Annotated in this window: 53 protein-coding genes (2 of these 53 only partly in view); 39 read left to right on the top strand and 14 right to left on the bottom strand. The window is 62.5% G+C overall.

The window, feature by feature from the left end; translation table 11 throughout:
- Nucleotides 1-56 carry the 3' portion of an ArsR/SmtB family transcription factor gene (locus PQQ52_RS31325; RefSeq protein WP_408220359.1) on the top strand. The gene continues 352 nt to the left of window position 1, outside the view, so the window shows 56 of its 408 coding nt (coding positions 353-408); the start codon falls outside the window, past its left edge; it ends in the stop codon at nt 54-56.
- Nucleotides 1-391 carry the 3' portion of an SRPBCC family protein gene (locus PQQ52_RS31320; protein ID WP_408220358.1) on the top strand. It extends 38 nt beyond the left edge of the window, so 391 of the gene's 429 nt are visible here — the last part of the coding sequence; the start codon falls outside the window, past its left edge; its stop codon occupies nt 389-391. The genes PQQ52_RS31325 and PQQ52_RS31320 overlap by 94 nt, the downstream gene beginning before the upstream one ends.
- A 43-nt stretch (nt 392-434) precedes the next feature.
- The gene (locus PQQ52_RS31315; protein ID WP_408220357.1) at nt 435-1169 is read left to right on the top strand and encodes a DUF899 domain-containing protein; all 735 of its coding nucleotides are present in this window, start codon (nt 435-437) and stop codon (nt 1167-1169) included.
- 59 nt (nt 1170-1228) lie between these two features.
- Here PQQ52_RS31315 and PQQ52_RS31310 read toward each other — a convergent pair whose 3' ends face one another.
- Complete coding sequence (locus PQQ52_RS31310; protein ID WP_408220355.1) at nt 1229-2086, bottom strand: helix-turn-helix transcriptional regulator; 858 nt, start codon at nt 2084-2086, stop codon at nt 1229-1231.
- Between the two features lie 221 nt (nt 2087-2307).
- Between PQQ52_RS31310 and PQQ52_RS31305 the strand changes: the two genes are divergently transcribed.
- A complete protein-coding gene (locus PQQ52_RS31305) occupies nt 2308-3144 on the top strand; it encodes a carbon-nitrogen hydrolase family protein (protein ID WP_408220352.1) in 837 nt (278 codons plus the stop codon).
- Between the two features lie 191 nt (nt 3145-3335).
- The gene (locus tag PQQ52_RS31300; protein ID WP_408220349.1) at nt 3336-4703 is read left to right on the top strand and encodes an APC family permease; all 1368 of its coding nucleotides are present in this window, start codon (nt 3336-3338) and stop codon (nt 4701-4703) included.
- Between the two features lie 117 nt (nt 4704-4820).
- On the opposite strand, the gene PQQ52_RS31295 is transcribed toward PQQ52_RS31300, so the two are convergent.
- Both PQQ52_RS31295 and PQQ52_RS31290 read right to left on the bottom strand, forming a co-directional pair.
- Entirely contained in the window at nt 4821-5003 is a 183-nt protein-coding gene (locus tag PQQ52_RS31295; protein ID WP_408220346.1) for a hypothetical protein, read from the bottom strand.
- A 183-nt stretch (nt 5004-5186) separates the two neighbouring features.
- Complete coding sequence (locus PQQ52_RS31290; RefSeq protein WP_408220343.1) at nt 5187-6101, bottom strand: NAD-dependent epimerase/dehydratase family protein; 915 nt, start codon at nt 6099-6101, stop codon at nt 5187-5189.
- A gap of 107 nt (nt 6102-6208) precedes the next feature.
- Between PQQ52_RS31290 and PQQ52_RS31285 the strand changes: the two genes are divergently transcribed.
- Complete coding sequence (locus tag PQQ52_RS31285) at nt 6209-7105, top strand: LysR substrate-binding domain-containing protein (RefSeq protein WP_408220340.1); 897 nt, start codon at nt 6209-6211, stop codon at nt 7103-7105.
- 84 nt (nt 7106-7189) lie between these two features.
- Here PQQ52_RS31285 and PQQ52_RS31280 read toward each other — a convergent pair whose 3' ends face one another.
- Nucleotides 7190-7399: a hypothetical protein gene (locus PQQ52_RS31280; RefSeq protein ID WP_408220337.1), complete on the bottom strand. Its 210-nt coding sequence runs from the start codon at nt 7397-7399 to the stop codon at nt 7190-7192.
- A gap of 157 nt (nt 7400-7556) precedes the next feature.
- On the opposite strand from PQQ52_RS31280, the gene hutH reads away from it, so the two are divergent.
- The 7 genes from hutH (at nt 7557) to hutG (ending at nt 15877) form a co-directional block, all read left to right on the top strand.
- Nucleotides 7557-9080, top strand: coding sequence for a histidine ammonia-lyase (gene hutH, locus PQQ52_RS31275; RefSeq protein WP_408220334.1), 1524 nt, complete (start codon nt 7557-7559; stop codon nt 9078-9080).
- A 36-nt stretch (nt 9081-9116) separates the two neighbouring features.
- The gene (gene hutC, locus PQQ52_RS31270) at nt 9117-9812 is read left to right on the top strand and encodes a histidine utilization transcriptional repressor HutC (protein ID WP_408220331.1); all 696 of its coding nucleotides are present in this window, start codon (nt 9117-9119) and stop codon (nt 9810-9812) included.
- Nucleotides 9813-9894: 82 nt separating this feature from the next.
- Nucleotides 9895-11583, top strand: coding sequence for a urocanate hydratase (gene hutU / locus PQQ52_RS31265; protein WP_408220329.1), 1689 nt, complete (start codon nt 9895-9897; stop codon nt 11581-11583).
- A 32-nt stretch (nt 11584-11615) separates the two neighbouring features.
- Nucleotides 11616-12218, top strand: coding sequence for a HutD/Ves family protein (locus tag PQQ52_RS31260; protein WP_408220326.1), 603 nt, complete (start codon nt 11616-11618; stop codon nt 12216-12218).
- A gap of 119 nt (nt 12219-12337) precedes the next feature.
- Nucleotides 12338-13561: an imidazolonepropionase gene (gene hutI / locus PQQ52_RS31255; RefSeq protein WP_408220323.1), complete on the top strand. Its 1224-nt coding sequence runs from the start codon at nt 12338-12340 to the stop codon at nt 13559-13561.
- Between the two features lie 10 nt (nt 13562-13571).
- Nucleotides 13572-14969, top strand: a complete 1398-nt coding sequence (locus tag PQQ52_RS31250; RefSeq protein WP_408220320.1) for a formimidoylglutamate deiminase — start codon at nt 13572-13574, stop codon at nt 14967-14969.
- 86 nt (nt 14970-15055) lie between these two features.
- Entirely contained in the window at nt 15056-15877 is an 822-nt protein-coding gene (gene hutG / locus PQQ52_RS31245; RefSeq protein WP_408220317.1) for an N-formylglutamate deformylase, read from the top strand.
- A gap of 285 nt (nt 15878-16162) precedes the next feature.
- Here the strand turns inward: hutG and PQQ52_RS31240 are convergent, their stop codons facing one another.
- Nucleotides 16163-16300 (bottom strand): hypothetical protein, encoded by a 138-nt coding sequence (locus tag PQQ52_RS31240; RefSeq protein WP_408220314.1) that lies wholly within the window; start codon nt 16298-16300, stop codon nt 16163-16165.
- Nucleotides 16301-16615: 315 nt separating this feature from the next.
- Here PQQ52_RS31240 and PQQ52_RS31235 point away from each other — a divergent pair, with 315 nt between their 5' ends.
- Complete coding sequence (locus tag PQQ52_RS31235; RefSeq protein WP_408220312.1) at nt 16616-17281, top strand: hypothetical protein; 666 nt, start codon at nt 16616-16618, stop codon at nt 17279-17281.
- A 72-nt stretch (nt 17282-17353) separates the two neighbouring features.
- Here the strand turns inward: PQQ52_RS31235 and PQQ52_RS31230 are convergent, their stop codons facing one another.
- The gene (locus tag PQQ52_RS31230) at nt 17354-17899 is read right to left on the bottom strand and encodes a hypothetical protein (protein WP_408220309.1); all 546 of its coding nucleotides are present in this window, start codon (nt 17897-17899) and stop codon (nt 17354-17356) included.
- A gap of 109 nt (nt 17900-18008) precedes the next feature.
- Between PQQ52_RS31230 and PQQ52_RS31225 the strand changes: the two genes are divergently transcribed.
- Both PQQ52_RS31225 and PQQ52_RS31220 read left to right on the top strand, forming a co-directional pair.
- Nucleotides 18009-18908, top strand: coding sequence for a helix-turn-helix transcriptional regulator (locus PQQ52_RS31225; RefSeq protein WP_408220306.1), 900 nt, complete (start codon nt 18009-18011; stop codon nt 18906-18908).
- Nucleotides 18909-18925: 17 nt separating this feature from the next.
- Nucleotides 18926-20863 (top strand): DUF3857 domain-containing transglutaminase family protein, encoded by a 1938-nt coding sequence (locus PQQ52_RS31220; protein ID WP_408220303.1) that lies wholly within the window; start codon nt 18926-18928, stop codon nt 20861-20863.
- 84 nt (nt 20864-20947) lie between these two features.
- On the opposite strand, the gene PQQ52_RS31215 is transcribed toward PQQ52_RS31220, so the two are convergent.
- The 5 genes from PQQ52_RS31215 to glgC all read right to left on the bottom strand — a co-directional run bounded on the left by PQQ52_RS31215 (nt 20948) and on the right by glgC (nt 27015).
- Nucleotides 20948-22099 carry a branched-chain amino acid ABC transporter substrate-binding protein gene (locus PQQ52_RS31215; RefSeq protein WP_408220300.1) on the bottom strand — a complete coding sequence of 384 codons (1152 nt, stop codon included), beginning with the start codon at nt 22097-22099 and terminating at the stop codon, nt 20948-20950.
- Between the two features lie 423 nt (nt 22100-22522).
- A complete protein-coding gene (locus tag PQQ52_RS31210) occupies nt 22523-22984 on the bottom strand; it encodes a hypothetical protein (RefSeq protein WP_408220297.1) in 462 nt (153 codons plus the stop codon).
- Between the two features lie 218 nt (nt 22985-23202).
- Entirely contained in the window at nt 23203-24069 is an 867-nt protein-coding gene (gene pdxY / locus PQQ52_RS31205; RefSeq protein ID WP_408220294.1) for a pyridoxal kinase PdxY, read from the bottom strand.
- A gap of 220 nt (nt 24070-24289) precedes the next feature.
- The gene (gene glgA, locus PQQ52_RS31200; protein ID WP_408220291.1) at nt 24290-25750 is read right to left on the bottom strand and encodes a glycogen synthase GlgA; all 1461 of its coding nucleotides are present in this window, start codon (nt 25748-25750) and stop codon (nt 24290-24292) included.
- Nucleotides 25747-27015 (bottom strand): glucose-1-phosphate adenylyltransferase, encoded by a 1269-nt coding sequence (gene glgC, locus PQQ52_RS31195; RefSeq protein ID WP_408220289.1) that lies wholly within the window; start codon nt 27013-27015, stop codon nt 25747-25749. The genes glgA and glgC overlap by 4 nt, the downstream gene beginning before the upstream one ends.
- A gap of 453 nt (nt 27016-27468) precedes the next feature.
- On the opposite strand from glgC, the gene PQQ52_RS31190 reads away from it, so the two are divergent.
- A complete protein-coding gene (locus PQQ52_RS31190; RefSeq protein WP_408220286.1) occupies nt 27469-28623 on the top strand; it encodes an alpha/beta fold hydrolase in 1155 nt (384 codons plus the stop codon).
- A 366-nt stretch (nt 28624-28989) separates the two neighbouring features.
- On the opposite strand, the gene PQQ52_RS31185 is transcribed toward PQQ52_RS31190, so the two are convergent.
- A complete protein-coding gene (locus PQQ52_RS31185; RefSeq protein WP_408220283.1) occupies nt 28990-29985 on the bottom strand; it encodes an LLM class flavin-dependent oxidoreductase in 996 nt (331 codons plus the stop codon).
- A gap of 84 nt (nt 29986-30069) precedes the next feature.
- Between PQQ52_RS31185 and PQQ52_RS31180 the strand changes: the two genes are divergently transcribed.
- From PQQ52_RS31180 to PQQ52_RS31155, 6 genes are all read left to right on the top strand, one after another.
- Nucleotides 30070-30423, top strand: coding sequence for a hypothetical protein (locus PQQ52_RS31180; protein WP_408220280.1), 354 nt, complete (start codon nt 30070-30072; stop codon nt 30421-30423).
- A 382-nt stretch (nt 30424-30805) separates the two neighbouring features.
- Nucleotides 30806-31885, top strand: coding sequence for an LLM class flavin-dependent oxidoreductase (locus PQQ52_RS31175; RefSeq protein ID WP_408220277.1), 1080 nt, complete (start codon nt 30806-30808; stop codon nt 31883-31885).
- Nucleotides 31886-31896: 11 nt separating this feature from the next.
- Entirely contained in the window at nt 31897-32814 is a 918-nt protein-coding gene (locus PQQ52_RS31170) for a class II aldolase/adducin family protein (RefSeq protein ID WP_408220274.1), read from the top strand.
- 13 nt (nt 32815-32827) lie between these two features.
- On the top strand, nt 32828-33877 hold the full coding sequence (locus PQQ52_RS31165; RefSeq protein WP_408220271.1) for an ABC transporter substrate-binding protein: 1050 nt from the start codon (nt 32828-32830) through the stop codon (nt 33875-33877).
- Nucleotides 33878-33910: 33 nt separating this feature from the next.
- Nucleotides 33911-34519: a cysteine dioxygenase family protein gene (locus tag PQQ52_RS31160; RefSeq protein ID WP_408220268.1), complete on the top strand. Its 609-nt coding sequence runs from the start codon at nt 33911-33913 to the stop codon at nt 34517-34519.
- Nucleotides 34516-36117, top strand: coding sequence for a rhodanese-related sulfurtransferase (locus PQQ52_RS31155; RefSeq protein WP_408220265.1), 1602 nt, complete (start codon nt 34516-34518; stop codon nt 36115-36117). The genes PQQ52_RS31160 and PQQ52_RS31155 overlap by 4 nt, the downstream gene beginning before the upstream one ends.
- Nucleotides 36118-36194: 77 nt before the next feature.
- On the opposite strand, the gene PQQ52_RS31150 is transcribed toward PQQ52_RS31155, so the two are convergent.
- On the bottom strand, nt 36195-37106 hold the full coding sequence (locus PQQ52_RS31150; protein ID WP_408220262.1) for a LysR family transcriptional regulator: 912 nt from the start codon (nt 37104-37106) through the stop codon (nt 36195-36197).
- Between the two features lie 272 nt (nt 37107-37378).
- On the opposite strand from PQQ52_RS31150, the gene PQQ52_RS31145 reads away from it, so the two are divergent.
- The 15 genes from PQQ52_RS31145 (at nt 37379) to PQQ52_RS31075 (ending at nt 54997) form a co-directional block, all read left to right on the top strand.
- Nucleotides 37379-38290: an ABC transporter substrate-binding protein gene (locus tag PQQ52_RS31145; protein ID WP_408220368.1), complete on the top strand. Its 912-nt coding sequence runs from the start codon at nt 37379-37381 to the stop codon at nt 38288-38290.
- Between the two features lie 22 nt (nt 38291-38312).
- A complete protein-coding gene (locus PQQ52_RS31140) occupies nt 38313-39503 on the top strand; it encodes an acyl-CoA dehydrogenase family protein (protein ID WP_408220259.1) in 1191 nt (396 codons plus the stop codon).
- 937 nt (nt 39504-40440) lie between these two features.
- Complete coding sequence (locus tag PQQ52_RS31135; protein ID WP_408220256.1) at nt 40441-40992, top strand: hypothetical protein; 552 nt, start codon at nt 40441-40443, stop codon at nt 40990-40992.
- A gap of 21 nt (nt 40993-41013) precedes the next feature.
- Entirely contained in the window at nt 41014-41967 is a 954-nt protein-coding gene (locus PQQ52_RS31130) for a patatin-like phospholipase family protein (protein ID WP_408220253.1), read from the top strand.
- Nucleotides 41968-43087: 1120 nt separating this feature from the next.
- Nucleotides 43088-43777, top strand: coding sequence for an ABC transporter permease (locus tag PQQ52_RS31125; RefSeq protein ID WP_408220250.1), 690 nt, complete (start codon nt 43088-43090; stop codon nt 43775-43777).
- A gap of 4 nt (nt 43778-43781) precedes the next feature.
- On the top strand, nt 43782-44495 hold the full coding sequence (locus tag PQQ52_RS31120; protein WP_201075315.1) for an ABC transporter permease: 714 nt from the start codon (nt 43782-43784) through the stop codon (nt 44493-44495).
- An 80-nt stretch (nt 44496-44575) separates the two neighbouring features.
- A complete protein-coding gene (locus PQQ52_RS31115; RefSeq protein ID WP_054043063.1) occupies nt 44576-45367 on the top strand; it encodes an ABC transporter ATP-binding protein in 792 nt (263 codons plus the stop codon).
- A gap of 28 nt (nt 45368-45395) precedes the next feature.
- Nucleotides 45396-46445, top strand: coding sequence for a GlxA family transcriptional regulator (locus PQQ52_RS31110; protein ID WP_408220247.1), 1050 nt, complete (start codon nt 45396-45398; stop codon nt 46443-46445).
- A 239-nt stretch (nt 46446-46684) separates the two neighbouring features.
- Nucleotides 46685-47920, top strand: coding sequence for an aspartate aminotransferase family protein (locus PQQ52_RS31105; RefSeq protein WP_408220244.1), 1236 nt, complete (start codon nt 46685-46687; stop codon nt 47918-47920).
- A gap of 54 nt (nt 47921-47974) precedes the next feature.
- Nucleotides 47975-49033: an arginine/ornithine succinyltransferase subunit alpha gene (gene aruF / locus PQQ52_RS31100; RefSeq protein ID WP_408220367.1), complete on the top strand. Its 1059-nt coding sequence runs from the start codon at nt 47975-47977 to the stop codon at nt 49031-49033.
- Complete coding sequence (gene astA / locus PQQ52_RS31095) at nt 49030-50067, top strand: arginine N-succinyltransferase (RefSeq protein ID WP_408220241.1); 1038 nt, start codon at nt 49030-49032, stop codon at nt 50065-50067. The genes aruF and astA overlap by 4 nt, the downstream gene beginning before the upstream one ends.
- 2 nt (nt 50068-50069) lie before the next feature.
- The gene (gene astD, locus PQQ52_RS31090; RefSeq protein ID WP_408220239.1) at nt 50070-51533 is read left to right on the top strand and encodes a succinylglutamate-semialdehyde dehydrogenase; all 1464 of its coding nucleotides are present in this window, start codon (nt 50070-50072) and stop codon (nt 51531-51533) included.
- A 9-nt stretch (nt 51534-51542) separates the two neighbouring features.
- Nucleotides 51543-52883, top strand: a complete 1341-nt coding sequence (gene astB, locus PQQ52_RS31085) for an N-succinylarginine dihydrolase (protein WP_408220236.1) — start codon at nt 51543-51545, stop codon at nt 52881-52883.
- Nucleotides 52867-53937, top strand: coding sequence for a succinylglutamate desuccinylase (gene astE, locus PQQ52_RS31080; RefSeq protein WP_408220233.1), 1071 nt, complete (start codon nt 52867-52869; stop codon nt 53935-53937). The genes astB and astE overlap by 17 nt, the downstream gene beginning before the upstream one ends.
- 265 nt (nt 53938-54202) lie before the next feature.
- Nucleotides 54203-54997, top strand: coding sequence for an ABC transporter substrate-binding protein (locus PQQ52_RS31075; protein ID WP_408220230.1), 795 nt, complete (start codon nt 54203-54205; stop codon nt 54995-54997).
- 186 nt (nt 54998-55183) lie between these two features.
- Here PQQ52_RS31075 and PQQ52_RS31070 read toward each other — a convergent pair whose 3' ends face one another.
- Complete coding sequence (locus PQQ52_RS31070; RefSeq protein ID WP_408220227.1) at nt 55184-55942, bottom strand: acetoacetate decarboxylase; 759 nt, start codon at nt 55940-55942, stop codon at nt 55184-55186.
- Between the two features lie 278 nt (nt 55943-56220).
- Here PQQ52_RS31070 and PQQ52_RS31065 point away from each other — a divergent pair, with 278 nt between their 5' ends.
- Entirely contained in the window at nt 56221-57603 is a 1383-nt protein-coding gene (locus tag PQQ52_RS31065; protein ID WP_408220224.1) for an EAL and HDOD domain-containing protein, read from the top strand.
- Nucleotides 57604-57671: the final 68 nt, after the last annotated feature.

Raw genomic sequence — 57671 nt, 5'->3', positions numbered from 1 at the left:
CAACGCCGCGCCCGCCAAAGTCTTCCGCGCCTGGACGGAGGCGGCGCAGCTCATGAAGTGGATGCATCCGGGCGACTCCGACGTGGTTCGCGCGGAACTGGAGGCGCGCGTCGATGGGCGCTTCACGATTGTGTATCGCAAGCCGGATGGCCGGGAAATCGAGGTTGGCGGCCAGTATCTGGAGGTGGTGCCCGACGCCAGGCTGGTGTTCACATGGGCGTGGCGTTCGAGTCCGGAACAGGAGTCGCTCGTCACGGTGCTGTTACGGCCGGACGGTAACGGCACCTTGCTGACACTCACGCACGAGCAGTTCGTCGACGAAGAAACGCGCGATCTGCATCAAGCCGGCTGGAGCGGTGGCCTCGATTCGCTGGAACGCTACTTCGCGTGATTTTGCTCTATCTAACCTGCACGACGCAGAGAAGGAGACGTACATGGATCCGCAACACCGGGTTGGTACGAGAGAAGAATGGCTTGCCGCCAGCAAGGCGCTACTGGTCGAAGAGAAAGCGTACACACGTGCAGGCGATGAACTTGCCCGCAAACGTCGCGCGCTACCTTGGGTGAAGGTCGACAAGACCTACCTGTTCGATACGCCGCAGGGCCGCAAGACGCTCGCCGATCTGTTCGGCGGCCGTAGCCAATTGATTGTCTATCACTTCATGTTCGGCCCGGATTGGGAAGAGGGCTGCTTCGGCTGCTCGTTCGTGTCGGATCATATGGACGGCATCCTGACGCATCTCGAGCATCACGACGTGTCGTACGTGGCGGTTTCGCGCGGGCCGCTCGCGAAGATCGAGGCTTTCAAAAAACGGATGGGCTGGAAGTTTCCGTGGGTGTCGTCGAATGAGACCGACTTCAATTTCGACTATCACGTGTCGTTCACGCCGGAGGAGATCGCCAGCAAAAAGGCGTTCTACAACTTCACCGAACAGGACGTCGGCATCGACGAGCTACCCGGTCACAGCGTGTTCTACAAGGACGAAGCGGGCGACGTCTATCACACGTATTCCACCTACGGACGCGGCGGCGAGCAGTTCCTTGGCACATACGCGCATTTCGACGTCACGCCGAAAGGCCGCGACGAGAAGAAGAATATGGGCGAATGGCTCAAGCATCACGATCGCTATGAAGAGAAGGCGGGTGGTTGCGCCGCATGCGGATCGTGATGACGAAGCGCGCGGCGGTCGTGCGTGTCAGTCGTGCGCTCGCAGGAAAGAGCGGAACGTCATGCCCCTTTGCGTCCTGCTTCATAAAACAGCGCGAACAACTCCGATTGCGAGTTGACGTTGAGCTTCGTATAGATGTGCTTCTTGTGCGCGCGCACCGTCTCGAACGAGATCACCAGTTTCTCCGCGATGGCGCGCGTTGAAAATCCGCTCAAGGTCAGCATCGCCACTTCCACTTCGCGTGCTGTGAGTGGCGAGCGTCCGCTCGTCGATGACACCTGCTCGAAGCGTGCGGCATAGGTGGGCGTGTCCGCCGGGGCGCCTGCTTCTGTCGTTGCGCCCGTCGTTGTTTGCGTCACCGCCGCGCTCGAGGCGGCCTCCGGCGCGTCGAATGCCTCGTACGGCAAGCGCTGCCGCAGCAGCGCAATGACCCATGGCGCACAAAGTGCGAGCACCGCCAGGTCGCGCTCGCCGTAGCGCTGGGTGGCGCCCAGCGAGAACGCCAGCGTATGCCTCGCGTCGATCATGTAGTTGAAATGCACTTCATCGCCGACGATATTTTTTCTGAAGTATCGTTGGTAGTAGTCGGTCATCGAGAAGTTGTCGGGCGCGACATCCGCAAGTGTGACGAAGCCGGACGCAGGCTTCTCGGTTGCGGCGATATAAAACGGATCGAGTTGATAAAGCGCGGCGAGATAGTCCTGGAACATTGCATCCACCGTGCCGTCTGGTGTGGGCGATTCTGCGCAGACGAGCGGCGCGACACCCGGTGTGAAGCGCAGCGCGACCCAGTTGTCGAACACGACATAGCGTTCGAGCGCGCGCGTGAGGCGAGTCCAGAATTGCGCGCTGTCGAGTGCTTCGATAACCGCGCCGATCTCGCGATGAAAGGCCAGATCGCGCCATTCGAGTTCCATGCGTGCTCCGTTGAGGGTAACCCAGCCGGGTGATTACGAACAAAAATATGTCTGGTAATAATAGGCCCAACCTGAAACGCGGGCGACCCGATATCAGCCGCTATTTAACGCGAAGCAGTCCGGCAAGGACCGTAACCATTTTGCATGGGACCAGAATAAGTGCTTTGCATGGGACTAGAGTAAGCGCTAAAGCGCCAACTCTGGTCGACATAGGAGACAGAATGCTTCAACTCGAACTGGCACAGATTCCGATTGTGGATGGCGCGGCGGGCGTGGGCGGTAGAAACGTGCAACGCGTGCTGCAGACCATCGGCCTACGTTCGGCCGGGACCGATCTGATCGTGTTTCCGGAGACCACGCTGTCGGGCTTTCCGACGCGCCACACCATCGGCGACGTCGCCGAACCGATCGACGGGCCGTCGCTTACCGCAGTGCGCAATGCGGCGCGCGAAGCACGTGTTGCGGTTGCGGTAGGTCTCGCCGAGCGTGACGGTAACCGCTTTTTCAACACCACGGTGCTGGTCGACGAACACGGCGAGATCGCGCTGCGCTATCGCAAGACTCATCTGTGGGCCTCGGACGTGGGTGTATTCGAACCGGGCGACCGTTACGAAGTATGCAGCTTCAAGGGCCTGACCGTTGGGCTGCTGATCTGCTACGACATCGAGTTCCCCGAAACGGCGCGCGCGGTCGCGTCGTTGGGCGCCGATCTCCTGATCGTGACGAACGGCAACATGGAGCCGTTCGGGCCGGTGCATCGCCGGGCGATCGTGGCGCGCGCCATGGAGAATCAGATGTTCGCGGCGCTCGTGAATCGCATCGGTACAGGTGACGACAATCTCACGTTCCCCGGCGAATCGGCGCTGATCGATCCATTGGGCGACGTGGTGTGCGACGCCGGGCAGGAAGAAAAAGTCCTGCGCGCCACGCTCGATCCGGCGCGTCTCGAAGGCGCGCGCGAACACTATCGTTATCTGCATGACGCGCGCATTGCGCTCGACCTCGCGACAGTGGATGGCGAGCACGGGCAACGTGCGCGTGTGATCCGCGTGCGTTGAGGGGTACGTAGGTGCAGATGTGTAGGTGCGGGCACACATAAGCGCACCTACGCACTTACGCGCCCCACATCACGCAAAGAACCATCTGCGCGTCAAACGCGCATCCAGCAGGTCTGATCGACAAAGCTCGACCGGGACGCGTTTAACGCCGCCCCTGGCGAAGCTCGCCCATTCGCAAGAGGAGACACCGCATGACCCCAACATCACCCACCGAGCGCGCAGGCGCACCTGCCGCGCCCCAAGCCGCGCATCTGAAGCGTACGCTTGGCCTGCCTTCCGTCCTGCTGTTCGGCCTCGCCTATATGGCGCCGCTAATCGTTTACGGCACCTACGGCGTGCTGGCGAGCGCCAGCAACGATACCGCCGCGCTCGCGTATCTGATTGCGCTGATCGCTATCGTGTTCACCGCGCTCAGTTACGGCAAGCTCGCGCGGCTGTTCCCGGTGGCGGGTTCAGCCTATACGTACACGCGCAAAACCTTCAATCCGCATCTGGGTTTCATGATTGGCTGGGCCACCTTGCTCGATTACTTTTTCCTGCCGATGGTGATCTGGCTGATCGGCGCCGCGTATCTCAGTGCCGCGTTTCCGCACATTCCGAGCTGGATCTGGATCATTGCGTTCATCGTCCTGACGAGCGCGCTGAACATTCTCGGTATCGAGCTCGCGAACCGTTTCAACATCGTGCTGATGGTCGTGCAACTCGCGATCGTCGCGTTGTTCGTCGTACTGTGCTGCCACTATGTGACCGCGGCGGCCGGCCCCGGCGGTTTGATTTCGGCCGAGCCGTTCTTCAAGCCGCATGTGCCGTTATCGGCGACGATGGCGGGCGCCGCGATTGCTGCCTATTCGTATCTCGGCTTCGACGCGGTATCGACGTTGACCGAAGAAACCATCGCTCCTGAAAAGACCATGCCGCGCGCGATCGTGCTGATCGCGCTGATCGGCGGCGCGATCTTCGTGATCGCCGCGTACACGGTGCAACTCGCGCACCCGGGGGCGGTGTTCAAGGACCCGGATTCGGCCGCCTTCGAAGTCGCGCGCAAAGTGGGCGGCGATATCTTCGTGACAGTGTTTCTGGCCGGCCTGATTCTCGCGCAGTTCGCCTCGGGCATCTCGGCGCAGGCAAGCGTGGGACGTTTGCTGTATGCGATGGGACGCGACGAAGTATTGCCCAGGCGCATCTTCGGTTTCGTGCATCCGAAGTTCAAGACACCGGCGCTGAACATCGCGATTGCGGGAGCAATCGGTCTCGTCGCCTTGAAGCTCGATGTGGCGACGTCGACCTCGTTCATCAACTTCGGTGCGTTTCTCGCGTTCACCGCGGTCAATCTGTGTGTGATTCGCCAGTTTTTCAACGCGAAGGGGAGTGCGAATGCGATGGGCGTGATCGGTGGCCTGCTGTTTCCGCTGGCCGGCGCGATTGCGGATATCTGGCTGCTGGTGAGCCTCGAGAAAACCGCGCTGGTGCTGGGTGCGGTGTGGTTCGTGCTGGGACTGTGCTATCTCGGCTGGATCACGCGCTGTTTCCGCCAGGCGCCGCCGGAAGTCGCGGTCTGACGTGGCCGCTCGCGCTTGTGCTCGCAATGGTCTGTCAACGGCGAGGTGCGGCGCGAAATGCGGCGCGCGGTGACGCGTGAATTCAACCTGATGACGCTGCCTCGCGCAGCGTCGAACTCAAAGCGACATATCGAAAGCGGGCCTGAGGAACAGCTCGATCGCCATTACCACCAGGCCCATCGCGGCCGCTGACAGCGTCAACGTGCCGTATTCGTCGTAGCGTGAGTCGTACAGACACGCCACGACGAAAAGGATCGCTAGCAGGTTGGTCAGCCAGTCGAAGTTCAGCGCCAAGTTCATCGATTAAATCCGGGCTCGCGCGCGACTCGTATCGTCGAATCGCACTATTACGTGAGGCGGATTCTAGCGAGTTGAGCTTACGGATTCGCAACGACTGTGCTTACACAAATTACGCCCCGGAGGAAGTCCCCTTGGGGGGCGCCCCGGAGGAAGTTCTCTTGGGGGGCGCCCCGGCGGCAATCCCTAGGCGGACATCATGTCGTGCTCGATCCAGTCGATCACCGAAGTACGTTTGGGCTGCCAGCCGAGCAGCTTGCGTGCGCGCTCACCGCGCACACGGCTATTCGAACCCAGCCCGTACGAAGCCATTTCGTAGCCCCATTCCTTCTGCGCTTCTTCGAGCGGCCAGTCTTGCGCCTCGCCGAGTTTCATCACGCGGGCGATCGCGGTGCTCATGTCACGAAACGACGCCTCGCCGCTTTCGACGAAGTAGAACGTGCCCGCCGGTGTCTTCTCCAGCGCGAGGCGATAGAGTTCGGCGACGTCGTCGATATGCACGTTCGACCAGATGTTGCCGCCACTGCCCACATGTCGCACGACTCCGCTCTTTTGCGCCTGACGCACGAGGCGCGGCAACTGCACGCTTGCGCTACCCGGCACTGCGCCGTGACCATAGATCAGCGTATTGCACAGCACCGCCGAGCGAATGTTCTGCTGCGCTGCGTCGAGCACGAGTTGATCGATGGCGACGCGCGCCGCTTTGTCCGCGGTCGGCTCGGGCAGCGCGTCTTCGTGATAGATACGTGCCTTGCCCGCTTCAGAGCCCGCTTCGCCGCCCGATGCATCGCCGACGATGCTCGAGCCGCTGGTATGCAGAAACGGCTTGCCGGAGCCGGCCAGGCCATCGATCAGCGCTTGCACCGCGCCTTGATGGTCGCTGCTCGCGGCGTTGATGACCGCGTCGGCGGCTTTGGCTTCTGCAATCAGTAGTTCGCGGTCGTCGAGCGTGCCGATGACAGGTTCGATGCCGAGGCGTTGCAATTCGGCGCTGTGTTCGGGCTTGCGGATCAAGCCGCGCACCTGATGGCCGGCGCGTGCGAGGTGCGCCGCGATCGAACCGCCGATAAAGCCGCTTGCGCCAGTAATGAAAATCTTCAAGACGTTCTCCCCAGGATGGAAACTTGGTGACATGCACGCAGTATCCACCGTCTTGATTCTCGCAAAAAGCGTGTTAGTCTCAAATCAATCTTGATTTGAAATCAATAATGAAAACTTCGACCGACGAATTGCTGGTGTTCGTCACGGTGATCGATAGCGGCTCGATCACCGCGGCGGCGGAGAAGTTGGGGCAGACCGTCTCTGGCGTCAGCCGGGCGCTCGCGCGCCTCGAAAAGAAACTCGACACGGCGCTGGTACGGCGCACGACGCGCCGTCTGCAACTCACCGAAGAGGGGGAGGCGTTCCTGCAGCGGGCCCGGGCCATTCTCGACGCGATGGAAGAGGCCGAAGAATCCGTCACACGCGGGCGCGAGCGGCCGTCGGGGCGTTTGCGTGTCGATGCGGCGTCGCCGTTCATGCTTCATTGCGTGGCGCCCCATATGAAGGCGTTCTCCGCGCTGTATCCGGAGATTCGTCTGGAGTTGACCAGCAACGAGCGAATCGTCGATCTGCTCGAACAGAAGGTGGATATCGCGATCCGCATCGGCGTGTTGCAGGATTCGACCTTGCATGCGCGCACCTTGGGCAGCAGCAAGCTGAGAGTGCTTGCCAGTCCAGCGTATCTAGCGGAATACGGCGAGCCGAGGTCGGTGGAAGCGCTGCGCGAGCATCGTCTGATCGGCTTTACAGCGCCGGAGCATCTGAATCGCTGGCCATTGCGGAGCGGCGGAAAGGGCAAAGCAGAGGCGCTGAAAATCGAGCCGGCGATCACCGCGTCGAGCGGCGAGACGCTGCGTCAGTTGGCGCTGTCGGGATGGGGCATCGCCTGTCTCGCCGACTTTATGACCGCCGCCGACGTGCGCGAAGAGCGGCTGGTGCCGATTCTCGGCAACGTGCTGGTCGATGAACGGCAGCCGGTGAGCGCGGTGTATTACCAGAGCGCGTCGCTGGCAGGGCGCGTGCAGTGCTTCCTGGATTTCATTGCGGCGCGGGTGAGGCTTTAGCGAGTCCTTCGCCAGTAGTGCGTTTGAACAAAGCCCGTGGCTCGTATGAGTGCGCGGGCTTTTTTGCGTCGCCAGCGCGTTCTCCTATAACTCTTGAAGAGGCGCATCGAGATTGCAGGGCAGCGGCGCATCGGCGCCGAGGGGAATGGGCGCATTGGTCGCCCCGGCGTGCCAGTTGCTGCAGCCGGCGCATTGAATCTTTTTGTCCGCTTGGCGCCCTGCATTTTGAACGTGTATATACAAGTTATCCGTCGCAATGAGCGAATACGGTGTGAAATGCAGTGTGATCGGCATTGCCACTTCAAACCGCGGCTCAACCGATATGTATGCTCAGCAAGCATCCGGTCCTAATGGAAACTCCCAGGCTGGAAGCCGCAAAAACAAGTTGTATATACAAGACGGCGACGGTAGACTTCTCTCGAATTGTATAGACAAGACAGGACACAACACCATGATGATTCTGAAGCCCGGCTACCTGACCCTCCCGCAACTGCGCCAGATCGCACGCGAACACGTCGCGTTGCAACTCGATCCTGCCAGCCATGCCGCCATCGACGCCTGCGCCAAAGCCGTCGCCGATATCGCCGCGAAGGGCGAACCGGCCTATGGCATCAATACGGGTTTTGGGCGCCTCGCCAGCACGCACATTCCGCATGATCAGCTCGAATTGCTGCAGCGCAATCTGGTGCTGTCGCACGCGGTCGGCGTGGGTGAGCCGATGTCGCGTCCGGTCGTGCGTCTCCTGATCGCGCTGAAGCTGTCGAGCCTCGGCCGCGGCCACTCGGGCATCCGCCGTGAAGTGATGGAAGCGCTGATCACGCTGTACAACGCCGACGTCCTGCCGGTGATTCCGGTCAAGGGTTCGGTTGGCGCATCGGGCGACCTCGCGCCGCTCGCGCATATGTCGGCCGCCTTGCTCGGCGTCGGCGACGTGTTCGCGAAGGGCGAGCGCATGCCGGCTATCGAAGGCCTCAAGCTGATCGGCCTCAAGCCGCTCACGCTGCAAGCGAAGGAAGGTCTGGCGCTGCTGAACGGCACGCAAGCGTCGACCGCACTCGCGCTCTACAACATGTTCGCCATCGAGGACCTGTACCGCACCGCACTGGTGGCGGGCGCGTTGTCGGTGGACGCAGCAGCGGGTTCGGTCAAGCCGTTCGACGCGCGCATTCACGAACTGCGCGGTCATCAAGGTCAGATCGATGCGGCAACGGCTTACCGTTCGCTGTTGCAAGGCTCGGGCATCAATGTCTCGCACGCCGATTGCGACAAGGTGCAGGACCCGTACAGCCTGCGCTGCCAGCCGCAAGTGATGGGCGCGTGTCTGGACCAGATGCGCCATTCGGCCAACGTGTTGCTGCTGGAAGCCAACGCCGTCTCCGACAATCCGCTGATTTTCCCGGACACCGGCGAAGTGCTGTCGGGCGGCAATTTTCACGCTGAGCCGGTCGCATTCGCCGCTGACAATCTCGCGCTTGCCGTCGCTGAAATCGGCGCGCTGGCCGAACGCCGCATCGCACTGCTGATCGACACGACGCTGTCGGGTCTGCCGCCGTTCCTCGTGCGTGATGGCGGTGTGAATTCGGGCTTCATGATTGCTCACGTGACCGCCGCGGCGCTCGCCTCCGAGAACAAGACGCTCGCGCATCCGGCTTCGGTCGATTCGCTGCCCACGTCCGCGAACCAGGAAGATCACGTTTCGATGGCCACGTTCGCTGCGCGCAAGCTTGGCGACATCGCTGAAAACGTCGCGAACATCCTGTCGATCGAGTTGCTCGCTGCCGCGCAAGGTGTCGACCTGCGTGCGCCGCACAAGACCAGCCCGAGCCTGCAGAAAGTGATGGACGCGGTGCGCAAGGACGTCGCGCATTACGAACTCGATCACTACTTCGCACCGGATATCGAGGCTGTGACGCATCTCGTGCAGAACGGCACGATCGCGAAGCTGAGCCCGTTCTCGTTCACATCCGAACAGTAAGCTCGAAAAACACGTTTAAGCACGCCAATCAAACCAATGAACGCACCGGCCTATCAGGGCATCAAGGACTTCATCCTCGGCCGCATCCATGCGGGCGAATGGGCTGAAGGCGACCAGGTGCCCTCCGAAAACGAGCTTGCACGCGAATTCAACGTCGCGCGCATGACGGTCAACCGCGCGTTGCGCGAGTTGACCTCGGAACAGGTGCTGACGCGTGTGCAGGGCTCGGGCACGTTTGTAGCCCGGCCCAAGTACGAATCGACGCTGGTGGCGATCCGCAGCATCTCCGACGAAATCGTCGCGCGCGGTCATCGTTATCAGGCGAAGGTATTGCACATCGGCGCGAGCATTGCCGACGAAGCGCTTGCGGAAGAAATGCAGGTGAGCGCGGGCAGCCCTGTGTTTCATTCGCGCGTGCTGCATTTCGAAAACGACGAGCCGGTGCAACTCGAAGAGCGCTGGGTCAACCCGGCGGTCGCGCCCGAATATGCGTTACAGGACTTCACGAACACCACGCCGAATCAGTATCTGGTGCGTGTGGCGCCGCTGCAGCGCGTCGAGTACCGCATTGAAGCATTGGCTGCGGATGCTGACACGCGCGAGTTGCTGACCATGGATGAACTTGAACCGTGTCTCGTGCTGCATCGGCGCACGTGGTCGCAAAGCCAGGTCGCTTCGATTGCCAATCTCTGGCACCCCGGCAACCGCTATCGTTTCACCGGACATTTCTGATTTAGCCGCTTTCTCCGACTCATTTTCCAGACTCATTTCCCCGAACTTCTCCCGAACATTTTCACGCATCCCGAGGGCCACCATGAACAACCCGAAACACATCGACCCGCGTCTGGACCCGACCCGCACGATCCGCGCGCCGCGCGGCCCGGAAAAGACCTGCAAGACCTGGATCGCGGAAGCCGCGTACCGGATGATCCAGAACAATCTGGACCCGGAAGTCGCTGAGCATCCGCACGCATTGGTCGTGTACGGCGGTATCGGCCGTGCCGCGCGCAACTGGGATTGCTTCGACCAGATCCTCGCATCGCTGAAGGACCTGAATGAAGACGAGACGCTGCTGATTCAATCGGGCAAGCCGGTCGGCGTGTTCAAGACGCATGCGGACGCACCGCGCGTGTTGCTGGCGAATTCGAATCTGGTGCCGCATTGGGCAACGTGGGAACACTTCCACGAACTCGATCGCAAGGGTCTGATGATGTACGGGCAGATGACCGCCGGTAGCTGGATTTACATCGGCAGCCAGGGCATCGTACAGGGCACCTACGAAACGTTTTTCTCGGTGGCGAACCAGCATTTCAACGGCGATCCTTCGGGACGCTGGATTCTGACGGGTGGTCTCGGCGGCATGGGCGGCGCGCAGCCGCTGGCGGCAACCATGGCCGGCTTCTCGATGATCGCCGTGGAGTGCGACGAGACGCGCATCGACTTTCGTCTCAAGACCCGTTACGTCGACAGGAAAGCGAAGACGCTCGACGAAGCGCTCGCCATGCTCGACGAAGCGAAGAAGGCAGGCAAGCCGGTGTCGATCGGCCTGCTGGGCAACGCAGCCGATGTGTTCGCCGAATGCGTGACGCGCGGCATCACGCCGGATTGCGTGACCGACCAGACTAGCGCTCACGATCCTATTCACGGTTACCTGCCGCAAGGCTGGAGCGTCGAAGACTGGCGCGAGCGCATGAAGACGGCGCCGGACAGCATTGTGACGCCGGCCAAGCAGTCGATGGCCAAGCAGGTGCAGGCGATGCTGACGCTGCAGGAGCGCGGCGCCGCTACGCTCGACTACGGCAACAACATCCGTCAGATGGCGCTGGAAATGGGCGTGGAAAACGCGTTCGATTTCCCGGGTTTCGTGCCGGCGTATATCCGTCCGTTGTTCTGCGAAGGCAAGGGCCCGTTCCGCTGGGTCGCGCTGTCGGGCGATCCGGAAGACATCTACAAAACCGACGCGAAGGTCAAGGAACTGATCCCTGACGATCCGCATCTGCACAACTGGCTCGACATGGCGCGCGAACGTATCGCGTTCCAGGGCCTGCCGGCGCGGATCTGCTGGGTCGGCGTGAAGGATCGTTACCGTCTGGGCCAGGCGTTCAACGAAATGGTCAGGACCGGCGAGCTGAAGGCACCGATCGTGATCGGCCGCGATCACCTCGATACGGGTTCGGTGGCGAGTCCGAACCGCGAAACCGAATCGATGAAAGACGGCTCGGACGCAGTCAGCGACTGGCCGTTGCTCAACGCACTGCTGAACACGGCAGGCGGCGCGTCGTGGGTCTCGCTGCATCATGGCGGTGGAGTGGGCATGGGCTTCAGCCAGCACTCGGGCGTTGTGATCGTCGCTGACGGCACGGACGCCGCGAAGGTGCGCCTCGGCCGTGTGCTGTTCAACGATCCGGCAACCGGTGTGATGCGTCACGCGGATGCGGGCTATGAACTCGCGCAGGAAACGGCGCGCGAGGCAGGCCTCAATCTGCCGATGCTGGGCCGTTGATCGTGGCGCTTCACAGCACGCCTGTCGGTAGCATGGCAAGCACAACGCTCATCCGTGGCGCCGATCTCGTGGCGGCGCCGTGGAAGAACGGCGGCGGCGTCACGCGTGAAGTCGCGGCGTTTCCGCAAGGCGCCGGGCTCGATGCATTCGTGTGGCGCGTGAGCATTGCCGATGTCGCGCAAGCGGGGCCATTCTCGCGTTTCGCGGGCATCGATCGCACACTCGTGTTGTTGTCGGGTGCGGGCATGTTGCTCGATGAAACAGACGGCGCGAGCACTCACGCCGTGAACACGCTCGCATTGATTCAGCCGCTCGATATCGCGCAGTTCGCGGGCGAAGCGCAAATCGATGCACGCCTCGTTGACGGCGCCACGCGCGACTTCAACCTGATGGTCTGCCGTGGCGCGGCAGTGGGCGAAACTGAAGTGTGGCGCGGCGATACGCAGCGCACGGTGTCCGCCGACGTCGTGCTGTTGTTCTGCGCAAGCGGTTCGGTTTCGCTCACACTCGGTGGTGACACGCAACCGCAAGTGCTTGAGGCCGATGACACACTGCACATCGGCACGCCGAACGCGCTGTCATGCACGGTCAAGGGCGCTGGTGCGTTACTCGCGATCAGCATCCGCTATACGTGAGACTGCAACGATGACGACGATTCGCACGCGCGCTTAGATCCTGGCAAAGGTTAAGCGAAGGCAAGTCAAAGCGCGCCGCGAATCACCACAGACACGCAACGAGCTGCAAAGAGCCCGCGATGAAGCAAACCGTCTGGCATCACCTGAAACTCTGCCCCGAGGGCGATCCCCAACACACGCTGCCCGATGCTGCGATTGCCGTTGAAGACGGCAAGATCGCATGGCTCGGCGCAGCTTCCGAATTACCCGCCGAGTACGCCGCATGGCCGCGTGAAGACCTGCACGGCGCATGGGTGACGCCAGGTCTCGTCGATTGCCATACGCATCTGGTATACGGCGGCCAGCGTGCGGATGAATTCGCGCAGCGTCTCGCGGGCGTCAGTTATGAAGAAATCGCGCGGCAGGGCGGCGGCATTGTGTCGACGGTGCGCGCCACGCGTGCCGCCGAGAAAGACGCGCTGTTCCGCCAATCGGCCGCGCGCCTCGAACCGTTGCTCGCCGAAGGCGTCACGGCGATCGAAATCAAATCCGGCTACGGCCTCGATCTCGCGAGCGAGCGCAAGATGCTGCGCGTCGCGCGTCAGTTGGGCGAGCGCTATCCGGTGACGGTCTATACGACGTTTCTCGGTGCACACGCCTTGCCGCCCGAATTCGCCGGAAGAGCCGACGCTTATATCGACGAAGTCTGCAATACGATGCTGCCCGCGTTGGCAGACGAAGGCCTGGTCGATGCCGTCGACGTGTTCTGCGAGCGCATCGGTTTTTCGCTGGAACAAAGCGAGCGTGTGTTCAACGCAGCGGAGCGCTACAAGCTGCCGGTGAAGATGCATGCCGAGCAGTTGTCGAACGGCGGCGGCACGGCATTGGCCGCGCGTCATCACGCGCTGTCCGCGGATCACCTCGAATTCCTCGACGAAGCCGGGGTTGCCGCGATGAAAGCGTCCGGTACAGTCGCCGTGCTGCTGCCCGGCGCGTACTACTTCATCCGCGAGACGCAATTGCCGCCTTTGGACTTGCTGCGGCGCTATCAGGTGCCGATCGCAATTTCCACCGACAGCAATCCCGGCACGTCGCCCACCACCTCGCTGCTGCTGATGATGAACATGGCGACCACGCTGTTCCGCATGACCGTGCCCGAAGTGCTGCAAGGCGTGACAGCGCATGCGGCGCGCGCGCTCGGCAAGGCGGACACGCACGGCTCGCTGCAAGCCGGGCGCGGGGCGGATTTCGCGGTGTGGTCGGTGGAGTCGCTGGCCGAGCTGGCTTACTGGATTGGGCGTCCGTTGTGCGCGCGAGTCGTACGCGCGGGCGAGACCGTTTATACGCGGCGTGAATTGAGCTAGGGCCTGAGAGATGATGCAAGCAAAACAATCACTATTCGCCGATCACGCCTATTTACCCGACGGATGGCGCCGCAATGTGCTGCTGGAATGGGACGCAAACGGCACGCTGACATCGGTCACACCCGATACGGCGGCGGTTCCTGACGGTGTGCAAAAAGCCGCTGGCCCTGTGGTGCCCGGCATGCCGAATCTTCACTCGCATGCGTTTCAACGCGCGATGGCCGGTCTCACCGAATATCGCGCGGCATCCGGTACAGGCGCCACCGATAATTTCTGGAGCTGGCGCGATCTGATGTACCGCTTTGCCGCGCGAATCACGCCGGAAGGACTCGCTGCTGTCGCGCAGTGGCTGTACATCGAGATGTTGAAAGCGGGCTACACGTCGGTCTGCGAATTCCATTATGTGCACCACACGCCGGATGGCAGCCGCTATGCGAACCAGGCGGAACTGGCGCAGCGCGTGGTGGATGCGGCATCGGCAAGCGGTATCGGCATGACGATGCTGCCCGTGCTGTATCAGTACAGCGGTTTCGGCTCGCGCGCGCCGCGTGAAGATCAGCAGCGCTTCATCAATACGCCGGAGAGTCTGCTCGATCTGCTCGGCACGTTGCGCGCGGCGCGTCCCGAGAGCGCGGCGTTGCGCTATGGCGTCGCGCCGCATTCATTGCGCGCGGTATCGGCCGATTCGTTGCGTGCATTGCTGAACGGCATCGATCGAAGCGCGCCGGTCCACATTCATATCGCCGAGCAAACTGCCGAGGTCGACGCCTGCGTTGAAACCGAAGGTGCGCGGCCGGTGCAATGGCTGCTTGATCGCTTCGACGTCGACAGCCGCTGGTGCCTCGTGCACGCGACGCACGTCGATGCGAACGAAACACTGGCGCTTGCGAAAAGCGGCGCGGTCGCCGGTTTGTGTTTGACCACCGAAGCCAATCTTGGCGACGGCATTTTTCCGGCGCACGAGTATCTCGACGCGCAAGGGCGCATCGGCGTCGGGTCGGATAGCCATATCGGCGTCGACTGGCGGGCGGAATTGCGATTGCTCGAATACGGGCAGCGTCTCACGCGTCGGCAGCGCAATGTGCTGGCTTCGGCGCAGGCCACGCATGTGGCGGACCGTCTGTTCGACGCCGCGCTCGACGGCGGTGCGCATGCAACGGGCCGCGCGGTCGGCGCATTGCAAGCCGGCAGCCGTGCCGACTGGCTGGTGCTCGATGCGGATCATTCGAGTATCGCCGAACACGCGCCGGGCGCGTGGCTCTCGGGCGTTGTATTCTGTGAGCATGGCGAGACGCCGATTCGCGATGTCTACGCAGGCGGCGACAAGGTGGTCGACAATCGCCGTCATCGCGACGAAGAAGCTGCGTACGCGCGCTATCGCGTGGCGCTTGCCGATTTGCTCAAGTGAGTTGCTGAAGCGACTTACAGAAGTGAAATGCTCGCGTGACTTCCTGAGTAAACTGAGCCTTCGACTTTTATCGATTCCGGACTGACATGACTGCTTCGTCTACTGCAACGCCTCCGCCGATTTTTTCGCTGCATCAGGGAAGCCTGCCGTTGCTGATTTCGATTCCGCATCTGGGCACGCAAATCCCCGCCGATATCGCCGCAACGATGACGCCGGTCGCGCAGCGCACCGACGATTGCGACTGGCACCTCGACCGTCTCTACGCGTTTGCGCGCCGCATGGGCGCGTCGATCCTGTCGCCGACGTATGCGCGTTATGTGATCGATCTGAATCGTCCGCCCGACGGCGCGAATCTGTATCCGGGGCAGGACACCACAGGTTTGCTGCCGGTCGATACCTTTGACAAGGAGCCCCTGTACCTCGAAGGCCATCTGCCGACCGACGCCGAAGTCGCGCGTCGTCGCGATGCTTACTGGAAGCCCTATCACGATGCACTGGCGAGCGAGATTGCCGCGCTGAAGGCGAAGCACGGCAAGGTGCTGCTCTGGGAAGCGCATTCGATTCGCTCGCATGTGCCGCGGTTTTTTGAAGGACGTTTGACGGATTTCAACTTCGGCACGTCGAACGGCGCCAGCGCGGTGGCCGGATTAGGCGAGGCATTGGCCGCTGTGGTCGAGCGGCATGGGAGTTATTCCGCTGTCGCCAACGGGCGCTTCAAGGGCGGGTATATCACCCGGCAGTACGGGCAGCCGTCACAGGGTGTGCACGCGGTGCAACTCGAGCTGTCGCAGATTACGTATATGGAGGAGCAGATGCCGTATGCGTACGACGAAACGCTGGCTGTGAAAATCGAACCCTTGCTGGAAAAACTGGTTGCGACGGCGTTGGAGCGCGTCAAGGCAGCGTGACTGACCGGTTGCGCGCGTCGACCCGGTCCGCGCTGCTGCCGTTGCTTTTCATCTCATCTTTTCCACCGCATTCATGGCGCTTCGCGTTCCGCGAGGTCGCCGTGAGTCGTCCCATCGCACCGCAAAGGTGTAACAGCATGTGTCCGTGATTGCATGCTGCCGGTTTCGCGCAGAACTTATAGAGCGTTGAAGAACATGCCGGGACGCAGCCTTGGGCGGCCCGAAAAAAAAGCCCCGTATAAAGCGGGGCTCTTGATGTTCACCCTCGCGGGCGATATGCGGCAATCAGTGGCAGCGGTTTTCCCAGTGATGGTGGACGTGCACTTTGTGGCATTCCCGGTGATGATGCTCGTCGGCTTGGGCGGGAGCGATCGCGCTAAGGGCGACGATGGCCGCGGCAAGGGCAAGAATGATTTTTTTCATTACAGAATCCTTAAAACATGGTGGTAGTGCTGACGTTGCAGCACGAAACGTGCCGCAACGGTGCCGAAGGATGCCATACATCGCGCGCATAGCGGAGGAACGCTGGCCGAATGCATGGGTCAACTCAAAACGCAGCGCTTCGTGGCGTGTTATCCCCGGGCTGCCGCGCTGTAGCGTGTGATTTCGACACATCGACAGTCGCAGGATGCGCGCGCGGACATTGCGCGCCGTGCGCCCAGGCGACTACCCTTTCAGAACGATGACGTGTGTGAGCACGTCGTCCATACATCGGGCAAAAAGATGGAAGACCCAGCGATGGAAGATTCCGACGAATTGCTGCTCCCGGTCTGGCGAGCGAACCTGGTGCTGCTGACCCGCGAGGTGGGTGCGGCGACGCGTCTGGCGCGCATGATGACCTTCTCCGCCAGCTACCTCAAGTTGATGTTGTCCGGCCAGCGCGAATTCAGCGAGGAGTTCGTGCGCGGTATCGAGGCGGTCACGGGCTTGCCGAATGGCTGGATGAACGCATCGCATACGGCGCAGGACATACCGGTCAAGGCACGCGAGGCGATCGACAACGAACGGCCGCTTGCGCGCTTTCGCGGCACGGCGCATCCAGTGCGCAAGAAGACGGTGCTGCGGCCGCCTGAGCCGATTTTCGGCCAGCCGGGTCCGGCCAAACGTGTGGAAGAAGAGACGCTCGACGCCGAAACACACCGGCGGCAGGCCCATATCCGGAAAATTCGCGATCTGGCGATGCAGGACGTGCGGCGCTTCGAGCGGCATTTGAGTCATGCGCCGGTGGATCTTTCATCGATGCGATCGAAGGTGGAGGACGTGATCGCCGCCGCCGATCTCGACGACCCGATTCAGGCCGACCTGGCCGGGCGGTTGGAGCAGATCGAAAAACATCGGCATTTGCTGCTCAGGCATGTGGAGCGGTTGCAGGCATTGCTCGGACAAATCGGGGAGGGGGATTGAGCGCGTAGCAGGGGGTTTCGACCATACGCAGGTTATACGCAGGTTTGAAACCCCTGATTGCGAGGCGGCACGCTAACGTCGGCGGCGCGCGTGAAATTCCGCCTCGAGCGTCCACGTCACGCCGTCCTGCGCCAGCGCGAGCCCGGTCCATCGAAACGAATCCTGCGTGATATCGGTGAAATTCCACCGGATCGGCGTGCCGCCGGCGTGCGTGCCGATCTGCACGAGATCGTGGCCAATGCGCCGGCCTATCAATTCATCGCGCTGACCGGTCTGCGGATTGATGTATGTCACGCGCCACGCTCGCAGCATTGGGTCCCACACTCGCAGGGTGGTGCCGTACATCGTGTCGCCGGTGTCGAGCCCGGTGTGTCGCTCGCCGCATGGCGGCATGATCCACACGTCCTGCACGGCGCGGCCCTCGAGGACCCAGCCGAAGTGAATCTCGCCGCGGCGGCGCGCGTTGCCGAGGTCGACGCGGTAATGCACCACGTCCATGTCCCAACTGCCGATCAGCCAGCCGTAGACGTCGTCGGCGGCATCGATGTCGGCGGCGCGCGCCGGGGCGGTCAATGCGGCGTGAAAGCCGCGCTCGACGGTATCGTCCAGCATGTTCATCGTGTGTGCTCCTTCGGGCGTTCTGTGAAAGCGCCATCGCCGGAACAGGCAAAACCGCGCCGGCCGCCGATGTGCTAAAACCACGATACGGACTCAGCCGAGGTGCATCTTGGGGAAAATTGCCGTCACTTTGCAGCAGGCGCTTGCGCAACGGGCACGGGAAGGCGCGCGCGGCAGCATCACCGCGCGCCCATTAGCCCAGGGCGCGAACTGGGATGTCGCGGACATCCTTTGCACCTTCGGGCCACGCGACCAGCCGTTCGAAGAACGGCACGCGGGCGTGTGCATCGCGATGGTGGTCGCCGGTTCGTTCGGCTACCGGGCAGGGACGGGGCGCGAGTTGCTCACTTCCGGCGCGCTGCTGCTCGGCAATACGGGTGACTGTTTCGAATGCGGCCATCGGCATGGGGCCGGCGATCGCTGCATCGCGTTCCGCTACGCGCCCGCGTATTTCGAACGGCTTGCCGCGGACGCGGGCATCGCGAGTGGGAATCCGCACTTCAGGCGCGCGCGCATCCCGTCGCTGCCAGCGTTGTCACCGCTGATCGCGCGGGCCTGTGCGGGCGCGTCGGACACAAGCGACGCGGTCTGGGACGAACTCGCGGTCGAACTGGCGGTCTCGACGCTCAAGGCGGCGGGCGCATTGACGCGCTGGGAACCGCCCGCGAGCGCCGCCGCCTGGTCGCGCGTTGCACAGACGGCGCGGCTGATCGACGACACGCCTGGCGCGCCGCATACGCTCACGAGCCTTGCTGCCGCGGCGGGCCTGAGCGAATTCTACTTCCTGCGCACGTTCCAGCGCGTGACCGGCGTGACACCGCATCAATACGTGCTGCGGGCGCGATTGCGCGCGGCGGCGCTGCGTCTTCAGGACGATAGCGCGAAGGTCGTCGATATCGCGCTCGATTGCGGCTTCAACGATCTGTCAAATTTCAATCATGCGTTTCGCGTGGAGTTTGCGTCGAGTCCGCGTGCGTGGCGCGCGCGAGGCAGGGCGCGTCGCGCATGACGCGGTGCGCCGCGTTCATGAAGGTGGCCGCCGCGTTGGCGCTGGTTGCGTGCGCAACCGCCTCGCATGCCGCTGGCGGGGCCGCGAGCGGTCCGGGCACCGCGGACGCCTTCAGCACCCCCGGCACCCCCGGCACCCCCAACGTCTCCAACGCCTCCAACGAGGACCTCTCCCCCTCGACGACGGAGCGCGACGTCCATCTCTTCGTGATCCAGAAAGACGGCTCCATCGAAGAACACGACGACACGGTCCTGCGGGCGAACACGACAAGCGGCGTCGACGATATCGCGCAACGTTACGTGTGGTTCAACAAGGACATCGAGCAGGTGCAATTGCTGACCGCGGAAACGATCGACCCGAACGGCGTTGCGCATCCGGTCGGCCCCGAAGCGATCCGCGACGTGCAGGAACCCCGTTCGGCGGGCGCGCCGAGTTTCGAAGACGGCGTGTTGCGCACGGTGATCTTTCCGGGCGTCGAGCCCGGCGCGCGCGTGCATCTGGCGTTTCGCAAGACGCGCACGAAACCCTTGCAGGCCGGCACGTTCGCCTATCTGGTCGAACCGACGCGCGACCCCGTCGAGATGCAGCGCCTGATCTTCGATCTGCCCGCGGATATACCGCTTTATGCCGATGCGCGAGGCTACGTCGCGCTACCGCCTGTCACGGCAAACGGACGCACCCGCTACGCGTTCGACTACCGGCACGGTCCGTATGCGCCGCTCGAAGCGGGCGCGGTGGGCTACGCGAACTGGGGCGACCGTCTGATGGTGTCGACGGTAGCGGACTTCGCGAGTTTCGCCGCGCGTTATCGCGCGGCTGCTAACGACGCGACGATGAGCGCCCCGGCGATCGTCCAACTTGCGCAGCGCCTGACCGGAGAGGCCAGCGATCCGCGCACGAAAGCGCAGATACTGTACGACTGGATGCGTCTGAATATTCGCTACGTGGCGCTGTTTCTCGGCGAGACGGCGGCTGTTCCGCATAAGGCAGTCGATATCCTGCGCAACCGCTATGGCGACTGCAAGGACCACGTCGCGTTGTACAGCGCGCTCCTGGCCGCGGTCGGTATCCGCAGCGAGGCCGTGCTGCTCAATCTCGGGCCGTACTACAGATTGCCGGACGTGCCCGGCTACGGCGCAAGCGCGATCAATCATGCAATCGTCTGGATTCCTGAGTTATCGTTATTTGCCGACACCACTGCGGGCGGCATCGGTTTTGGTTATCTGCCGCCGAGCGTGATGGACCGTCCGGTGTTGCTGGTCGACGAAGGCGTGCTGGCTCGCACGCCGGCTACCCAGTTGCGCGAGCGCACGGCGCGCCTGCAAATCGCGGTCGACGAGAGCGGGGCGGCGAACTACGCTTATCGCGTGGAAGATGCCGGCTATACCGCGGAGCTCGAACGCAATACGTTTCGACGGGCAACGCGGCAGCACACGCAACAGATTGCCGCGAACCGGCTGTTGTTGACCGGCCTGCATGGCACGGCGCAATTGCGCACCGGTGACGTCACCGCCACGGACGGACCTTTCTCCACATCGATGCAGGGACAAGTGACGCATTTTGTCTGGACCGACGGAACGACCGCTGTGCCGGCGCTGACGAGCTTGTCCGGCGGCATGGCCGGGCAGGTGCAGGTATGGCTGGCGGAGCCTTCAAGAACACAGCCGTGGGCATGTATTGGAGGCGCGTTCGATGAGACGCTGGAAATGACGCTGCCGGGCTTCGTGCGCGTGACGGATGTGCCACCGGATGCCACCGTGAAGGACCGTTTCTTCGAGTTTTCTTCTCGCTATGTGTTCGATCCTGTTGCGCGGGTCTTGCAGGTCAGGCGACAACTCCGAGCCGCGTTTGGGCACCAGATGTGCTCTGCCGATGAATTTGCCGGGGTGAAGGATGATCTTGTCCGGATCGAGCGGGATCTCGATTCCGAGGCGGTGGTGAAGGTCGTCAAATAGACCCATGTGACAGCGGCCGCAGCGGTAGAAAAGCACCGCCGCGGCCGCACGAACAACCATGCCGTTATGGGCAAAGAGAGACGCTTAACTCCCGCTCTTGGTCACGATCGGAACCCAGGCCCCGTTCTTGACCTGATACAGCGTGGAAGCACCGCTCTTCAACGCCCCAGTGCTGACGAAAGAAATTTTCCCGGTCACGCCGTCGTAGTCGATCGCCTTGAGCACCGGCCGGTAGACCGCTGGGGAACTGGATTTCGCCTGCTGCATCGCCTTGATCGCGGCCCATGCCCCGTCATACCCAAATGGTGCGTACGAGAGGATATCCACGCCGAACCGCTTCTTGAATTTCGCGGAAAAGTCCTTGCCGCCCGGCAGCTGGGCCAACGGTCTGCCGTATTCCCAGGCCATCACGCCTTCGGCCGCGTCGCCGGCTAGCTTGATGAAGTCCTGGTCCATCACGCCGCCGCCGCCCACCAGTTGCGCGTTCAGCCCCAATTGCTTCATCCGCTTAGCGAAGCCCGCCGCCTGCGTATCCAGGCCACCGAAGAAAATCAGATCCGCATTGGTCCCCTTGATCTTGGTGATCTGCGTGCTGAAGTCCACCGCGTGATTGTCGGTGTATTCGCGGGTTACGATGCTGCCGCCATGCGCCTTCACCGCCTTCTCGAACTCGTCGGCCTCGCCCTGGCCGAACGCGGTGCGGTCGTCGATGATCGCAATCCGTTTGGCCTTCGTCACCTCGACGGCGTAGACGCCCGCGTTGCCGGCGTTCTGCGCATCGGTGGAGATCACCATGAAGGTGTTCGCAAAGCCTCGCCCGGTAATGATCGGATTGGTGGCCGCCGGGTCGATCACCGGAATGCCGGCCTGCTCATACACCTGCGAGGCAGGAATCGTCGTGCCCGAATTGAAGTGGCCCACGACCACCGACACGCCCGCGTCGACCAGCTTCTGCGCGGCCTGCACGCCGATGCGGGGGTCGGCCTGATCGTCCTCGGCGACGAGCTGGAATTGTGCGACCTTGTCGCCGATCTTGATCTTCTGCGCGTTGGCTTCCTCGATCGCAAGCTGGACGCCGTTCTCCAGATCCTTCCCGTAGCCGGCGTTGGCGCCCGTGAGCGGGGCGGCGAAGCCGATCTTCACCGGCAGGTCGTCCGCGAAACTGGCTAGCGGCGCGATCGCGAATACAGCGCCAACGACCAGTGCAAGCGGTTTCAGCGTGTTGCGAAGACTCATGGTCTCTCTCCTCTCCATCGACAATTTCAGGTGTGAAAGCGGCAAGGCGGTAACGCTGGATCGACGCGCAAACAGGGGTTGGACTTCGCATGGCGCGCGTCATCAAGGGTACGGACGATCGGTCTCTGTGAACAATGCTGGAAAACGCCCGGTAGGAAGTCCCCGCCCCGAAGGAAGTCCCTTGGGGGATTGGGGCGTGCCCAGCGGCGTCCACATGCCGGTCAATCTGGCGCGAATATAGAAAGCCAATTTGCAACCGTCTTGGCAGTTCGCGGCGCTTTGAATGAGCATTTCGGCATAGCCCGCGCAGCGCCTTGGCTGTCAGCCTGTCAGCGGCGGCACGCGGGTGCGGGTTTCGGCACATGCTTAAGAAACAGGGGAGCCGGTATCCGTTGAAGAAGCGATGGGAAAATCAAAACAACGTCACTGCTCGCCCTGCTGGCGCAGCAATTCTTCACGCAGACGCAGGATCGGCGCTTTGGTTTCTTCGTCGGCCCAGGTGTCGAGATCGTCGATCGCGCGCTGGCAGCCGTCGAGCACCAGATCGAGGTCCACCGGCACGCCGTTGTTCAACGCGAATTCGATAGTCTCGGCGAACTTCTGGCACTCGTCCTCGCCGTACGAAATGTCGAGGTTGTCGGCGATCACTTCGGCGATATTGCTGCGCGCCTTGTCGTCGGGCGTCACCATCTCGACGATGCCGCGCGCCACCGCCGGCGAATAGTAAAGCGCGATGTCGAGCCACTGTGCGGGATCGAAGTCGGCCTGGTCGAACTGGTTCTCGAAGAACTCGATCGCTTCCTGCTCGTGCGCTTCGTCCGCGTCGACGCTCATGCACAACTGCTCAAAAAATTCTTCCCGCTCGCTGCGGATATAACCGTCCATCGATGCCTCGTCTGCTGAATGCCGGATGCCTGAAAAAATGCGGTATGGGCGGCTGATTGCCTCACCCACGCGGCACGCATTATAGGACGCCCGGCTGACAAGCGCGGGTCACGTGCCCGGCGGGCAGATCGTGCTGTGCCGCCGGCGTACCCAGGCGGCGCGTCTTCAGGCAGGCTTTGACGAGATCGCGCCGTGCAACCGAAGTTCTCTCTGCCGACCTACGCCGTCTCGGCCACCCAGGCGTCGAACCATTCACGCGGCTGCGCGATTTCGTTCTGCGCGGCCACCAGTTCCAGCTCATAGCGTCCGGCCTGCCATGTCGCTTTTACCACCGCGTTCACGGCGGCCAGCGTGTGCTCGAAGGCCGCGCGGATCGAATCGCCCAGCAGCGTGCGCGCGACAAATACGGCGCTCGTCAGATCGCCGACGCCCACCGGCTGCCGCGCGAACGGGTAGAGCGGACGCTGCCCCATCCAGGCCTCACGCTCGGTGACGACCAGCATGTTGAAACGGTCGGCGGGACTGTTGCGATCGAGCAGATGTTTGACCAGCATGAGTTTCGGGCCGCGCGCGATGACCTCGCGGCATGCGGTCACGGCTTCTTCGAGCGTCTCGATCTCGCGGCCCACGAGGCGTTGCAACTCGGTATGGTTCGGCGCCATCGCGTCGGCCACCGCCGGCATGGTGCGCACGAGAAATTCCTGGATGCCAGGTTCGACCTTGCAGCCGCTTGCGGCGCCCATTACCGGATCGCAGAAGTACCATGCGCGCGGATTGGCGGCCTTCACGGTCTTGACGATCTCCACCACCGACTGCGCTTGCTCGGGTGTGCCCAGATAGCCGGACAGCACGGCGTCGCAGCGTGGCAACATGCCAATGGCGCCGATTCCTTCGACGAGTTCTTCCATCTGCGATGCCTCGATCGCACCGCCGGTCCAATGGCCGTACTGCGTGTGGTTCGAGAACTGGACGGTATTGAGCGGCCAGACATTGACGCCGAGCCGGCGCATCGGAAACACGGCCGCGCTGTTGCCGGCGTGCCCGAAGACGACATGTGACTGGATGCTCAGAACGTTTTTCGTCATGGTGTGGCCCGCGCAAGCAGACCGGCGCGATCAATGAAAACGGAAGGATGGCCGCGGTGACGAACCGGCTTGGGCCGGGCGCCTGAAGCGGCGTTACTGTTTCAGATGGTGCAAGAAAAATGCGTAATCTGCATATTCAGGAAACAATACATGAGTTTGTCATGCGCGAGTCGATCCGTCCCCGTGTTGTTGCGTCGAACCATCAAACGAACGGGGAGGATCAGGTGAGTTCGCGATACAGCGCCAGATATTGCTCGGCCGAGGCGCCCCAGCCGAAGTCCTGATGCATCGCGCGACGTTGCGTGGCCTTCCACTCGGTGCGGCGGTCATAGAGCGCAAAAGCGCGGCGGATCGCTGCTGCAAGACCCTTCGGCTCGAACCGTTCGAACACGAAGCCGGTCGCGAGGTCGTCGGCGAGATTTTCGAGCGACGCGTCGACCACCGTGTCCGCGAGGCCGCCGACACAATGCACGAGCGGCAGCGACCCATAAGCCAGCGCATACAGTTGCGTCAGCCCGCATGGCTCGAAGCGCGAGGGGACGGCGATCACGTCGCTGCCGGCGACGATGGTATGCGCCAGTGTTTCGTCGAAACCCAGTTCGACCGCCACCGATTCCGGGTGTGTGTGCGCCACGCGTTTCAAACCGTTTTCGAGCGCCGGGTCGCCGGTGCCGAACACCACCAGCTGGCCGCCGCGTTTAACAATTTCAGGGACCGTCTCGAGCAGCAGATCGAGGCCTTTCTGCTCAGTCAACCGGCTCACCACGCCGAACAGCAGCGCATCGCTTTTCTGCGCGAGGCCGAAACGCTTCTGCAGCGCTTCCTTGCATGCCAGTTTGCCGGCCAGACGGGTGGCCGTGTAGTGATCGTCGAGCAGCGTGTCGGTGGCGGGATTCCACACGGAGTAATCGACGCCATTCAGGATGCCGCTCAGATCGTGCGAGCGATGGCGCAGCAACGCGTCGAGCCCGCCGCCCTGCGCGAGTGTCTGGATCTCGCGTGCGTAGGTCGGGCTGACGGTGGTGATGCGGTCGCTGTAGTAGAGCCCCGCCTTGAGGAACGACAACTGCCCATAGAATTCGACGCCGTGCATGCTGAAGAAGTCGTCCGGCAGCGCCAGCTGGCCGAACTGGTGCGCTGGAAAAACGCCCTGATACGCGAGGTTGTGCACCGTGAAGACGCTGCGCGCGAACGAGCGCCCGTGCTGCCGTTCAGCGGCCTTCAGATAGGAGGGCGCGAGCCCGGCATGCCAGTCGTGTGCGTGAACGATCTGCGGCGCCCACGCCGGATCGAGGTGCTGCGCCAGTTGAGCGGCCACCCAGCCGAGTAGGGCGAAGCGCTGCGCATTGTCGCCGTACGGTACGTGTTCGTCGTTCAGGTAGGGGTTGCCGGGCCTATCGTACAGGGAGCCGGCGCGGATCACGTAGACGATCAGGCCATTCGACGTCAGCGTGCCCTGTTCGAGCGTGACGCCGGGCGAGTCGAAACGGCGGCCCAGTTGCGCCACCGGCCGCAAGTCGGTCAAGCCGGCGACCACCGCCGGAAAGCCGGGCAGCAGCACCCGCACGTCGGCGCCGCGCTCGATCAGCGCGGGCGGCAACGCGCCCGCGACGTCGGCGAGACCGCCTGTTTTGAGGAGGGGATACAGCTCGCTGGCGACGTGCAGGGCGCGAATCGTCATAGGCTCTCCTTCTGCCGCAACGCATCGGGCGTGACCAGTACCACGCCGTCTTCGGTGCGATAGAAGCGTTCGGCGTCGGCCACCGGATCTTCGCCGATCACCGTGCCGTCGGGAATGGTGCAGCCGCGGTCTATTACTACTTTCTGCAGCCGGCAGCTCGCGCCGACGGTGACCTGCGGCAACAAGACTGCCTCATTGATGTTACAGAACGAACTCACTTTCACGTTCGACGACAACACCGAGCGCGAAATCTGCGAGCCGGAAATCACACAGCCACCGCACACGATCAGGTTGTTGCCCGTGCCTTGCAGACCTTTCAGGTCGCGGACGAACTTGGCCGGCGGCAACTGTTCCTGATACGTCCAGATCGGCCAGTTGCGGTCGTACAGGTCGAGCGTCGGGATGGTGGAGGCGAGGTCGAGGTTGGCTGCCCAGTAGGCGTCGATCGTGCCGACGTCGCGCCAGTACGGCTCGACGGTCGGATCTGACGACACGCACGACATGCTGAACGGATGCGCGATCGCCGTGCCTTGCGTGACGACGCGCGGCAGAATGTCCTTGCCGAAGTCGTGGTCGGTATCGACGCTCGAGATGTTCTCTTCAAGCAGCGAATACAGGTAATCGGCGCTGAATACGTAGATGCCCATGCTGGCGAGCGCCGAATCCGGACGGCCCGGCATGGCGGGCGGATCGGCGGGTTTCTCGACGAAGCCGGTCACGCGGCGGTTTTCATCCACATGCATCACGCCGAAGGCCACCGCTTCCATGCGCGGCACTTCGATGCAGCCGACCGTGCAATCCGCGCCGCTTTCCGCGTGATCCGCGATCATGCGCGTGTAGTCCATCTTGTAGATGTGGTCGCCGGCCAGCACCACCACGTATTTCGGCCGGATCGAGCGGATGATGTCGAGATTCTGGAACACGGCGTCCGCGGTGCCGCGGTACCAGTGGGCGCCTTCCACACGTTGCTGCGCCGGCCAGAGGTCGATGAATTCGCCGAATTCGCCGCGCAGGAAGCCCCAGCCGCGCTGCAGGTGGCGCAATAGCGAGTGCGCCTTGTATTGCGTGACCACCGCGATGCGGCGGATGCCGGAGTTCAGACAGTTGGAGAGCGCGAAGTCGATGATCCGGTATTTGCCGCCGAAGTGCACCGCCGGTTTGACGCGCTTGTTGGTGAGCGGCCCGAGCCGCGTGCCCCGTCCGCCCGCGAGGACGATGGCGAGGGTGGTGCGTTGCAGATCGTTCAGCCGTGCCGGCGTTTCCATGTCTGTCTCCTTTGTCGATCGGCGTTAGCGCTTACGCTTACTCCAGTCCCATGCAAGATAGTTGCTGATTAGTATGCCCCCGGTGGTCTTGTGCTGTCTGCGCTGTTGATTCGTGCTGCCAGGCGGCGCCGTCTTCGCGGGCCGTCTGCTAGTTCTAGCACCGATTTGCTGCGGGCGAATAGTGAAATGTGCGGATGCCGCTCGCGCCACCGCCTTGCAAACGATCAACCGTTGGCCGGGGAGCCTCCGTGCGCCACGACACATAGGGCGCAAGGTGAGCCTTCGCAATATACGTGCCACATCAGCCAGCGCCGTCATGCGTTTGCGCACGCGGCAGCAGGGTCCGGCGGCGCGTCGTAGAATCGTCCGCTGTTAAAGGGGCTCGGGCGTTGGCTTACCGACGCGCGTGGCCTGCAGGCTTCCCGCTGATTTCTCTTTGCAAGAACACTATCGATGAATTTTCGCCGCGAGTCTTTGTTCGCCATGTTGAGCGCCTGCGTGCTAGCCGCAGCGCCAGGTGTTTTCGCCGCCACGCCGGCCAGCACTGCTTTGGCGAATAGTCCGGGTAGTTCGGGTACTTCGGCTAGTCCGGGTAGTCCAGGCAGCCAGCCCGGCCCCGCGGCTGCCGGCGCCGCGCCGGCAGGAGCCGTCGACAATAGCGGTCCGGCGTACGGCCCCGAGTTGCAGGGCTTCAACTATCCGGCGCCGGTCGAACAATACGACTTCACTTCACAAGGCGTGGCGTTGCACATGGCGTACATGGATATCAAGCCTGAGCACGCGAACGGCCGCACGGCCGTATTGCTGCACGGCAAGAATTTTTGCGCGGCGACGTGGGACGCGACCATCCATCAGTTGAGCGACGCGGGTTATCGGGTGATTGCGCCGGACCAGATTGGTTTTTGCAAATCGAGCAAGCCTGAGCACTATCAATACAGTTTTCAGCAACTGGCGCGCAACACGCATGCGCTGCTCGAATCGCTCGGCGTGACTGACGCGACCGTGATCGGCCATTCGACCGGCGGCATGCTCGCGATCCGCTATGCGCTGATGTATCCGCATGCGACCCAGCAACTGGTGCTGGTCAATCCAATCGGCCTTGAGGACTGGAAGGCGAAGGGTGTGCCTTCGTTATCCGTCGACCAATGGTACGAACGCGAGCTGAAGACGACCGCGGACGGCATTCGCCGCTACGAGCAGGCAACCTACTACGCCGGCCAGTGGCGCGCGGACTATGAACCGTGGGTGCAGATGCTGGCGGGGATGTACCGCGGCCCCGGCAAACAGGTCGTGGCGTGGAATTCCGCGCTGCTGTACGACATGATTTACACGCAGCCGGTGGTGTACGAGCTGGGCCACCTGAGCATGCCGACGCTTTTGCTGATCGGCCAGAAGGACACCACCGCGATTGGCAAGGATGCCGCACCACCTGAGGTGCGCGCGAAGATTGGCCACTATCCCGAACTGGGCAAGGCAGCGGCGAAGGCGATTCCACACGCGACGCTTGTCGAATTCGCCAATTTGGGGCACGCGCCGCAGATGCAGGATCCGCAGGCGTTTCATAAGGCGCTGCTCGAGGGGTTGGCGGCGGTGCCGGCGAATCGGTGAAGTTTAGCGTGGGTTTTGGACTCGGGCGAAGTTAGAGCCAAGGCGTGAGCTTGAGTTGAAGTGCTTCGGCCGAAGTCAGAATCAGGGCGTGAGCTTGAGTTGAGCGCTTCAGCCGAAGTCAGAACTGGAGTGAGAGTTTGAGTTGAAGTGCTGCGGCTGAAGTTAGAACCAGAGCGTGGGCTCGATCTGGAGGTTCAAGCTTGGGATTTCTTTTTTTGAACTCGCATGACCTGATCAGGCGCGGGGAGGCTTGCGACCGAGCAACCTGAGGCTCGTGTACTCAGCGTAGCCAACTGATCGAGGAAAAAAGAAGGGTGGCCTTGACTGATACAGGCCGCCCTTTTTTGTGACTCGCCGGCGTCGTTGTTACTTACCGGCGCCCAATTCTTCGCGCACTTGCGCACCGATCTCGAACGAACGCAGCCGCGCTTTGTGATCGTAGATCTGCGCGGTCAGCATCAATTCATCCGCGCCGGTCTGATCGATGATCGACCGCAGCCCTTCGCGTACCACATCGCGATCACCGAGCACGGTACAGGCGAGTGAATGTGCGACGCCGTTCAACTCCATTTCCGATGCTTCGAGCCGCTCGACTGGCGGTTGCAACTGACCAGGCGTGCCGCGCCGCAAGTTGATGAACTGCTGCTGCAGCGAGGTGAAGAGACGCTGCGCGTCCTCATTGCTATCCGCTGCGAACAGATTGACGCCGACCATCGCGTACGGCTTGTCGAGCGTCGCTGACGGACGGAATTGCTCGCGATAGACGCGCAGTGCGGTGAGCATATGATCGGGCGCGAAGTGCGACGCGAATGCGAACGGCAGCCCAAGCGCCGCGGCTAGTTGCGCGCTGAACAGCGACGAGCCGAGCAACCAGAGCGGCACATGCAGGCCAGCGCCTGGGACGGCGCGAATGCGCTGGCCCGGCACTGCGTCAGCGAAATAGCGTTGCAACTCGACGACGTCATCCGGGAACGAGTCCGCGCTATTTTGCAGATCGCGGCGCAGCGCGCGGGCGGTGCTTTGATCGGTGCCGGGTGCGCGGCCGAGGCCCAGGTCGATGCGATCCGGATAGAGCGAGGCAAGGGTGCCGAACTGTTCCGCGATGACGAGCGGTGCGTGATTCGGCAGCATGACACCACCGGAGCCGACACGGATTGTCCTCGTCCCGCCGGCGACGTAGCCGATCACCACCGACGTGGCCGCGCTGGCGATGCCGGTCATGTTGTGGTGCTCTGCTAGCCAGAAGCGGCGGTAATTCCAGTTTTCCGCGTGCTGGGCGAGGTCGAGTGTGTTCTTGAACGCGTCTGCAGGCGTGGCGCCTGCGATGACTGGCGATAGGTCGAGGACTGAGAAGGGGATCATTTTCTGTTCATTTGATGTTTCGGGCGCTTTCGCGCGATGGGGCATTGTGGCAAAGGTTTTGGTTTTCTGCAGATGAGGGGGGAGATGTCCACGTTCGTGGAAGGGTTTGGTTTTTGCCTGTTCAGGTTGGGGTTGTTTTTTCTGTTTGCCTACGGCGTTGGTCTTTGCTTTGGTTTGTTTGCCTGCGCGGCGCGCGCCGACGCGCGCTTCATAGAACCGACCACCGCGTTTTTGCACTCGTGCTTCATTCGGCATTTCGCCGAGGCGAAGCCAATGGCTCCCACCATGTACAAACGAAACCTATGTTTTCTGACAGACCCTTCCGGCGAGCACGTAGTGCGAGGCGGGAAGCATGACAGCCTTGTCACGAACGTCGAATGTGCGAGGGCACGGATTCCAGATGCGCCACTGCCGCTACTGCGCGGGGGACCCGCTTAAGAATTAGCGGTGTGAGCCGCTTTCTCTTGCTTACTTCTCTTTGCGGCCGGCAAAGAGAAGTAAGCGCCTGCCCCGCACAGGGGCGACACTAATAAACCAATAACAAAACAAGGAAAGGCCAACGCCATAAAAACACAGACACCAAGCGCCGCGCAGGCAAACAAACCAAAGCAAAGACCAACGCCGCAGGCAAACAGAAACCAAAGCGCCGCCGCAGGCAACCCCCCTTCCGTTACATGCAAACCCGATATAGATATGGCCGATCAATATTTAACAACCGTATGTAGCGCTGCTACCTTAAACCCCTCGAGCACAGCAATGCATCCAGCAAACAAAGCCACCGCCCCGCCGGGCAAAAAAACCATCCAGGGAGACACACACCGTGTCCATCGAATTCATCGGCATGATCCAGACCCGCAAGGTGTCTGAAACCCACGCACCGCAAGGTCCGGTCATCGACATCGACTACGTGGAGCAGTTCGCCCGCGCTCACGAAGCAGCGGGCTTCGACCGCATCCTCGTACCGCATCATTCGACGAGCCCCGACGCGCTCCTCACCGTCGCCCACGCGGCCAGCGTCACGAGCAAAGTGCATTTCATGCTCGCGCATCGCCCGGGTTTCGTTTCGCCGACACTCGCCGCGCGTCAACTGGCAACACTCGATCACTATTCGGGCGGCCGTCTCGCCGTCCACATCATCTCCGGTGGCGATGACGCCGAACAACGCCGCGACGGCGACTATCTGTCGCATGACGAACGCTACGCCCGTACCGACGAATATCTGCACATCCTGCGCCGCATCTGGACCGAAACGAAACCCTTCGATCACAACGGCCAGTATTACCACTTCGAACAAGGTTTCTCTGAAGTAAAACCGGTACAGCAACCCCATATACCCGTGTACTTCGGCGGCGCGTCGGCACCCGCGCTCGAAATCGCCGGTCGTCATGCGGACGTCTACGCGCTGTGGGGCGAATCGAAGGCGCAAGTGCGTGAACAGGTCACCCGCGTGCGAGCCGAAGCTGCCAAACACGGCCGTACCGTGCGCTTCTCGGTGTCGTTCCGCCCCATTCTTGCCGCGACCGAAGCGGCTGCCTGGGAACGCGCGGAGCATATCCTCGAAGAAACGAAGCGGCTGCGCGCGGTGCAAGGGCTCAGTGTTGGCGGACCGGCACAGAGCGAAGGTGCGCGCCGGCTGCTGGCGGCATCCGGTGAGTCGGATCGCGTCGATGAACGGCTGTGGACCGGCGTCGCCAAGGAAATCGGCGGACGCTCGAATTCGACCGCGCTGGTCGGCACGCCGGAACAGGTCGCCGAGACGCTCGCCGAGTATTACGCGCTCGGCGTCTCGACCTTTCTCGTGCGCGGCTTCGACCCGCTCGAAGATGCCGTCGACTACGGCCGCGAACTGATTCCGGCCACCCGCGAACGCATCGCGCGTGACGAACGCGTAGCCGCCTGAACGGAGCGACGATGACTGACCTGTCCGCCTCGTTGCATAACACCTCCGCGCTGCAAAACGCCCCGGCAAAGCAAAACGCCCCGGCGGAGCAAAACGCCCCGGCTCTACAAAATGCTTCCACGCAACAAGACACCCTAGACACGCCACCACTCCAGCGTCACGCGCCACTCCGCAAATTCTGGTTCGATGATGTCCCGCCGCGCGAAAGCGTTGCGGCCGAGCGGCGCTATCGGCAGGAACGGCTCGCGGTGGCGTTTCGCCTGTTCGCCCGCTATGGTTTCGATCAGGGTCTCGCCGGCCATATCACCGCGCGCGACCCGGAGTGGACCGATCATTTCTGGGTCAATCCGTTCGGCAAGCACTTCAGCCGCGTTCGCGTATCGGATCTGCTGCTGGTAAATGCCCAAGGGGAAATCGTGGTCGGCGATGGACCGCTGAATCAGGCGGCCTTTGCGATTCACGCGGCGATTCACGAGGCGCGCCCCGATGTGGTCGCCGCCGCGCACACGCATTCGCTCTACGGCAAAGCATGGTCGACGCTCGGCCGCACGCTCGACCCATTGACGCAGGACTCGTGCGCGTTCTATCAGGACCACGCCTTGTTTGACGACTTCCGCGGCGTCGTGCTCGATACCGATGAAGGCGCGCGCATCGCCACAGCGCTGGGTGAAAGAAAAGCGGTGATCCTGAAGAATCACGGCATCCTCACGGCCGGTCCGAGCGTCGAGGCCGCGGCCTGGTGGTATATCGCGCTCGATAACGCCTGCCATGCGCAATTGCTCGCCGAAGCTGCGGGCACGCCGCAAGCAATCCCGCACGATGTCGCCACGCTCACGCACGAACAGGTAGGCCGCCCCGGCGGCGCGCTGTTTGCGTTCCAGAGCCTGCTGGAAGGGCTGGTCGAAGCCGAGCCTGACGTCCTGACCTGAACGCGCTCATAAGATGACCCAACGTTTCGAATCGCCGGTTTCGCTCCGGCGCCGCCGGCTCATGTCCGTGCTGCCTGCTGCCGCCTTGCTCGGCGCAGCAGGCTCAGGCCTGATTTCGACAGCAGCCGGTGCGGCCACGCCAGCAAGCGAGAAAACCGATCCCCATGTCAATCTCAGCAAGGTCCGCTTGCGCGTCGCAACCTACAAAGGCGGCGACGCGACGCTGCTGAAAACGGCAGGCCTCGCGGATACGCCGTACACCATCGACTGGTCCGAGTTCCAGTCCGGCAACGCGATGGTGGAGGCGATGAACGGTGGCTCGCTCGATATCGCCTCGGGCAGCGAAATCCCGCCGATCTTCGCGCGCCTGCAGAACGCCCAGGTGCGCGTGATCGCCGTCTACAAGGACGACGTCAACAATCAGGTCGTACTGGTGCCGAAGGGTTCGGCGATCCGTTCGATCGCCGATCTGAAGGGCAAACGCGTCGGCTATCTGCGCGCCACCACGACGCATTACTACCTGCTGCGCATGCTTGACGAGGCGGGGCTGTCGTTCAACGACATACAGGCCACCTCGCTCGCCCCGCGCGATGGCTTCGCCGCGTTCAACGCCGGTTCGCTCGATGCGTGGGCGATCTACGGCTACAACGTGCCGCTCGCGATTTCGCAAGCCGGTGCGCGCGTGCTGAAAAATGCTAACGGCTACCTGTCCGGCAACTATCTGTACTACGGTCACCCGTCGGTGCTCGCCGATCCGCAACGGCGCGCTGCATCAGCGGATTTGCTGGTGCGCTTGCAACGCGCCTGCACGTGGTTCGGCCAGAACCAGGATGCCTACGCAAAAGTATTGTCTGCCGAGTTGCACGTGCCAGAAGAGGCGATCCGCTCCCTGTATCGCAACCAGAGCCAGGCGCGCCGCGTCACCGGCATCACGGCGGCGGACATCGCGAGCGAGCAGCAGGTGGCCGACACGTTCGCGCGCGCCGCGGTGATCGACCGGCATATCGATGTCGCACCGATGTGGACCGATACCTTCAATGCCGCGCTCGCTCGCGGTGCGTGACCGATTCAAGCCAACCCACGGTGTGAACATTTGATGACTCAAGTTTTGAGAACGGACCGGCTGCGCGCGTTCGTCGGGCGCATTGCGTCGCTCGTCGGCGAGCATGTGCCCGAAGCACATCTGCTCGAAGCAGGCGGTGCCGCACTGCGGGAGCTGATCGCCTACGACGACTGGTTGCCCGACGCCTTCGCGCAGCCCGATCCCGAGCGCTATCAGCAATTCTTGCTGCACGCCGATTCGCAGCAGCGTTTTTCAATTGTCAGTTTTGTATGGGGACCGGGCCAGTCAACGCCGGTGCACGATCACACCGTATGGGGTTTGATCGGCGTGTTGCGTGGTGCGGAAATTGCTGAGGGATATCGCATCACGCCAGACGGCGCGTTGGAGGAAGCGGGGCCGGCAAAGCGCCTCGAAGCCGGTGCGGTGGATGCCGTCTCGCCGCGCATCGGCGATATCCATCGTGTGAGTAATGCTTTTCGTGATCGTGCGTCGATCAGCATTCACGTGTACGGTGGAAATATCGGCGCGGTGACGCGTTCCGTCTATCCCGTCGGCGGAGGCCGCAAAACCTTTATCTCCGGCTACTCGAACGACGTGTTGCCGAATATCTGGAATGTTTCGAAGGAGTCCCTGATCTCATGAGTTTCGTTAAAGAGTTCCGTATCCGATCATTCGAAGACGTGCGCCGCGCACTGCTCGAGCGCGAGGAAATCGCGCTCGTCGACGTGCGCGAGGAGGATCCGCACGCGCGCAGTCATCCACTGTTCGCGGCCAACCTGTCGCTCTCGCGTCTCGAACTCGACGCGCCCGTGCGCTTGCCGCGCCGCGACGTGGCGGTCGTCGTGTTCGACAATGGCGAAGGGCTCGCCGAACGCGCCGCACACCGTTTGAGCGAGCTGGGCTATACCGATGTCGCGCTGCTCGAGGGTGGTTTGCAAGGCTGGCGCAAGGCGGGCGGCGAGCTGTTCCAGGACGTCAACGTGCCGAGCAAGGCATTTGGCGAACTGGTGGAAAGCGAGCGTCATACGCCCTCGCTGGCAGCGCCGCAAGTGCTGGCGCTGCTCGATCATGAAGCCGACGTGGTGGTGCTCGACGCACGCCGCTTCGACGAATACCACACCATGAATATTCCCGGCAGCATCAGCGTGCCGGGCGCGGAACTGGCGCTGCGCGCACGGCAGCTCGCACCGAATCCTGCTACACGGATCATCGTCAATTGCGCGGGACGGACACGCAGCATCATCGGTGCGCAGTCCCTGATCAATGCGGGCGTGCCGAATCCGGTTGCGGCGCTGCGCAATGGCACCATCGGCTGGACGCTTGCCGGTCAGGCGCTTGCGCATGGCAGTTCGCGCCGTTTCGATCCGCTTGTCGATGACAAACTTCGTCTCGCCGCCGCTGATTCCGCACGGGACGTGGCGGATCGCGCAAGGGTCGGCCGCACGTCGCGTGACGAAGCGCGCCGTTGGGCCAACGAAGCGGTACGCACTGTCTATCGTTTCGACGTGCGTACGCCGGAAGAGTACGAAGCAGGCCACGTACCCGGTTTTCGCAACGCGCCCGGCGGTCAACTGGTGCAGGAGACCGATATGTTCGCGCCGGTGCGCGGCGCGCGCGTGATCCTCGCCGACAGCGACGGTGTGCGCGCGAACATGACGGCGTCGTGGCTCGCGCAGATGAACGTCGAGGTGTATGTGGTGGATGGACTGGGCAACGCGGACTTCGCCGAAAAAGGCGCAGCGCCTGCCGTGCGCGATGCGCCCACGCCGCCTGCCGTCGATGAGATCACGCCGGCAGGCCTCGTGACGCTGCTGCAATCTCCCGGCACCGTCGTGCTGGATTTCACGACCAGCGCGAACTATGTGAAGCGCCATATCCCGGGCGCGTGGTTCGCGATTCGCGGGCAACTCGAGGAAGCGTTGCGCAAGCTGCCGGATGCGCAAGGTTATGTGGTGACCTGTGGCAGCAGTCTGCTTGCGCGCTTCGCCGCGCCTGAGTTGGCGGCGTTGACGGGCAAGCCGGTGCAGGTGCTAAGCGGCGGCACGGGCGCGTGGATCGAAGCGGGTTTGGCCGTTGAAAGCGGCGAGACGCGTCTGGCATCGCCGCGCATCGATCGTTATCGTCGTCCGTATGAGGGCACCGATAACGCGCGCGAAGCGATGAACGCATATCTGGAGTGGGAGTATGGCCTCGTTGCTCAACTTGGGCGCGATGGGACGCACGGCTTTCGCGTGATCTGAGGTGCGTATCTGGGCAAAGCAGATGAAGCGGGGGAATGAGCCGAATCGGCCGAAGCAGGCAGTGTGCAGCGTGCAGCTCAGGCCGCGCGCTGCACGCGCACTTCCTTGAATTGCCGCTCGATTGCCGCGCCGAACCGCTCGACCGGCTGTTGCAACTTACCCAGGACGCGTGGATGCACGAGCCAGATATCGATGAGCGGTTTGAAGTCGCTCATCGAGACAATATCGAGTGCGTCCGCGTGAGCGCTAGCCTGCAACAGCGGTAACGGCACGAGGCCCAGACCGTTGCCGTCAGCGACCAGTTGCAATTGCAATTCGGTGCCGAGCGTTTCCAGATTGAGCTTGAGCGCGAGCCCGAGACCCGTCAGCGTGCGCTGCAGGCCGTCGCGAAAGCCACATCCATCCGGATTCAATACCCACCCGATCGACTGGCATTCCGCCAGCGTATGGGCGCGCTTTTTCAGCATGCCTTTCTGCGCGACCACCGCCAGTTTGATGCGGCCGAGCGAGCGCGCCGACAAGGTCTCGCCGAAGGTCTTGTTGGTGGGCAGCAGGATCGCGGCTGCGTCGAGCTCGCCCTGTTCGACGCGTTGCAGGAGCTGGCTGCCCCAACCGGTTGACGCACGTGCCTGCAGATCGGGGTAGGCCGCTTTGAGACCACGCATTGCATCGGTCAGCGCGATATCGGCAATGGTCTGCGCGACGCCGAGACGCAGCGTGCCGACCGGCGGCGTGTCGGTGGCGACGATCTCACGCAGCACGTCCAGCTCGCGCTGGATCACGCGGCACTGTTCGTAGACGATACGGCCCGTTGCCGTGGCCTTGAGCGGACGCGTATGACGGTCGAGCAGTTCGACGCCGAGCGCCTCTTCGAAATTCTGCAGACGGCGCGTAATGGCCGGTTGCGTGAGCCCGAGCGAGAGCGCCGCCTGTTGCAGTGACTGACAGCGAATGACGGTGACGTATGCGTCGATTTCGTCGATCTTCATGATGAGCGGTGATTAAATGAGCGCGCGGCAGGGCGCAAGATTCGTGCGTTCGATGATACCCGCATCGATGTGCGCGAATGCTTCGTTGCTCAAGAAAATTCGCATATTTGCTTAGCAGAATAATGCGTTTGTCTTATACAGATGTGTGCCTTATCGTCGATGGCACATCACCAGGATGCCACGACGTAACCGCCGCCATGACGACTTCCCGTTCTTCTTTCTCCGCCCCGTCCGTTTTGCAACGTGCGTTGCTCAAGCCGCTCGGCGCGGCAATGCTCGCACTGTGCGCGACCGTTTGCGCAACGCAGTCCTTTGCCGCGGATTTGTCCGTGCTCAAAGTCGGTGACCAGTCCTTGCAAACACGCGGCATTCTCGAAGCATCCGGTCAGCTGAAAGACCTCCCGTACAAGATCGAGTGGTTTAACTTTCCCGCCGCGCAACCGCTCGGTGAGGCCTTGAATGCGGGCGCCGTGGATGTTGGCGGCCTGGGCGATGCGCCGCTGGTGTTCGCGCTCGCAGCCGGTGCCCGGGTACGCGCGGTCGCGGCAACCCGGTCGAATCCCCTGGATCTCGCGATCGTCGTCGGCGCGCATTCGCCGTTGAACGATGCCGCGAGCCTGAAGGGTAAGCGCATCGCTACCACCCGCGGTTCGATCGGCCACTATCTCGCGCTCGCCGCATTGAAGAAGGCCAATGTGCCGCTGACCGAGGTCTCGTTCGTGTTCCTCGCACCGGCCGATGCAAAGGCGGCGCTTGCGTCGGGCAGCGTCGATGCATGGTCGGTGCGGGACCCGTATACCGCACTCGGCGAAGCGCGCGATCACGATCGCATCATCGCCAACGGTGTCGGCCTGTCGGAAGGGCTCAGCTATCAGGTCGCGACCGAACGCGCGATCGCGGACAAGCGCGTGCAACTCGCCGATTTCCTGCGCCGTGTGGCGATCGGCCAGCGTTGGGCGCTTTCGCATCCCGACGAAGTGGCGGCGATGCAATCAAAAGTCACGGGCCTGCCGACCGATGTGCTGAAAACCGTCTATCAGCGTGGCCAGGTGCATCCGGTGGCGATCGACGACAGCGTGGTCGCCGCGCAGCAGCGCACCGCCGATACCTACGAAGCCGCCAATGTGATCCGTGCGCATCTCGACGTGCGCACGAGTTTCGATCGCAGCTTCCCACTGCCTTGACGCGGCCCGCCGGAGTCCTGATATGAACGCCCCGATTGCCGAAAGCGCGGTGACGCGCCGTCATCCACCGCTCGATAGCGATGCGTTCGACGCACTGCTCGCGCGGCTGACCCGCGAGTTTGCTGCCGGTGCGGCGCACTACGACCGCACGGCGGAATTTCCACACGCCAATCTGGCGCGTCTGCACGAATTCGATCTGCTCTCGTTGACGGTGCCCGCAACGCTTGGCGGCGCGGGTGCGTGCTTGCCGCAGGCCTTGAACGTGGTGCGCGCGGTGGCACGCGGTGAGCCGTCCACGGCACTCGTGCTGGTGATGCAATACCTGTTTCATCATCGTTTGCAGGGCAACCTGCATTGGCCGGTCGGACTGCGTGAACGTGTGGCGCGCGACGCGGTCTGCGACGGCGCGCTGATCAACTCGCTGCGCGTCGAACCCGAGCTGGGTACGCCGGCACGCGGCGGTTTGCCGTCGACTATCGCGAAGCGCAGCGCCGACGGCTGGATCATCGACGGCAGCAAGCTGTATTCGACCGGCAGTCCTGGCCTCACCTGGCTCGCGGTGTGGGCGCGCAGCGACGAGACGCCGCCGCGCGTCGGCGTCTGGCTGGTGCGTCGCGACGCACCCGGGGTGCGGGTTGGCAGTGAATGGAATCATCTCGGCATGCGCGCTACCGGCAGTCATGAGCTCGTGTTTGACAACGTGTTTGTGCCGGCCGATCATGCCGTGGATGTGCACCTGCCTGGCGAGCCGAGCGCCGGGCCCGATGCGCTCGGCTTCGCGTGGATGAGCGTGCTGTTGTCGGCGGTGTACGACGGCGTCGCGCGGGCCGCGCGTGACTGGTTCGCGCAATGGGCCGCTGAGCGCACACCCGGCAATCTCGGCGCGCCGCTCGCGAGCCTGCCCGCGTTTCAGGAGACGCTCGGCCGCATCGACGCATTGCTCTTCAGCAATCGCGTATTGCTCGACGCCAGCGCGCATGCCGAACGCGTGACGCTCGACGAAGCGCCGCTCGTCAAATATACGGTGACGAATCAGGCAATCGAGGTGGTGCAGCTGGCCGTTGAGGTGAGCGGCAATCCCGGTTTGAGTCGCGACAATCCGCTCGAGCGTCACTTTCGCGACGTGCTGTGCGCGCGGATTCATACGCCGCAGAACGATTCGGTGCTGCAGGGGGCGGGGCGGGCGGGTTTTGCTGCGGTTGGCCGCGCATAAGGCGAGTAGTGCGGCTGCCGCTGCGGGCAATGGCGGTGCCGCGGACCGCGAATCATCTGTCGATTCGGTGTAAACGCGCTCTCGTTTAAATTCGTCAATCCGTTTAGATTGGCTGAACTTGGAAGGCTTATCGAGGGACCAGGGCGGCCAAACAAGCAGCGGTCTGGTATTCCGGCGATGGCATAAGGTTAGGGGTTAAGGTCTCTGACCGCTTCGTTTGGAGCAGGCCGCTGCGCGTCGTCCGTGGTGTTGCGGTTTTCTGGTGGTTTTTTCTGGCCGCTTTTTGTTTCTCAGTTTCTCAGTTTCTCGGCTTTGACCGTATCGGCCGACTTGGCGACGCTTTGCACAGCGTCGCTTTTTTGCTTCTGGTGATTGGGTTTCTCGTTCTTCTTGCTGTGGCTTTTCACGATTACTTAGTGGTCTATTCGTGTTGCCCCTGTGCGGGGCGGCACTTACTTTCTTTGCCGCCGCAAAGAAAGATAAGCAAAGAAAGCGGCTCACACCGCCAGCTCATAAACAAGTCCCCTGGCTTGGAGGGCGCAGTGGTGCATCTGGAATCTGTGTTCCCGCACACTCAGCGTTAGTGACCAGGCAGTCATAGTTCCGGCGGCGCTGCGCGCGCCGAAAGGCACTTCACTAAACCGACCACTACGTTTTCAGTCTCGCGCCCTACACAGCACCGTAGCCGGCCGTTGGACGGCAGCGGCAACCTCGGCTGCCCATGGCTCATGGCCCATGGCCACGGTCCACGGCTTACGGCCCACCGCTCACTGCTCACCGCCCACCGCCCACCGCCCACCGCCGCCTTGCCGGGCTCGCTCGCGGTTTTTTCCGTGCGCGGTTATCCTGTCGTACGCCCCGAGGACGTCCGCTTGGGGACACCCTACACAACGGGATGCGGGCGGATTGCCGCTTCGCATCCGTACAGGAACTCGCTGTGAGCCCGAAACTGCTTACCGTCGCGATACTGGCCGCGTGCATCGCGCTGACCGGTTGCGACGACCAACAGAGCGACCGCGCCGTGCAAAAACTCAAGGAATTCTTTAACGCGGTCAAGCCGGATGCGTTATTGCTCAAGAATATGACGCCGGGTATTACCACCGAGGCGCAGATCCGCGATCAGATGGGCAAGCCGGAAACCGAACGCACATTTACCGACGGCTCGAAGCGCTTCGAATATCCGCGCGGCCCGCAAGGACTCAACACGTATATGGTCGATATCGACCGTGACGGTAAATTGCAAGCGATCACGCAGGTGCTGACCGCTGACAACTTCGGGAAGATTCGCGTCGGCATGAGCGAGGACGAGGTGCGTCGCCTGCTCGGCAAGCCCGGCCAGATCGCCGTGTTTCCGCTCAAGCCGGAAACCGTATGGAGCTGGAAATGGCGCGAAGGCGGCGTGACAGAAGAGGGCATTTTCAACGTGCACTTCGACCAGTTTCAAAAGGTGTACACGACATCGCGCTCAGACGTGATACGCGGGCGATAGACGATAAAAGGCAGGCAAAAAATGATACATCGACGTCGATACAGCCGGATCGGGCTGGTGTTGGGTGGCGGCGCCGCGCGTGGCTGGGCGCATATTGGCGCGATTCGCGCGTTGCTCGATGCGGGCATCAAGCCGGATGTGGTGTGCGGCACATCGATTGGCGCGCTGGTCGGCGCCGTGTATGCAAACGGTGATCTCGACTGGCTCGAAGAATGGGTTTCGAAACTCACCTGGCAAACGGTAGTGCGGTTGCTCGATCTGCGTTTTTCGGGCGGCTTGCTCGGCGGGCGCAAGGTGATCCAGATATTCGCGGACAAGTTCGACGGCCGCTCGATCGCGCAGTTGAACATACCGTTCGCGGCGGTGGCCACTGAACTCGATTCGGGCCGCGAGAGCTGGTTGCAGGACGGCAGTGTCGTCGACGCGGTGCGTGCCTCGATCGCGATTCCCGGGATTTTCACGCCGGTGTTTCACAACGGGGTGTGGCTGGTGGACGGCGGCTTGAGCAATCCGGTGCCGGTTTCGGTGGCGCGCGGCATGCGCGCGGACTGCGTGATTGCTGTCGATCTGAACAACGATATTCTGAATGGCCGCGATTTCGGCGGCGCGGCGGTCGACACGCCGGCGCTCGATCCGGACGCGCCGCCGCCGGTCGCGCTGCGTCGTAACGGCAAGCCTTGGCCGCGCTGGCTTGCACCCGTGGAAGGGCGCGCGTCCGATGATGTCCGTGTGCCGCCGGCGCCGAGCGCGCGCGTGCCGTCGATGCTGAGTTCGATCGCGCAGAGCATCGACATCATGCAGGTGCGGATTTCGCGCAGCCGGCTGGCCGGTGAGCCGGCGGATATTCTGATTCAGCCACGTCTGGGCGGGATGGGGATTTTTGATTTTCATCGCGCCGGGCCGGCGATTGAGGAAGGGCGCGCGGCAGTGGAGGTTATGTTGCCGGCTATCCGGGCTAGATTAGGGATTGGTTAAGGTTTTTTTGCCTGCGGCGTTGGGCTTTCCTTGAGCTGGTTGCCTGCGCGGCGCTTTCTTGTCTGTGTTTTTATGGCTTTGGCCTTTCCTTGAATTGTTATTGGTTTATTAGCGTTCGCCCCTGTGCGGGGCAGGCACTTACTTTCTTTGCCGCCGCAAAGAAAGATAAGCAAAGAAAGCGGCTCACACCGCTAATGCTTAAGCGGGTCCCCTGGCTCGGAGAGGGTAGTGGTGCATCTGGAATCCGCTCCATCGCACCTTCAGCGTCAGTGACAAGGCCGTCATACTTCCGGCAGCGCTGAGCGCGCCGAACGGTACTTCTAAAACCGCCCGCTGCGATTCAACCCTTGCGCGTTGCGCAGGCCACCGCCACCGCGAGTGCCACTGCCACTGCGCCGTACTGGCGTGTTGGTCGGCCTGAGTTATGGGGCTTTCATTTGCTGGCGCAAATGTGTTTTGGATATTTGGGCACCTTGCCGAGGCGAAGCCGATGGTTCCCACCGTGCGCAAACGAAGCCCCACGGGTTCCGGGGCAGGCCCGTCCGCGACGCACGGAGTGCGGAGTGGGAGTTGATGACACCTTTGTCACTAGTGCGGAGTGTGCGGGGGCACGGATTCCAGATGCACCACTACCGCAACTGTGCGGGGGACCCGCTTAAGCATTAGCGGTGTGAGCCGCTTTCTTTGCTTATCTTTCTTTGCGGCGGCAAAGAAAGTAAGTGCCTGCCCCGCACAGGGGCGAACGCTAATAAACCAATAACAATTCAAGGAAAGGCCAAAGCCATAAAAGCCCAGACAAGAAAGCGCCGCGCAGGCAAAACAGACAAAACAGACAAAACAACCCCACCGCAGGCTATCAAAAAAGCGACCCAAAACTTGCTAAATCGCGGCAGCGCTCAAAGCGTGTCACGTACCTTACAAACCCATACCCCCCACAAAACCAAGCCCTGCCAGCGCCCAGCCGTAGCAAACGACCAATTGCTGCATCGCAGCACACACTCGTCCTCCGTTTGAGAAATTAATTTCCGCTTGCGAGACTCGGTGCCATGCTGGATGAGTCGGGCAGGCATAACCCGCCCCCATCCATGACATCCTCAATAAATCCTGGATGGAGACACGCGTGTTCCTTTACGGCTTTGGTCCGGTGTTGCTGGCCGGCACGATCCAGACGATCGAGCTGTCCGTCCTGTCGCTGGCAGCCGCCGTGCTGCTCGGCCTCGCGGGCGCGGCGGCGAAACTCTCCTTTAACCGCCCGCTACGGGCCATCGCAACCGGCTATACGACGCTGATCCGCTCGGTGCCCGACCTCGTGCTGATGCTGCTGCTGTTCTACAGCATCCAGATCGCGGTCAACAATCTCACCGATGCGCTCAATCTGCCCCAGTTCGATATCGATCCGTTCGTGGCCGGCGTGCTGACGCTCGGCTTCATCTACGGCGCGTACTTCACCGAAACCTTCCGCGGCGCGTTTCTCGCGGTGCCGCGCGGTCAGCTCGAAGCGGGCAGTGCATACGGTATGAGCGGCGCACGCGTGTTCACGCGCATCCTGTTTCCGCAGATGATGCGCTTCGCGCTGCCAGGCATCGGCAACAACTGGCAGGTGCTGGTCAAGGCCACGGCGCTGGTGTCGATCATCGGTCTCGCCGATGTCGTCAAAGCCGCTCAGGACGCAGGCAAGAGCACTTTCAACATGTTCTTCTTCATTCTGATCGCCGCGCTGATCTATCTGGCGATCACCACCATGTCGAATCTCGTGCTGATCTGGCTGGAAAGGCGCTATTCAATCGGCGTGCGCCACGCGGAGCTCTAAGACCATGATCGACATTCTCAATCAATTCTGGCGCGCGTTCCTGTACTGGGACGGTCAGCGTATGTCCGGTCTGGCCGTCACGCTGTGGCTGCTGGTGGCCTCGATCGGGATCGGCTTTTTCGTGTCGATTCCGCTTGCGGTGGCGCGCGTTTCGAAGAAGCGCTGGCTGTCGACGCCGGTGCGTCTCTACACGTACGTGTTTCGCGGCACACCGTTGTACGTGCAACTGCTGCTGATTTACACCGGCATGTACAGCCTCGAATTCGTGCGCTCGCATCAACTGCTCGACGCATTTTTTCGCAGCGGTTTTCACTGTGCGATCCTCGCCTTTGCGCTGAACACCTGCGCATACACCACCGAGATTTTCGCCGGCGCGATCCGTTCGACTTCGCACGGTGAAGTGGAAGCGGCCCGTGCTTACGGGATGAGCTGGTTCACGATGTACCGCCGCATTGTGATACCGTCCGCGCTGCGCCGGGCGCTCCCGTTGTACAGTAACGAAGTGATCCTGATGCTGCATGCCACCACGGTCGCGTTTACAGCCACGGTGCCGGACATCCTGAAGGTGGCGCGCGACGCGAATTCCGCCACGTATCAGTCGTTCGATGCGTTCGGCCTCGCGGCGCTGATTTACCTCGTGGTGTCGTTCGCGCTGGTGGCACTGTTTCGCCGCGCCGAGCGTCACTGGCTGGGTTACCTGGCGGTGCGCACGCACTGAGCCGGCATGTTTCGATAGAGCGGACGCGGCTGGCCCGCGCTGTCACGTAGATTGATCCGTATTTTCAAAGGGAGAGCATCTTGCTCCACACGACTCAAACCGAAGCTTGCAAGCTCGCCGTTCAGGATATCCACAAGCGCTACGGCGACAATGAAGTGCTCAAGGGCGTATCGCTGAACGCGAACAAGGGTGACGTGATCAGCATCATCGGCGCGAGCGGGTCGGGGAAGAGTACCTTCCTGCGCTGCATCAATTTTCTGGAGCGGCCGAACGCGGGACAGATCGTCGTCGACGGCGAAATGGTTAAAACCAAAGCCGACCGCGCCGGCAATCTGGAAGTGGCCGATCACAAGCAGCTGCAACGCATCCGCACGAAACTCGCGATGGTGTTCCAGCACTTCAACTTGTGGGCGCACATGAACGTGATCGAGAACATCGTCGAAGCGCCGATTCACGTGCTCGGCATGTCGCGTCGCGAAGCGGAAGAACGTGCGCGCGAATATCTCGAGAAGGTGGGGCTCGCGCCGCGCCTGGAAAAGCAGTATCCGTCGCATCTGTCGGGCGGTCAGCAGCAACGCGTCGCCATTGCGCGTGCGCTGGCGATGAACCCCGACGTGATGCTGTTCGACGAACCCACTTCCGCGCTCGATCCCGAACTGGTCGGCGAAGTGCTGAAGGTGATGCAGAAGCTCGCCGAAGAAGGCCGCACGATGATCGTCGTCACGCACGAAATGGGTTTCGCGCGCAACGTGTCGAACCACGTGATGTTCCTGCACCAGGGTCGCACCGAAGAAGAGGGCTTGCCCGCCGAAGTGCTGACCACGCCGCGCAGCGAACGGCTCAAGCAGTTCCTGTCGGGCAGCCTGAAGTAACGCGCGGTTCGCGCTTTACTCATCAGCGATGGCTCGCACGTCCAACCCGGCTCGCACCACGCAGGTCGCAATCGTCGCCTTGCCGCCGGTGTCGATGACGGGCGTCGGGCCGATTGTCGACGCGCTCAATCTCGCCAACGAAATCGACGGCCGGGCGCTGTACCGCGTGCAGGTGTGTTCGTGGGACGGCCGCGCCGTGCCCTTGTCGGGCGGCGCGCAATGGCCGGCCGACGCCGCCTTCGGCGATGCAATTTCGTGCGACTGGTTGATCATCGTCAGCGAACGGTTCCAGCAATTCGCCGACTATCGGCTCTTTCTCGCGAGTCTTTCGCGCGTCGGGCAGCGCACGCCGCTCGTCACCGGCATTCATCACGGCGTCTGGTGGCTGGCGATGGCGGGGCAGTTGTCCGGCTATCGCGTGAGTGTCAATTGGGAAACCTATCAGCAGTTCTCCGAGCAGTTCGAACGCTCGATCGTCACCCAGCAAATTTTCGAAATCGACCGCGATCGCGCAACTTGCGCGGGCGGTCAGGCAACCGTCGACTTCATGCTGGCGATGATCGGCCGCGATCACGGCCCAGAGTTGGCGGACCGGATTGCCGATACGCTCGGCGTCGGCGTGTTGCGCGCGGGCGAGGAGCGTCAGCGCATTCCGTACGTGACCGCGCCGGGCGAGCGCCATCCGCGCCTGAACGATGCGCTGATGCTGATGGAAGCGAATATCGAAGATCCGCTGACCACCGATGAAATCGCCGGTCTCGTCGGCGTCTCGCGGCGCCAGCTGGAACGTCTGTTTCGTCAGTATCTCGGCTCGATGCCGTCCAAATACTATCTTGGCCTGCGGCTTTCGAAAGCGCGCACGCAGTTGCAGCGCACCAGCAAATCGGTGGTGCAGATCAGTCTTGCTTGCGGATTTTCGTCGGCGGCGCACTTTTCGAATGCTTATCGCGAACGCTTTGGTGTCACACCGCGCGAGGATCGTCGTAACTGGATCGACAAGCAGACTGGCGCGACGGGCGCCGAGGCCAGTGAGCCGCGACCGGCTGCGTTGATCGAACGGCCCGACCAGGCGGAATAAGCCGGCCAGATAAGCAAGCTGAACAAGCGGCGGGATGAGCAGCCGAACCGGTAAGCCAGATTGGCAAGCCGAGCAGGCGAAATAAACGGCCGGGAAGCGTGCTGTTTGCGATCTGCCAGTGACTTACCCGCGACATATCCGCCCGGAAGCTCATAGAAAGCGTCGCGTATGCGCAAGACGTATCGCCCGCGGTTTCCTACACTACGTGTATTACCTCTCACCTGTAACGAGGATTCGCCATGAACGACCTGACTGTGACACGCCAGACCTTCGACGAAGTGATGGTGCCGGTGTTTTCGCCCGCCGCCTTCGTGCCGGATCGCGGTCTCGGCTCACGCGTCTGGGATACGCAAGGCCGCGACTATATCGACTTCGCCGGCGGTATTGCCGTGACGGCGCTCGGTCACGCACATCCTGAACTGCTGAATGTGCTGCACGAGCAAGGTGGCAAGCTGTGGCACATCGGTAACGGTTACACCAATGAACCGGTGCTTCGTCTCGCCAAACGCCTCGAAGACCTGACCTTCGCCGACCGCGCGTTCTTCGCCAACTCGGGCGCGGAAGCGAACGAAGCGGCGCTGAAGCTGGCGCGCCGTGTCGCGTTCGAGCGTCATGGCGCCGATAAAGTCGAAATCATCTCGTTCACGCAGTCGTTTCATGGCCGCACGTTCTTTACCGTGAGCGTCGGCGGCCAGCCGAAGTACTCGGAAGGCTTCGGCCCGGTGCCGGCCGGCATCATCCACTTGCCGTACAACGATATCGAAGCGGCGAAGAAAGCGATCGGCGCGAAGACTTGTGCGGTGATCGTCGAGCCGATCCAGGGCGAGGGCGGTGTGATCCCGGCCGATCCGGCATTCCTGAAGGCGCTGCGCGAAGCCTGCGACCAGCACGGCGCACTGCTGATTTTTGACGAGGTACAAACGGGTGTGGGCCGCAGCGGCTATTTCTACGCGTACCAGGACACGGGCGTGACGCCGGACATCCTGACCACAGCGAAGGCGCTCGGCAACGGTTTCCCGATCGGCGCGATGCTGACCACCCACTCGCTGGCCGCGCACTTCAAGGTCGGCGTGCATGGCACGACCTACGGCGGCAATCCGTTGGGCGCGGCGATCGCGGAGAAGGTGGTCGAGCTGGTCAGCGATCCGAAGCTGCTCGAAGGCGTGCGCACTCGCAGCGAAGCATTGAAGGGTCATCTCGCGAAGCTGAACGAACGCTTCGCTCTGTTCAAGGAAGTGCGTGGCAAGGGTCTGTTGATCGGTGCTGAATTGACCGATGCGTTCAAGGGCCGCGCAAAAGATTTCGTCACCGCTGCGGGTCAGCACGGCGTGATCATGTTGATGGCGGGTCCGGACGTGCTGCGGTTCGTGCCGTCGTTGATCATGCCGCTCGACGATATGAACGAAGGCTTCGCGCGTCTGGCGAAGGCCGTCGAAGAGATCGTCGGCGCGAAAGCCGAAACGGCGTCGCACTGATCGCCGGCACTGACTTGCTGCATTGATCATGCGTCACATTCAACAGGAACGATGATGCTCTTCGTACGCCCAAGCCGCCTCGCGGATCTCGATGCGCTCGAACATATGGCGCGCACCGCGCAACCGGTGCTGCATTCGCTGCCGCACGACCGGCATGCGCTCGAAGCGCGCGTCGCGCTGTCGGAAGACTCGTTTCGCGCGGAAGTCGATTTTCCGGGCGAGGAGTTCTATCTGTTCGTGCTCGAGGACGCGGAGAGCGGCAAGCTGATGGGCACGGCGAGCATCGTCGCCGCAGCCGGTTATTCGGACCCGTTCTACGCGTTTCGCAACGACGCGCTGATTCATGCGTCGCGCGAATTGCACGTGAATCGCAAGATTCATGCGCTGACCATGTCGCATGAATTGACCGGCAAGAGCCGGCTTGCGGGCTATTACATCGACCCGTCGCTGCGCGGCGATGCGGCCGCGCATCTGATGTCGCGTGCACGGATGATGTACATCGCCGCCAATCGCAAACGCTTCACGCCCGAGGTGTTCTCGCTGCTGCTCGGCGTGACCGACGATTCGGGCGTGTCGCCATTCTGGGAGGCAGTGGGGCGCAAGTTCTTCGGCCGCAACTTCGCCGACATCGAAATCGAATCGGGCGGCCGTAGCCGCACTTTTATCGCTGAAGTGATGCCGACCTATCCGATCTATGTGCCGTTGCTGCCGGAAGCGGCGCAACGCGTGCTCGGCGAGCCGGACTCGAAGGCGCTGCTCGCGTATGAGATTCACCTCGAAGAAGGCTTCGAGACGGATCGCTTTATCGACATTTTCGATGCGGGTCCGGTGTTGACCGCACAAGTGGATCGTAGCGCCTGCGTGAAACGCAATGAAACGCGCGTCGTGCACGAAGCTGGCGCGGTTGCCGGCGGTTCGACGTATCTGATCGCGCATAACGGTGCGGACGGCGAGTTCCGTTGCGTACTCGCTGAATTGCCGGGCGGTAAGGCAAACGGCGCATCGTTGTCGCATGCGGCGCGCGCCGCGCTCGGCGTGCAGGAGGGCGACGCGGTACGCTGCGTGCCGCTGCATGAGCCGCTTCAGGAAGCATTGACGGGAGACGCACAATGATCGTCGTTCGCGTTGTGCAACGAGGTGATGTGGACGCGCTCATGCGGCTCGCGCAGGAGACCGGCCCCGGTCTCACCACTTTCAAGCCGGATCGCGATGCGCTCGCGGCGCGCGTTGAACGTGCCCGCCGCACGATGGAAGACAAGGCCGAGCCGCACGAAGCCGGTTACTTCTTCGTCATGGAAGATACCGACACCGGCGACGTGGCCGGTGTATGCGGCATCGAAACGTCAGTCGGTCTGCAGCAACCGTTCTACAACTACCGCGTGAGCACGGTTGTGCACGCGAGCCAGGACCTCGGCATCTGGACGCGTATGCGCGCGCTGAACATTTCGCATGACCTGACGGGTTACGCCGAGGTGTGTTCGCTGTTCCTGAGCCCGCGTTACCGCACGAGCGGCGTCGGCGGTTTGCTGTCGCGTTCGCGCTTCATGTTTCTCGCGCAGTTCCGCGAGCGCTTTCCGCAGCGTTTGTGTGCGGAATTGCGCGGCCATTTCGACGCGGAAGGCACCTCGCCGTTCTGGCGCGCGGTCGGCTCGCATTTCTACCAGATCGATTTCAACGCGGCGGACTATCTGAGCTCACACGGCCGCAAGGCGTTTCTCGCTGAGCTGATGCCGCGTTATCCGGTGTATGTCGAACTGCTGCCGGAAGAAGCGCAGGAATGCGTCGGCCTCACGCATAGCGACACGATTCCGGCGCGCCGCATGCTCGAATCGGAAGGGCTGCGCTACGAGAATCACGTCGATATTTTCGATGCGGGCCCGGTGCTCGAATGCCATATCGCCGACTTGCGCACCGTGCGCGAAAGCGTGGTGGTGCCGGTCGAGATCGCCGATGTGCCGGCGGGCGCTCCGCAGGACGCACCGCGTTCGCTGGTATCGAATACGTCGCTGGGCGATTTTCGCGTGGGCGCGGCTGCTGGCGTGCCGCAAGACGGCGTGTTCCGCATGAGCGCCACCGAGGCGGCCGCACTCGACGTCAAGGCAGGCGACCCGGTGCGGGTGCTGCCGCTGAAACACAAACAAGGATGATCATGAGCGAGCTTTTCATCGACGGCGAATGGGCCGCCGGAACAGGACCCGCATTCGCGTCGCGCAACCCGGGTACGGGCGCGACGGTTTGGGAAGGCAACAGCGCATCGGAGGACGACGTCGATCGTGCGGTACGCAGCGCTCGCCGCGCATTCGCGGCGTGGTCGGCCTTGAGCCTCGACGAGCGTTGCGGCGTGGTGCGCCGCTTCGCCGCGCTCGTGACCGAACGCAAGGAAGCGCTCGCCGAAGCGATCGGCCGGGAGACTGGCAAGCCGCTGTGGGAAGCGCGTACTGAAGCGGCTTCGATGGCGGCGAAGGTCGAGATTTCGATTCAGGCCTATAACGAGCGCACCGGTGAAAAGCGTTCGCCGATGGCTGACGGCACTGCCGTGCTTCGGCATCGTCCGCATGGCGTGGTCGCGGTGTTCGGGCCGTATAACTTCCCCGGCCATTTGCCGAATGGGCATATCGTGCCGGCGCTGATCGCAGGCAACGCTGTTGTGTTCAAGCCATCAGAACTGGCGCCCGGTGTCGCGCGTCTGACCGTGCAGATCTGGCGCGATGCGGGCTTGCCTGCCGGCGTGCTGAACCTCGTGCAAGGCGAGAAGGAGACGGGCATTGCGCTCGCTAACCATCGGCAGATCGACGGCCTGTTCTTCACCGGGAGTTCGGATACCGGAACATTGCTGCACAAGCAGTTCGGCGGCCGTCCGGAAATCGTCCTCGCGCTGGAAATGGGCGGCAACAATCCGCTCGTGATCGGGCCCGTGGCGGATGTCGATGCAGCCGTGCATCACACGATTCAATCGGCGTTTCTGTCGGCCGGGCAGCGTTGTACGTGTGCGCGCCGTATCTTCGTGCCGAACGACGCATTCGGTGACCGCTTTGTAGAACGCCTGACCGAAGTGACGGCGCGCATCAGTGTCGGTGAATACAATGCCGAGCCGCAGCCGTTCATGGGTGCGGTAATTTCCGCGCGTGCGGCTTCGCGCCTCGTCGCGGCACAAGAGCGTCTGCTGGCCGATGGCGCGAAAGCACTGCTGAAGATGGAGCAGCGCGATCCGGCACTCGGCTTCGTCACGCCTGCGATTCTCGACGTGACCGCCGTGAAGGACTTGCCGGACGAAGAACATTTCGGACCGCTGGCGCAGATCATTCGCTACGGCACTTTCGACGAAGCGCTCGACAAAGCCAACGATACCGAATTCGGCCTCTCCGCTGGCCTGCTTGCAGACGACGAAGCCCTGTGGACGCATTTCCAGCGCACCATTCGCGCGGGCATCGTCAACTGGAACCGGCCGACCAATGGTGCGTCGTCGGGTGCGCCATTCGGTGGTCCGGGGCGTTCGGGCAATCACCGGCCGAGCGCGTTCTACGCGGCCGACTACTGCGCGTATCCGATGGCTTCCGTCGAAAGTGCGCAACTGCAAATGCCCGCGAGCGTCTCGCCGGGTCTTCAATTCTAAGGATCGACGATGCAAGCCACTGAAGCCAATTTCGACGGTCTCGTCGGCCCGACCCACAACTATGCGGGGCTCTCGTTCGGCAACGTCGCGTCACAGAACAATGAGAAGTCGGTTGCGAATCCTAAGGCGGCCGCCAGACAGGGGCTGCGCAAGATGAAGCAGTTGGCCGACCTCGGTTTTCATCAGGGCGTGCTGCCGCCGCAGGAGCGTCCTTCGATGCGTCTCCTGCGTGAACTCGGTTTTTCGGGCGACGACGCAACGGTGATCGCACGCGTGGCCAAAGACGCGCCCGAGTTGCTGGCCGCGGCGAGTTCGGCTTCGGCAATGTGGACCGCGAATGCGGCGACGGTGAGTCCGTCGGCCGACACGCACGACGGTCGCGTGCATTTCACGCCGGCTAATCTGTGCAGCAAGCTGCATCGTGCGATCGAGCACGAATCGACACGCCGCACCTTGCGCGCGATCTTCAGCGACGCCGATCGTTTCGCGGTGCATGAGGCACTGACTGGCACGCCGGCACTTGGCGACGAAGGCGCGGCGAACCACACACGTTTTTGCTCGGAATACGGCACACGTGGCGTCGAATTCTTCGTGTACGGCCGCAGCGAGTATCGCCGCGGACCGGAGCCGAAGCGTTTTCCCGCACGTCAGACGTTCGAGGCGAGCCGCGCGGTCGCGCATCGTCACGGTCTGGCGGAAGCGGCCACCGTGTACGCACAGCAGAACCCCGACGTGATCGACGCGGGCGTGTTCCATAACGACGTGATCGCGGTCGGCAATCGCACGACACTGTTCTGCCATCAACTCGCCTTTGTCGAACAGAACGCGGTGTACGACGAACTGCGCACCAAGCTCTCAGGGCTGAAAGCCGGGTTCAACGTGATCGAAGTGCCGGACGCGCAAGTGAGCGTCTCCGACGCGGTCACGTCGTACCTGTTCAACAGCCAGTTGCTGACACGCCCGGACGGCAAGCAGGTGCTGGTAGTGCCGCAGGAATGCCGCGAGAACGAGCGTGTGGGCGCCTATCTGGACGATCTGACCTCGCACACCGGGCCCATCGACGACGTGCTTGTATTCGATCTGCGCGAAAGCATGAAGAACGGTGGCGGTCCGGCATGTCTGCGTCTGCGCGTGGCATTGAACGATACGGAGCGCGCGGCGGTGACGCCTGGTGTGTGGATCGACGACAAGCTGTTCGGCCGCCTCGATACGTGGATCGAAAAGCATTACCGCGATCGTCTGGCACCGTCCGATCTGACCGATCCGCACCTGCTCGCCGAGTCGCGCACCGCGCTCGATGAGCTGACGCAGATTCTCGGTCTGGGGTCGCTGTATGACTTCCAGCGCTGAGCACGGCATGCCGGTTCCGATGCTCGACGATTTTCTTGCCTACACGTTGGCGGGGACGCGGCCCGGCGCGCTGGAAGCGCAGGGTGTGGGTGGCAACAACGACAACGACAACGGCGTGCGCTGGTCATGGCTCGACGACGGCGTGCTGCTCATGGAGCCCGCAGTGCGGGAGGAAGGCATCCGCAGTGTGCTCGTCTCTGCCGGCGTGCATGGCGACGAGACCGCGCCAATCGAACTGCTGTCGCGTCTCGTGCGCGATATCGCGCGAGGCGATGCCGCCTTGTCGTGCCGCCTGCTGGTGATCCTCGGCAACGTCGACGCCATGCGCGACGCATGCCGTTATCGCGACGACGATCTGAACCGCCTCTTCAGCGGACGGCACGAGCAGGTACCGCACAGCCACGAAGCGCCGCGCGCGGTGGCGTTGGAGCGCGCGGCAACGCAGTTCTTTGCCGCGGCGTCGCAGGAGGCGGGCGTCCGTTGGCACATCGACATGCATACGGCGATCCGCCCCTCGGCGTTCGAGCAATTCGCCTTGTTGCCGCACACCGGCAAGCCATTTTCGCGCGCCATGTTCGAGTGGCTCGGCGAAGCGCGCATCAGCGCCGTCCTGCTGCACACCACCAAGGGCAACACGTACTCGCACTTCACCGCGCAGGCATGTGGCGCCGAAGCGTGCACGCTCGAACTCGGCAAGGTGCGCCCGTTCGGTCAGAACGATCTGACGCGGTTCGCCGGTGCGGACGAAGCGTTGCGTCATCTGCTGGCCGGTACAAAGAATGGCAACGTGCCCGCGGCCATGCCGCGCGTGTTCACCGTGATCGACCAGCTGACCAAGCAAAGCGACGCATTCGAATTGCTGGTGGCCGCGGATGTGCCGAATTTCACGCCCTTCGTGAAAGACACCGTGCTCGCACGCGACGGCGATTATCGCTACACCGTGCGTCACGATGAGGAGCGTCTCGTGTTTCCGAACGCAACCGTCAAGCCGGGCTTGCGTGCGGGTCTGCTGGTCGTGGAGACCACTCAGGAAACGCTTTCGAAGCTCGTTTAGCCCGCCGCTGCATCTCCTTCAGACCATCTCTTGCCGGAACGCGACACGAATTTGCACCTTTGCCGTGCATCGATTCGAGGTCGCGAGAGGGCGGCGGGTGCCGGCGCCCGCCAGGCGTGCTTTGCGAAGCCTGTACAATCCCGCCCTCGCGGCTGTTGCGCTGCATCACACCGGTCGCACGAGTTTGAATCGCATTTTTGGCACGGCAATCATGCTTGCCTGGATTCGGCTCCGTTTTATTCAATACCGTAGAGGAACACCCGTAATGAAGATGAATTGGCGAAACATGGCCGCGCTCGCGCTGTTCGCGACGGCAACGGTAGCGGCAGGCTCCGCGTCGGCTGCGGATATCAAGGAAGTGCGGTTCGGCGTCGAGGCGTCGTATGCGCCGTTCGAATCGAAGTCGCCGTCGGGCGAGCTGCAAGGTTTCGATATCGATATCGGCAATGCCGTGTGTGCGAAGCTGAAGGCGAAATGCGTGTGGGTCGAGAATTCGTTCGACGGCCTGATTCCGGCATTGGAAGCGCGCAAGTTCAACGCGATCAACTCGGACATGACGATCACGGAACAGCGCCGTCAGGCTATCGATTTCACCGATCCGATCTACACGATCCCGAATCAGATGATCGCGAAGAAGGGCAGCGGTCTGCTGCCCACGCCGGCTTCGCTCAAGGGTAAGCATGTCGGCGTGCTGCAAGGCACGATTCAGGAAGCGTACGCGAAGGCGCGCTGGGCGTCGGCTGGCGTCGACGTCGTGCCGTATCAGACGCAGGACCAGATCTACGCCGACCTCGCATCGGGCCGTCTGGACGCCGCGTTTCAGGACGCGGAAGCGGCTTCGAAGGGTTTCCTGAAGAAGCCGCAAGGCGCAGGCTTCGAATTCGCCGGGCCGCCCGTCACCGACGAGAAGCTGCTCGGCGCGGGCGTGGGCTACGGCGTCCGCAAGAGCGACAAGGCGTTGAAGGACGCCTTGAACCAGGCGCTCAAGGAACTGAAGGCCGACGGTACGATCGACCGCTTCGCCGCGAAGTACTTCGACGTGAAGGTCGTGTTGAAGTAAGGCGTTGTGCGTCTTGCCTGATGGATTTTGCCTGATGCAAACGGCCGCTGATGCGGCCGTTTGCATTTTGGGCGAGGCTTGAAGCGTCGTCTGCCTGACGCGTGTCTGGCAGCAGTGCTTCATGCGCTTCACATGTACTTCATATGCGCGTCATGCGCGTCGTGTACGCCGAACCGCGACGGTCGATCAGCGAACGTTGGCTTCGGGCTGGTCCAGATAATCGAACACCACTTCACCGAGTCCAAGCGTCAGGTCGGCAACCAGATGCCGTGCCTCGACGATTTCGAGCACCGGCAGGTCCGCCACCGGCGCCAGCGCGTGCGGCGCCAGGTCCAGCGCGGCGGGGCCCGTCCATGCGCCTTTGAGGGTGATGTCCTGCAGGTAGTAGCGCACCAGTTCGCAAATGCGCGGCGTGCCGTCCACGTGGGGAATCACCTTCAGCAGGAAGTTCGGCGTTTCCAGGCGTTTCTGCTGCTGCGCGAGATCCAGTTGCCGATGTTTGTAGCCCATCGTGCCGGTGGCGATACGCACCGGGCCGTAATCGAGTGTGCCGACGAGTGTGTCCGTGTGGACTTCGAGCACGGGCTTGGCGAGCTTCTTCGGGAATCCCCATAATTCGCGGCCGCCGGCAATCGGCGGATGGTCGTCCAGATACATGGCCAGTGTGTACCCGCCGGCCACGCCGTTATACGACACCGGGATCACCTGACCGCTTTCCGTGTAGTCGCCGAAACCGGTCGAATCCGGCATGCGAATGAATTCGTAATGCACCAGCGGCTCACCGATCTCGAGCGGCTCGGGCACGGCGGCGCGCAGTTTGTTCGGATCGGTGCGGTAAGTGATGATCAGGAATTCCCGGTCGATGAAACGATACGGGCCCATCGGAAACGCCGGGCTCGTGATCGGCATCGCGAAGGCATTTGACAGCACGCTTTTGACGTCCATGATTTTCCTTGGTGGTTAAAGGCGGAGTAGCACGAGGGGTGCAACGCTTCTGCACTGCACAAGAGTATCGTCGATTCTTTCCAGGCCTTCAGCGAGACGGGTAACCAATTATTTCGAGATATTGCGGCGTTGGCATGTCCGCGCGTAGCAGCCTGAGCTAAAATCGCCGGGCGCATCGCAGACGCCACGGGCCTCAGAGTCCTGGGCGCACGTTATCGGTGCAGCCAAAACCAAAATACAGCAGTGAGCGCCGGGGCGGCGCTTAGCGGGGGAATGGAATGACCACCATCGCAATCGAGAATCCGGGCCACACGGGTGCTGCGGACGATGCGCAACTGAATGCCAGCTTCGCGCGTCAGCCGATTCTGAATCGGGACGGCATGCTGTGCGGCTATGAGATCAAAGTGCGCGCGCCAGATTTGCCTGCAGGCGCCGAACCTGACGCGGTCCCGGTTGCGGGGCGTGGCACTGATTCGAGTGCAGATGCCGATGCCTTGCCGGGCCACGCGCCCGAGCCGGCGCAACGGGTGGCGCGAGCCGTGATTCGCGGTCTGGTGCAGAGCAATGTGCGCAGCGCGCTCACCGGGCATCCCGCTTACGTCGATGTCAGCCGCGAGATGCTGTTCGACGACTCGATCCTGCGGCTGCCCACTGAGCGCTTCATGTTCGAATTGTCGCCGACGATCGAGGTGGACGACGCCCTGATCGCGCGTATCGTTCAATTGCACGGCCGGCGCTATCGCTTCGTACTCGACGAAGTGACCCAGCCCGACGAGACGTTCGCCAGGCTGTTGCCCTACGCGGACGTCGTCAAGATCGATTTCACGCGTACCCCGAGTGCGCTGTTGCCCAAGCTGACGAGCGTGCTCAAGTCGGCCGGCAAGCTGCTGATCGCGCTGGGCCTCGATGCGCAGGCCGATTTCGATGCGGCGCATGCGCTCGGCTTCGATCGTTTTCAGGGCTACTACTTCGCGCGAGCGCAGACCTCGACGACACGGCGTGTCAGCGCGCCGCGGCACGCGTTGCTGAACCTGCTGCAACTGTTGTCAGGCGAGCCGACCGTCGCGCAACTCGAAGCCGAACTCAAACTGAATCCCGTGCTCGTCATGCATCTGATGAAGCTCGCGAATTCGAGCGGCTTGGCCGTTGGTCACAAGGTTACGACGCTGCGAGAAGCGATCAACGCGACGGGCACGAACCGGATTGCTCGCTGGACGCAGTTGCTGCTGTACGCGGACGGCCGCAAGGTCGCGCTCGAGGACGATCCTCTGCTGCAACTCGCGGCGAGCCGGGCGCGTTTTATGGAGCTGGCGATCGAGCGCTTGCCCGAAGCCGGGCGCGACGAATCCGATGCAGCGTTTTTGACCGGCGTGTTTTCGTTCGTCGATGCGGTGTTCGGCGGTTCGCTTGAGAGCACGTTGAATGTGCTGACGCTGTCGCGGCCGATCCAGGCGGGCATCCTGCATCGGCAGGGTGTGCTGGGACTGTTGCTGACGGCGGTCGAAGCGTTGGAGTGCGGCGCGTGGGACGAGCTCGATGCCTTGTGTGCGCGCTTGCAGCCTTTGACGGTGGAAGAGATTGCGCAGCTGGGGTTGGCGGCGGGGGCGTGGGCCGGGGTTGCGGATCGGAGTGCGGAGGGGTTGGAAAGGATTGAGGATTGAGGTTTGTGGTTTGAATCGGAAAGGCCGGCATGCGTTGCATGCCCGCCGTTGCCAATACCGGGTTCAGG

The organism is Paraburkholderia sediminicola, from assembly GCF_046030555.1.
Lineage (GTDB): Bacteria > Pseudomonadota > Gammaproteobacteria > Burkholderiales > Burkholderiaceae > Paraburkholderia > Paraburkholderia sediminicola_E.
The sequence above is the reverse complement of the archived record's forward strand: the minus strand, read 5'-3'. Positions and strand labels throughout refer to the sequence as shown.

Bases quoted from the DNA above. Each gene is read 5' to 3' on its own strand.
- aruF (WP_408220367.1), top strand. From the start codon at position 47,975: ATGCTCTTCGTACGCCCAAGCCGCCTCGCGGATCTCGATGCGCTCGAA.
- PQQ52_RS31065 (WP_408220224.1), top strand. From the start codon at position 56,221: ATGACCACCATCGCAATCGAGAATCCGGGCCACACGGGTGCTGCGGAC.
- PQQ52_RS31155 (WP_408220265.1), top strand. From the start codon at position 34,516: ATGAGTTTCGTTAAAGAGTTCCGTATCCGATCATTCGAAGACGTGCGC.
- PQQ52_RS31170 (WP_408220274.1), top strand. From the start codon at position 31,897: ATGACTGACCTGTCCGCCTCGTTGCATAACACCTCCGCGCTGCAAAAC.
- PQQ52_RS31235 (WP_408220312.1), top strand. From the start codon at position 16,616: ATGGAAGATTCCGACGAATTGCTGCTCCCGGTCTGGCGAGCGAACCTG.
- glgC (WP_408220289.1), bottom strand. From the start codon at position 27,015: ATGGAAACGCCGGCACGGCTGAACGATCTGCAACGCACCACCCTCGCC.
- PQQ52_RS31215 (WP_408220300.1), bottom strand. From the start codon at position 22,099: ATGAGTCTTCGCAACACGCTGAAACCGCTTGCACTGGTCGTTGGCGCT.
- PQQ52_RS31180 (WP_408220280.1), top strand. From the start codon at position 30,070: ATGTCCACGTTCGTGGAAGGGTTTGGTTTTTGCCTGTTCAGGTTGGGG.
- PQQ52_RS31130 (WP_408220253.1), top strand. From the start codon at position 41,014: ATGATACATCGACGTCGATACAGCCGGATCGGGCTGGTGTTGGGTGGC.
- hutC (WP_408220331.1), top strand. From the start codon at position 9,117: ATGAACGCACCGGCCTATCAGGGCATCAAGGACTTCATCCTCGGCCGC.
- PQQ52_RS31295 (WP_408220346.1), bottom strand. From the start codon at position 5,003: ATGAACTTGGCGCTGAACTTCGACTGGCTGACCAACCTGCTAGCGATC.
- PQQ52_RS31150 (WP_408220262.1), bottom strand. From the start codon at position 37,106: ATGAAGATCGACGAAATCGACGCATACGTCACCGTCATTCGCTGTCAG.
- PQQ52_RS31230 (WP_408220309.1), bottom strand. From the start codon at position 17,899: ATGAACATGCTGGACGATACCGTCGAGCGCGGCTTTCACGCCGCATTG.
- PQQ52_RS31075 (WP_408220230.1), top strand. From the start codon at position 54,203: ATGAAGATGAATTGGCGAAACATGGCCGCGCTCGCGCTGTTCGCGACG.
- PQQ52_RS31210 (WP_408220297.1), bottom strand. From the start codon at position 22,984: ATGGACGGTTATATCCGCAGCGAGCGGGAAGAATTTTTTGAGCAGTTG.
- PQQ52_RS31185 (WP_408220283.1), bottom strand. From the start codon at position 29,985: ATGATCCCCTTCTCAGTCCTCGACCTATCGCCAGTCATCGCAGGCGCC.
- astD (WP_408220239.1), top strand. From the start codon at position 50,070: ATGAGCGAGCTTTTCATCGACGGCGAATGGGCCGCCGGAACAGGACCC.
- glgA (WP_408220291.1), bottom strand. From the start codon at position 25,750: ATGACGATTCGCGCCCTGCACGTCGCCAGCGAGCTGTATCCCCTCCTC.
- PQQ52_RS31300 (WP_408220349.1), top strand. From the start codon at position 3,336: ATGACCCCAACATCACCCACCGAGCGCGCAGGCGCACCTGCCGCGCCC.
- PQQ52_RS31110 (WP_408220247.1), top strand. From the start codon at position 45,396: ATGGCTCGCACGTCCAACCCGGCTCGCACCACGCAGGTCGCAATCGTC.
- PQQ52_RS31285 (WP_408220340.1), top strand. From the start codon at position 6,209: ATGAAAACTTCGACCGACGAATTGCTGGTGTTCGTCACGGTGATCGAT.
- hutG (WP_408220317.1), top strand. From the start codon at position 15,056: ATGACTGCTTCGTCTACTGCAACGCCTCCGCCGATTTTTTCGCTGCAT.
- PQQ52_RS31145 (WP_408220368.1), top strand. From the start codon at position 37,379: ATGCTCGCACTGTGCGCGACCGTTTGCGCAACGCAGTCCTTTGCCGCG.
- PQQ52_RS31305 (WP_408220352.1), top strand. From the start codon at position 2,308: ATGCTTCAACTCGAACTGGCACAGATTCCGATTGTGGATGGCGCGGCG.
- PQQ52_RS31310 (WP_408220355.1), bottom strand. From the start codon at position 2,086: ATGGAACTCGAATGGCGCGATCTGGCCTTTCATCGCGAGATCGGCGCG.
- hutH (WP_408220334.1), top strand. From the start codon at position 7,557: ATGATGATTCTGAAGCCCGGCTACCTGACCCTCCCGCAACTGCGCCAG.
- PQQ52_RS31315 (WP_408220357.1), top strand. From the start codon at position 435: ATGGATCCGCAACACCGGGTTGGTACGAGAGAAGAATGGCTTGCCGCC.
- astB (WP_408220236.1), top strand. From the start codon at position 51,543: ATGCAAGCCACTGAAGCCAATTTCGACGGTCTCGTCGGCCCGACCCAC.
- hutI (WP_408220323.1), top strand. From the start codon at position 12,338: ATGAAGCAAACCGTCTGGCATCACCTGAAACTCTGCCCCGAGGGCGAT.
- PQQ52_RS31260 (WP_408220326.1), top strand. From the start codon at position 11,616: ATGGCAAGCACAACGCTCATCCGTGGCGCCGATCTCGTGGCGGCGCCG.
- PQQ52_RS31190 (WP_408220286.1), top strand. From the start codon at position 27,469: ATGAATTTTCGCCGCGAGTCTTTGTTCGCCATGTTGAGCGCCTGCGTG.
- PQQ52_RS31070 (WP_408220227.1), bottom strand. From the start codon at position 55,942: ATGGACGTCAAAAGCGTGCTGTCAAATGCCTTCGCGATGCCGATCACG.
- PQQ52_RS31120 (WP_201075315.1), top strand. From the start codon at position 43,782: ATGATCGACATTCTCAATCAATTCTGGCGCGCGTTCCTGTACTGGGAC.
- astE (WP_408220233.1), top strand. From the start codon at position 52,867: ATGACTTCCAGCGCTGAGCACGGCATGCCGGTTCCGATGCTCGACGAT.
- PQQ52_RS31105 (WP_408220244.1), top strand. From the start codon at position 46,685: ATGAACGACCTGACTGTGACACGCCAGACCTTCGACGAAGTGATGGTG.
- pdxY (WP_408220294.1), bottom strand. From the start codon at position 24,069: ATGACGAAAAACGTTCTGAGCATCCAGTCACATGTCGTCTTCGGGCAC.
- PQQ52_RS31140 (WP_408220259.1), top strand. From the start codon at position 38,313: ATGAACGCCCCGATTGCCGAAAGCGCGGTGACGCGCCGTCATCCACCG.
- astA (WP_408220241.1), top strand. From the start codon at position 49,030: ATGATCGTCGTTCGCGTTGTGCAACGAGGTGATGTGGACGCGCTCATG.
- PQQ52_RS31220 (WP_408220303.1), top strand. From the start codon at position 18,926: ATGAAGGTGGCCGCCGCGTTGGCGCTGGTTGCGTGCGCAACCGCCTCG.
- PQQ52_RS31280 (WP_408220337.1), bottom strand. From the start codon at position 7,399: ATGCCGATCACACTGCATTTCACACCGTATTCGCTCATTGCGACGGAT.
- PQQ52_RS31160 (WP_408220268.1), top strand. From the start codon at position 33,911: ATGACTCAAGTTTTGAGAACGGACCGGCTGCGCGCGTTCGTCGGGCGC.
- PQQ52_RS31165 (WP_408220271.1), top strand. From the start codon at position 32,828: ATGACCCAACGTTTCGAATCGCCGGTTTCGCTCCGGCGCCGCCGGCTC.
- PQQ52_RS31250 (WP_408220320.1), top strand. From the start codon at position 13,572: ATGATGCAAGCAAAACAATCACTATTCGCCGATCACGCCTATTTACCC.
- PQQ52_RS31240 (WP_408220314.1), bottom strand. From the start codon at position 16,300: ATGAAAAAAATCATTCTTGCCCTTGCCGCGGCCATCGTCGCCCTTAGC.
- hutU (WP_408220329.1), top strand. From the start codon at position 9,895: ATGAACAACCCGAAACACATCGACCCGCGTCTGGACCCGACCCGCACG.